The organism is Pseudomonas shiyinii, from assembly GCF_056725765.1.
This window is the reverse complement of the sequence record NZ_CM161522.1, coordinates 3,302,558-3,356,511: the sequence shown is the minus strand read 5'-3', so window position 1 is coordinate 3,356,511 and position 53,954 is coordinate 3,302,558. Positions and strand designations below refer to the sequence as shown.

Below are 53,954 nucleotides of genomic sequence, written 5' to 3'. Positions count from 1 at the left end.
GATGGCGTCATGTTGTGGCTGGGCTTCCCCCTGGGCTTTTTCGCCTCGGGCATCTTCAGCGGAATGGGCGCCTTTCTCACCGAACTGTTCCCCACGCGTATCCGTGGTTCGGGGCAGGGCTTCTGCTACAACGTGGGGCGGGCCATCGCCGCTTTCTTCCCGCTGTTGATCGGCATGCTCAGCCAGAAGGTGCCGCTGGGGCTGGGGATTGGTGGCTTCGCCGCGGTGTCCTACGGTGTGGTGATTCTTGCCGCCCTGAGCCTGCCGGAAACACGCGGCAAACAACTCAAGGCACGGTAAGGTAGGCAACATGAACAGCCACAAGGGAACCCCACCGGTGAAACGCCTGCTACTCAATTGCGACATGGGCGAGAGTTTCGGCAGCTGGCGCATGGGCCTGGACGCCGAGGTCATGCCCTACATCGATTGCGCCAACATCGCCTGCGGCTACCATGCCGGCGACCCGGGCACCATGCGCCGCACCGTGGCCCTGGCGCTGGCGCACGGTGTGACCATCGGTGCGCACCCGGCCTACCCGGACCTGGTCGGCTTCGGCCGCCGCTCCATGGCCTGCAGCAGCGAGGAGATCCGCGACCTGCTGCACTATCAGATCGGCGCCCTGGATGGCATTTGCAGGGTGCTTGGTGGTCGCGTGGCCTATGTGAAACCCCATGGCGCGCTGTACAACGACATGATGGCCGACCCGCTCAAATTGCGTGCCGTACTCGAGGCCGTGGCCGCCTATGACGCCAGCTTGCCGCTGATGCTCATGGCCACTGCCGACGATAGCGCCGCCCGGGCCCTGGGCGCGGCGGTGGGCGTGCCGCTGTGGTTCGAAGCCTTCGCCGACCGCGCCTATACCGCCAGCGGCCACCTGGTGTCCCGGCGCTTGCCAGGCGCGGTGCACCACGACCCGGCGCAGGTGCTCGAGCAGGCCCTGCGCCTGGCGCGTGGCCAGGCTCTGGTGGCCGCTGACGGCAGCGCCCTGCAACTGGATGCCAGCACCCTGTGTGTACATGGCGACAACGACAGCTCCGTGGCGGCAGTGCGGCAGATCCGCCAGGCCCTCGATGCGTTGGTGCAACCATGATCGGCCCACGCATCGAGGTGGTGGCCATCGATAGCATGATGGTGCGCCTGTTCGACACCATCGAGGAGGCCAACATGCCCTGGATACTGGCCGCCAGCGAGCGTCTGCGTGCGGCTTTCGGCGCGCGCCTGGTCGACCTGGTGCCGTCCTACACCACGCTGATGGTGCAGTTCGCGTCGGCTCCGGGCGAGGCGAGGGCGCTGATCGGCAAGGCCCTGGAGGGCTTGCAGCCGGACACCGGCAATGCCGGGCGCCGGCACGAGATGCCCGTGTGGTACCACGCCAGCGTCGGGCCGGAACTGCCGCAGCTGGCAGCCCGGAGCGGCTTGAGTGAGGCTGAGGTGGTGCGCCTGCATTGCGCACGCGAATATCCGGTGTTCGCCTTGGGCTTCGCCCCGGGGTTCGGTTTCATGGGGCTGGTGGACGAACGCCTGGCCAGCCCGCGGCTGAATACCCCGCGCAAGCGCGTGGCCGCCGGCAGCGTGGGTATCGCCGAGCGGCAGACTGCCGCCTACCCGGCGGTGTCTCCGGGGGGGTGGAACCTGATCGGCCGTACCCCGGTGAAGCTGTTCGACCGCGAGCGCGACGGCTACAGCCTCTTGCAACCGGGGGACCGGGTACGCTTCGTAGCGGTGTCCCATGCCGAGTTCATGGCGTTGGGCGGCGATGACACCCCGTTGGAGGCCCTGGCATGAACCAGTTGACGATCGACACCAGCACGCCGCTGTGCCAGGTGCAGGATGCCGGGCGTTTCGGCGTGCGCCACCTGGGCGTCACCCAGGGCGGTGCATTGGACTGGGTGGCCCTGCGCTGGGCCAACTGGCTGCTGGGCAACGCCTTGGATGCGCCGGTGGTGGAGGTGACGCTGGGAGGCTTCGGTGTGGTGGCCGAGCAGGATTGTACGCTTGCCCTGGCAGGCGCCGACCTGGATGCACAAGTCGATGGCCAGCCGGTCCGGCCCTGGCGCAGCGTGCGGCTCGCCAAGGGCCAGCGCCTGAGCCTGCACCAGCCTCGGCAGGGCGCACGCGCCTACCTTGCGGCACCCGGCGGGTTCCAGGCCGAGGCGGTGCTGGGCAGCTGTGCGACAGTGGTGCGCGAGGGCCTGGGCGGCCTCAACGGGCAAGGCGCGGCGCTTACCAAGGGGCAGGTGCTGGCGTTCGCCGGCAGCTCGCCGACGCTGCGGGCGGTGCCGGAGTCATTGCGACCGGATTACCAGGGCACGCCAGCACTGGACCTGGTGATGGGGGCGCAGATCGGCCAGTTCAGCGGCACCAGCCTGTTCGAGGCGTTCAACCGCGACTGGACCCTGGACAGCCGTGCCGACCGCATGGGCGTTCGCCTGCTGGGGCCGCAATTGGTCTACCAGGGGGCGCCGATGATTTCCGAAGGGATACCGCTTGGGGGCGTGCAGGTACCGCCGGATGGGCAGCCGATCGTGCTGCTCAATGACCGACAGACGATTGGCGGGTACCCGCGGCTGGGTGCGTTGACGCCGCTGGCGTTGGCGCGGCTGGCGCAGTGCCTGCCGGGAGCGGTGGTGCGGTTCAGGGCGGTGGTGCAGGATTTGGCCTGGCAAGAGCAGCAGCAATACCTGGATCGTTGGCGGTAGGCCACCGGCCCGATCGCCGGCAAGCCGGCTCCCACGATGGGTGCTGCCTTTTGTGGGAGCCGGCTTGCCGGCGATTGGGGCAGCACGCTATTTGGACAGGTAGCGCATCCCTTCCTCCAACCCTTGCAAGGTCAGCGGATACATCTTGTCTTCGATAAGGTCGCGCACCAGGTGGGTCGAGGCGGTGTAGTCCCAGGCCTGCCTCGGATAGGGATTGATCCAGATGATCTTCCTGAACTTCTCCATGAAGCGCTGCATCCATACATACCCGGCTTCCTCGTTCCAGTGCTCCACGCTGCCACCGGGCTGGGTGATTTCGTAGGGCGCCATGGCCGCATCGCCGACGAATACCACCTTGTAGTCGTCGCCGTACTTGTGCAGCAGGTCGAACGTGGAGAAACGCTCCGAGGTACGGCGCAGGTTGTTCTTCCACACCGACTCGTAGACGAAGTTGTGGAAGTAGTAGTACTCCAGGTGCTTGAACTCGGTCTTGCAGGCTGAGAACAGTTCTTCGCAGACCTTGATATGGGCGTCCATCGAGCCGCCGATGTCGAACAGCAACAGCAGCTTGACCGTGTTGCGTCGCTCGGGGCGCATCTGGATGTTCAGAAGCCCGGCATCCCGGGCGGTATGGTCGATGGTGCCATCGATGTCCAGTTCCTCGGCGGCGCCTTCGCGGGCGAACTTGCGCAGCCGGCGCAAGGCCAGCTTGATGTTGCGTGTGCCCAGTTCGACCTGGTCGTCGAGGTTCTTGTACTCGCGCTGGTCCCAGACCTTGACCGCCTTGCCCTGGCGCTTGCCGGCCTCGCCCACGCGGATGCCCTCGGGGTTGTAGCCGCCGGAGCCGAACGGGCTGGTGCCGCCGGTGCCGATCCACTTGTTGCCGCCGGCATGGCGTTCCTTCTGCTCCTCCAGGCGCTTCTTGAATGCCTCGATGAGCTTGTCCAACCCGCCCAGGGACTGGATCTGCGCACGCTCCTCGTCGCTCAACGAGCGCTCGAACTCCTTGCGCAACCAGTCCTCGGGAATCAGTGCCTCCAGGTGTCGGTCGAGGTTTTCCAGGCCCTTGAAATAGGCCGAGAAGGCCCGGTCGAACTTGTCGAAATGCCGTTCGTCCTTCACCAGGATGGCCCGGGCCAGGTAATAGAACGCGTCCATGTCGGCGAACACCACCCGCTGCTGCAAGGCATTGAGCAGGTCGAGCAGTTCGCGCACCGACACCGGCACCTTGGCCGCGCGCATTTCATTGAACAGGTTGAGCAGCATGGCCGGCTCCTGTCAGCGATTGCCGCGCCGGCTCATGAAGGCCAGGCGTTCGAGCAGCTGCACGTCCTGCTCGTTCTTGACCAGGGCGCCGGCCAGCGGCGGGATGGCCTTGGTCGGGTCGCGTTCGCGCAGCACCGCCTCGCCGATGTTGTCGGCCATCAGCAGCTTGAGCCAGTCGACCAGTTCGGAGGTGGAGGGCTTCTTCTTCAGGCCTGGCACCTTGCGCACGTCGAAGAACACGTCCAGCGCCTCGCTGACCAGCGATTGCTTGATGTTGGGGAAGTGCACGTCGACGATCTGCTGCAGGGTGTCGCGGTCGGGGAAGGCGATGTAATGGAAGAAGCAGCGGCGCAGGAAGGCGTCCGGCAGCTCCTTTTCGTTGTTGGAGGTGATGATGATGATCGGACGCTGCTTGGCCTTGATGGTCTCGTCGATCTCGTAGACGTAGAACTCCATCTTGTCGAGCTCCTGCAACAGGTCGTTGGGGAACTCGATGTCGGCCTTGTCGATTTCATCGATCAGCAGGATCACCCGCTCCTCGGCTTCGAAGGCTTCCCACAGCTTGCCCTTCTTCAGGTAGTTGCGCACGTCATGGACCTTGTCCACGCCCAGCTGCGAGTCGCGCAGGCGGCTGACCGCATCGTACTCGTACAGGCCCTGGTGGGCCTTGGTGGTGGACTTGATGTGCCAGGTGATCAACCGGGCGCCGAAGGAGGCCGCGAGCTGTTCGGCGAGCATGGTCTTGCCGGTACCCGGCTCACCCTTGACCAGCAGCGGGCGCTCCAGGGTGATGGCCGCGTTGACCGCCAGCTTCAGGTCGTCTGTGGCGACGTAGTCGCGGGTGCCTTCGAACTTCATGAACCGATCCTCTGCGCAAGCCTGCATCGGCCCTGTCGCCGGCTTGCCGGCGGCAGGGCCCGTGCGGGCAACCTCTGTTTGTGATTTGTCAGCGACTATAACGCCGCGCCCGGCGCCTGCAAACGCAGACTGGGTATTCAGTCTCTGAATGGTGCGTCGCGCCCCGGTTCAGTCGGAATCGGGCGGCGGTTGCTCGTAACGTGCGTTGAACGCCTGGATGAAGCCATTGCGCAGGATCTGCAGGAATGCCTCGAACCCACTGATGTCGCGCTGGTGCACGCTGCCGCTGAGCTCCACACGGGTGGCGAACTGGTTCTTGGGCTGGTTCTTCAGCACCGTTTCGCTGGCGCCGACCAACGCTTCCCAGATCGAGCGGAAGAAGCCCTTGTCCTTGTCTTCGACGTCCTGCTGCCAGTTGAACACGTCCACATCGCGCAACAGCGGCTTGATGTAGCCGTTGAGCCGGCCCTGTTCGGCCTGGGCTTCGATCACCAGGTCACCGTGCCCGGCATTGAAGTCGAACTTGCCATAGGCACTGGCGAAATCATTGAGCCGGCGCAGCTGGATGTCGGTGGCGCGCAGGCGGAATTCGAAGTCGTCGAAGTCGCTGAACGGATCGAAGGTGGCGCGGCTTTCCACCCGGGCGTCGCCCAGCAGGCGCGCCGTGCCGTCGAAGCTGGCGTCGCGCCGGCCTTTCTCGTCGCGCACATTGGTCAGGTTGCGGATGCTGGCCTGCAGTTGGGTGGCCTTCAGGTCCACGGGCGGCTTGGAGGTGAAGTTGCGAAAGGTCAGGGTGCCGTCATCGATGCGCACTTCGTTGAGGGTGATGGGCAGCAGCTTCTCCAACTGCTGGCGCCAGTCGGTGCCCTGGCCGGTCTGGGAATTGCGCTTGTTGCCACCGTCGACGAAGTTCAGCTCTGGGTGCACGAACACCACTTCGGCCACCACTGCCTGGTCGTACCACAGCGCGCGCCAGCTCACCGACAGGTCGACCAGCGGCGCATCGAGCAGCGGCACCGGGACCTTGCCGGTGGTCTTGACGATCTCCAGGCCGTTGATCTGGTAGGCACCGCGCCACCAGGCCAGGTCGACGTCGATGATGCGGCCGCGGTAGTCGCCCATGTCGGCCAGCCTGTCGTTGAGGTAGTCGCGCACCAGGTAGGGCAGGGCCAGGTGCAGGGCCAGCAACAGGACAACCAGGCCGGTGACGCCGAGCAACGGCCAGCGGTAACGCGCTTTCATCGAAGGCTCTCCGAGGGCGGGTTGTCCGGTTGACCGCGCCGGGCTTGGCCGAGTTCGAACGGGCTTTACTGGCCTGTGGGGCGGGCTTACCCTTGAGGCTTTCCCTGCACGGTTAAGGACCCTGCCATGAGCCGCATCTACGCAGACAACGCCCATTCCATCGGCAACACGCCGCTGGTGCAGATCAACCGCATCGCCCCGCGCGGGGTGACCGTCCTGGCCAAGATCGAAGGGCGTAACCCAGGTTATTCGGTCAAGTGCCGGATCGGCGCGAGCATGGTCTGGGATGCCGAGAGCAGTGGCAAGCTCAAGCCGGGCATGACCATCGTCGAGCCGACCTCGGGCAACACCGGTATCGGTCTGGCGTTCGTTGCCGCTGCCCGCGGCTACAAGCTGGTCCTGACCATGCCCGCCTCCATGAGCCTGGAGCGGCGCAAGGTGCTCAAGGCCCTGGGCGCCGAACTGGTGCTCACCGACCCGGCCAAGGGCATGAAGGGCGCGATCGACAAGGCCAACGAGATCGTTGCTTCCGAGCCGGGCAAGTACTACCTGCCGGGGCAGTTCGACAACCCGGCCAACCCGGCGATCCATGAGAAGACCACCGGCCCCGAGATCTGGAACGACACCGATGGTGCGGTGGATGTGCTGGTGGCAGGCGTCGGCACCGGCGGCACCATCACCGGTGTTTCGCGCTATATCAAGCACACCCAGGGCAAGTCGATCCTTTCGGTGGCGGTGGAACCTGTGGCTTCGCCGCTGATCAGCCAGACCCTGGCCGGCGAGGAGCTCACGCCCAGCCCGCACAAGATCCAGGGTATCGGCGCAGGTTTCGTGCCGAAAAACCTGGACCTGTCGGTGGTCGACCAGGTCGAGACGGTCACCGACGAGGAGGCCAAGGCCATGGCCCTGCGCCTGATGCAGGAAGAGGGCATCCTCTGCGGTATCTCCTGTGGGGCGGCGATGGCGGCAGCGGTGCGCCTGGCCGAGAAGCCCGAGATGCAGGGCAAGACCATCGTGGTGATCCTGCCGGACTCCGGCGAGCGCTACCTCTCGAGCATGTTGTTCAGCGACCTGTTCACCGAGCAGGAAAACCAGCAGTAGGCGGCTGCTGCGCAGCCCAATCGCCGGCAAGCCGGCTCACACAGGGATTTCGCAAGCCTTGAAGCGGCGCAAATCTCGGTAGGAGCTGGCGACAGCCTGCGATGGGCTGCAAAGCAGCCCCAAGCCCTCAAACGGTGGAGCCCCTCCAGACTCAAGGGGCCGCTGTGCGGCCCATCGCAGGCTCCGCCAGCTCCCACGAAGCAAGCGGAGCCTGGGAGCTTGTCCAGCATTACCGCTGATCCGGCGCAATGCTTGATGGCGCGCTTTGTTGCAAAATCCTCAACACTGCAGTCCGACCCCGGTTGTTTTTACCGGGGCCGGATGGGTTTATGATGGCCGGATGATTTTGCGTGGGAGCAGGCTACGGCCTGGTTTCCTCTCCAAGGAGTTGTTGCATGACCTTTTCCTTTGCAGCCAAGGCAGGTGTCCTGCTGGTGTTCTTCGGTAGTGTGCTATTCGTGCACTTGCGCGGCAAGGCGCGCTTGCCGGTGTTGCGCCAGTTCGTCAACCATTCAGCGTTGTTCGCCCCTTACAACAGCCTGATGTATCTCTTTTCCGGCGTACCTTCCAAGCCCTACCTGGACCGCCAGCGCTTCCCGGAACTGGACGTGCTCAAGGACAACTGGGAGGTGATCCGCGAAGAGGCCATGCGCCTGTTCGACGAGGGCTACATCCGCGCGGCGGAGAAGGACAACGATGCCGGCTTCGGTTCGTTCTTCAAGAAGGGCTGGAAGCGCTTCTACCTGAAGTGGTACGACAAGCCGTTGCCTTCGGCCGAAATGCTCTGCCCCAGGACCGTCGAACTGGTCAGCGGCATCCCCAATGTCAAGGGCGCCATGTTCGCCCTGCTGCCGGGCGGCAGCCATCTGAACCCGCATCGCGACCCCTTTGCCGGCTCGCTGCGCTATCACCTGGGCCTGTCGACGCCCAATTCGGACAACTGCCGCATCTATGTCGATGGCCAGCCGTACGCCTGGCGCGACGGTGAGGACGTGATGTTCGACGAAACCTATGTGCACTGGGTCAAGAACGAGACCGACGTCACCCGCGTCATCCTGTTCTGCGACATCGAGCGCCCGCTCAGCAGCCCGCTGATGACCCGCATCAACCGCAAGGTCAGTGCCTTCCTCGGGCGCGCCACCGCGCCACAGAACACCGATGACGAGCGCGTGGGCGGCATCAACCAGGCCTATGCCTGGAGCAAGCGCTTCAGCAACCGGATCAGCACCCGGGTGAAGCAGTTCAAGCGCGCCAACCCCAAGGCCTACCGCATCTTGCGGCCGGTGCTGGCGGTGGCGGTGGCCTACCTGCTGTACCGCTGGTTGTTCTGACGCCCTGGCCCAATCGCCGGCGAGCCGGCCATTGGGCCTTGATCATCACGCGGCTTGCCCGGTCGCGAATACGCCGCTATAGTCGGATCCATTCACGTCCTTCCAGAAGACCTGTTCATGCCAGCCATCCCTTCCACCACTGACTACGTTCTCGCGCCTGTCGCGGGCATGGTCGTGCGTGGCAGCCAGCAGCCGGTCATGATCAGTCACTACCCACCACCTGTCAGTGGCGTCGTAGGCGGCGTAGCTCCGCCTCCTTGCGCAGTCGTGGTGCTGGGCTGACCGGCCCCTGGCCGCACCCAGCGCACGCGCAACCTACTGAACACGGTCGGCTATATCCCTCGCTAACGCGACAGCCTGCCGTTTGGCTTTCTTGCCCAATACAGGTGGCAACACATGTCTGTCTTTTCCAAAGCATCCGTGGTCTCGGCGGCCACGACCAGCTTGTTCGTCCTGCTGTGGAGCAGCGGGGCGATCGTCTCCAAGCTCGGCCTGGCCCAGGCCAGCCCGTTCGCCTTCCTCTTGCTGCGCTCGGCGCTGGCCCTGGCCGGCCTGTTGCTGATCGGCCCATTGCTGGGGCTGCGTTGGCCGCGTACCCCGGGCGCGATCCTGCGTGCCCTGGGGACTGGCTGCGTACTGCTGGGCGCCTATCAGGTCTTTTACCTGCTGGCGCTCGATACTCACGTCACGCCCGGCGTGATGGCTACGGTGATGGGCGTGCAACCTATCCTCACCGTGGTGCTGATGGAGCGCCAGCGTTCCTGGAGCCGCTTGTTCGGCCTGGGTTTGGGGCTCGGCGGGCTGGTGATGGTGGTGTACCAGGGCATCAACCTGGGCGGGGTATCCCTGGCCGGGATGCTGTTCGCCCTGCTGGCGCTGGCCAGCATGACCTTTGGCTCGATCCTGCAGAAGCGCATCACCGACAACCCCATGGGCACCTTGCCGCTGCAGTATCTGGCCGGTTTCGCCCTGTGCGCGGTATTCGCGCCGCTGCAACCGTTGCATGTGCAATGGAACGCGACCTTCTTCGGCGCGCTGTTGTGGATGGGCCTGGTGGTGTCGTTGCTGGCGACCCTCCTGCTGTACCGGCTGATCGCCCGAGGCAACCTGGTCAATGTCACCAGCCTGTTCTACCTGGTGCCGGCGGTGACGGCGGTGATGGACTTCCTGATCTTCGGCAACCGGCTGGCACCGCTCAGCTTGCTGGGGATGGGGTTGATCGTCGTCGGCTTGTTGTTCGTGTTCCGCAAGCCTGGGTTGCGGCCGGCTGAGGCTTGAGGCCCGGGGCCGCTTTGCGGCCCGTTCGCGGCGCAAGGCCGCTCCTGCAGGGGCGGCCTTGCCTCGCGATCGCTATCTGGCCGGTCGCAGCACCAGCCACAGCGCCATGCCAATCAGCACGCCGCCATACAGGTGCGCCATCGACAGCGGCTCGTCCAGCAGCCAGGCGCCCCAGAGCACGCCGAACACCGGGATCAGGAAGGTCACGGTGCTGGCCTTGACCGGCCCGATCTCGGCCAGCAGGCGGAAGTACAGGATGTAGGCGAAGGCCGTGCACAACAGGCCCAGGCCCAGCAGCGACGACCAGACCTGCCAGCCGCCCCAACTGGCCGGAGGCTGGGTCAGGGCGCTCCAGGCGAACAACGGGGTCAGCAGCAAGGTGGCGCCCAGCATGCTGCCCAGGGCGGCAAGCCGGCTGTCCAGGTCGCTCAGCCAACGCCGTGCGAGAAAACCGGCGAAGCCATAGCAGGTGGTCGCCGCCAGGCAGGCCAGGGCGCCTTGCACCAGGGCCAGGTCCAGGGCCACGGGGCCTGCGCCGCTGAGGATGCCGACACCGAACAGCCCGAGGAAGATCCCGCACAGCTTGGCCAGGGTCATCGGCTCACGGAAGAACAGCACGCCGATGAGCACGCCCATCAACGGTGTGGTGGCATTGAAGATCGCCGAATAGCCCGCCGGCAGCACCTGGGCCGCCACCGAATAGAAAGTGGCTGGAATTCCTGAGTTGATCATCCCCAACACCAGGCAGGCACCCAGTTTGCCTTGGAAGTTCCAGCGCACCCGTGCCGCCGCCAGGATGGCCATCAGCCCCAGGCAGGCGATCGATACCCGGAAGAACGCGGTCGGCACCGTGCCAAGCGCCGGGGCGATGATACGCATGAACAGGAAGCTCGCCCCCCAGACGGCGGCAAGGGTCAGCAGGCGGGCAAGGGCAGTGGGGTTCACGGTGGTCTCCAGCGATCGGCAAGGGCGCGAGTGTACGCTAGCGGGGGAGAGCGGTTCTTGTCCTTTCTTGCGGTGTGAATCCGCGCGGGCCCTGTCGCGGGACAAGCCCACACAGGTGGGACGGTGTGCTGCCCCTGTTATCCGCGAAGGGGGATACCAAGAGCGGGAGATGAAACTAAGCTGACGTGTTGAACCCCAGCACAGAGGTCCTTCGCATGTCCCAGCCCTGGCCGGCAGCCCAGATCGCCCGGATGATCCTCGATGGCTTCGACGACTACCGCGAGCATTTCCGGCACATCACACTCGGTGCCCGTGAGCGTTTCCAACAGGCTCAGTGGCAGGAAACCCAGCGGGCGGCCGCGAGGCGGATCAACCTCTACGAGGCCAAGGTCAATGAAGTCAACGGTTGGCTGCGCCAAGGCTTCGCCGAGGCGGTGCTGCTGGACGTGGAGCAATGGCCGCTGGTCAAGAGCGCCTACATCAGGCTGATCGACCCACGGCTGGACGATGAACTGTCGGAGACGTGGTACAACTCGATCTTCTGCAGCCTGTTCAGTCATGACCTGATCAGCGATGGCTGCATGTTCATCCACACCACCCGGCCCTCGATGCGTGGCCACGAACGTGCGGCACAGACTCGTACCTACCGGCCGGACGGCAGCCTGCGCAACCTGCTGCGGGCCGTGTTTGCCGACTATCCGTTCGACGTGCCCTACGCTGACCTGGAGGGTGACGTGGCGCGCTTGGAGGGGCAACTGCGCGACTGCCTGCCGGACTGGGTGTGCAAGGACCCGGCATTGACCGTGGAGCTGTTTTCGCCGGTGCTGTACCGCAACAAGGGCGCCTACCTGGTCGGGCGGCTGTATACCCCCGACGAGCAATGGCCACTGGTGATCCCGTTACTGCACCGCGAGGGCCATGGCATCGAGGCGGATGCGCTGATCACCGACGAAGCCGAAGTCTCGATCATCTTTTCCTTCACCCGTTCGTATTTCATGGTCGACGTGCCGGTGCCCGCGGAATTCGTCGGTTTTCTCAAACGCATCCTGCCCGGCAAGCATATCGCCGAGCTGTACACCTCCATCGGCTTCTACAAGCATGGCAAGTCGGAGTTCTACCGTGCCTTGATCAACCACCTGGCGACCACCGAGGACCGCTTCATCATGGCGCCGGGGGTACGGGGTATGGTGATGAGTGTATTCACCCTGACCGGGTTCAATACGGTGTTCAAGATCATCAAGGACCGTTTTTCGCCGTCCAAGACCGTCGACCGGGCCACGGTGATCGACAAGTACCGCCTGGTGAAAAGCGTCGACCGGGTCGGGCGCATGGCCGATACCCAGGAATTCGCCGATTTTCGCTTCCCCAAGGCCAAGTTCGACCCCCAGTGCCTGGCCGAGCTGCTGGAGGTGGCGCCTTCGACCGTGGTGCTCGAAGGCGATACCGTGCGTATTCGCCACTGCTGGACGGAACGGCGCATGACCCCGCTCAACCTCTACCTCGAGCAGGCCAGCGAGGCCCAGGTGCTGGAAGCCCTGGAGGATTATGGCCTGGCAATCAAGCAGCTGGCGGCGGCGAATATCTTCCCGGGCGACATGTTGCTGAAGAACTTCGGCGTCACCCGCCATGGCCGGGTGGTGTTCTATGACTATGACGAGATCAGCTTCCTCACCGAGGTGAATTTCCGGCACATCCCGCCGCCGCGCTACCCGGAGGACGAAATGTCTGGCGAGCCCTGGTATTCGATCGGGCCCCATGACGTGTTCCCCGAGGAGTTCCCGCCCTTCCTGTTTGCCGATATCGGCCAGCGGCGATTGTTCAGCCGGCTGCATGGGGAACTGTATGACGCCGATTACTGGAAGGGGCTGCAGGCGGCGATTCGTGACGGGAAGGTCATCGATGTGTTTCCGTATCGGCGTAACGCACGCTGAGCCTGGCCACGGCTTTTGTGCAGCCGGACGCACAGGCATCACCGAAGCGTGTGGTGGTGCCCATGCGTCGTTGTTTCACAGCTGGGTGAGCACCAGGTGGGTACCCGCCTTGAGGTATTCGAGCTGCGCCTGCAGCGCATCACGAACGATAGCTTTCCCGGTATCGGTCAGCTTGGCCTTCTTGGCCTGCAGAGCCGCCAGCTGCAGTAGCTGCATGGTGACATCCATCGAGTTCATATAGGCGGTCAGGGTACTATTGCGGGATCCCAGCAGCCCGATGAGCGTCTCGATGCGCTTGTCCGCTTCGTTCCGAATGGCTCTGTATTCCTGTGCCGAAACGGAGCCGTCCGCGTAGATGGCGCCCAGCAAGTCTTCCAACGAGCCGGAGTAGAAGGGTACGTATTCGCCCTGATGGGGCAGTTCAGTCTTCATGCATCAATTCTCTCGACAAATAGTGGTGGTAGGGCTTCTGCTGCGAGGCCTTGCCGTGCATTGTGTCGATACCCCTGTAGAACCCGCGGTAGATATGTCTGGTATGAGGTGTCGCTGGTCATCGTGTGGCTGCGGCTTGCAGGCACTTCAGCTCACGGAAATCGGTGCGCACCTTGCTCAACCGCTGTTGGAGAAACTGCCGCTGCTCGGGGGTGCTCTGCTTCATCAGGTCTACCAGCAGGCTGCGAGCCTGTTGCTCGGAGCGCTGGAAGGCGATGCGGTATTCCGGGCTCCACAGGCTTTCCTTGCGTTGTAGCAACTGGGCGATTCGAGGCTCGAAGGCGGGGGTATTGCGCTGGGCCATGGCCTGCACCAGTTGCTGCTGCCAGTGGGCGCGGTTGGCAATGCGCTGGCCGTTCTGGTCTCCCAGCGCCTGGGACCAGGTCAGCACGCGCAGGCGCTGGGGTGCGTTGAGCTCGCCGAACCAGGGCTCCAGGCGCTCTTCCATGCGTTGGGCGCGTTCGCTGACCTGCTTAGGCAATGGCGTCTTGTTGTATTGCGTCTGGCGCTTGTGGATATCGTCGCGTAAGGCCCGGCTCATCTCTTTGACCTGATCATCGCTCATGCCACGCAACAACTCGGTGGCCGACGGTGTGATCGCCTCGGCGACCCGGACAATGGCCTGGCGCGCTTCGTCGGTGCGCTGGCGCAGGGCCTGGTCGGTAACCTGATCGTTGGCCACCATTCGGCGGATCTGGTCGAGCCACTCCAGGTAGCTGGGCAGCTGGGTCTGGCAATGCCAGGCCAGATGTTGCTTGAGCCGCTGGTCTAGCCAGGCCTTCTGCTGGCGGTTCATGTTCAGGTAGTCGCCCAGCGACCAGGGCACCAGCACGTCGAGGTTGCGATAGGCCAGGTCGATGCGGCTGCAGGCCACCACGGCCAGGGCGAAGCAGAGGGCGAGGAACGCGTGGCGCAGGGTCAGGAGCATGGGCCAATCCTTGCTGGGGCTTGCCTGGCAGTAGATGCAACCTGGCCACCGCAGTTCCTGGGCATGGACGGACAGGCGGCCGGGGCTGTTCAGGTGTAGAATAGCCGCCTTGTCTTGAGGATCTTCGTAAATGGCTTTGCTTGGGCGCTACAACAGTTTGCAAATCGTGAAACACACCGACTTCGGCCTGTACCTCGACGGTGGGGCTGACGGCGAGATCCTGCTGCCCAGGCGCTACATCCCCAAGGACACCGCCACCGAGGTCGACGACTGGCTGAACGTGTTCATCTACCTCGACAGCGAGGACCAGCTGATCGCCACCACCGAGAAGCCCAAGCTGCAGGTCGGCGAGTTCGCCAGCCTCAAGGTCAAGGACATCAATGGCGCCGGCATCTTCCTCGACTGGGGCCTGTCCAAGGACCTGCTGATGCCGTACTCGGAAGAGTCGCGGCCGCTGAAGATCGGCGATTATTGTGTGGTGCACGCCTACCTGGACAAGCGCACCCGCCGCATCACCGCCACCGCTCGCCTGGACCGCTATCTGGATCGCACCCCGGCCGACTACCAGGCCGGCCAGCCGGTCGAGCTGTTGGTGGCGGGGCAGACGCCGATGGGCTTCAAGGCGATCATCAACAACCGCCACTGGGGCCTGATCCACAAGAACGAGGTGTTCAAGTTCCTGCGTTCGGGCATGCACGAGAAGGGCTACATCAAGGAAGTGCGCCACGACGGCAAGATCGCCCTGAGCCTGCAGCCGGTGGGCAAGGTGCTGGCCGACAGCCTGCCCGAGCAGATCATGGCGCGCCTGGAGGCCGCCGGCGGTATGCTCGAGGTCTGCGACAAGAGCGACCCGGAGGTGATCAGCCGGCTGTTCAACGTCAGCAAGGGCAACTTCAAGAAAGCGATTGGCGCGCTGTACAAGCAGGGCCGTATCGTCATCCTTGACGATCGTATCGAGCGAGCCTGATCAGGCCTGCAGGAAGGGCGTGAAGTCCAGCTGCTCGCCACCGGGGCGGGTGTCGCGTAGCAGCGAGTCGCGGTCGGCGCTCAGGGCCAGGCTGATGGTCGAGCGACGCTTGCCGGGGTGGCGGACTTCCATCTGTTCCTGATGGGCACGCAGGAAGTTGGTCGGCACCTTCAGGTGCTGCAGCGTGTCGGTCTCGGGGGTGTGCAGCAGCAGGTTGACCCAGTCGGGCTGGCCCTTGCGCAGCAGCGCCGTCGGCACATCGAACCACCACAGGTTGCGCTTGCGGTCGAGGATCGCGAACAAAGTGTTGTCGCGGTTGAGCACCGGCCGTTCCAGCACTTCGTTGCGGCGGGCGATGGCGGTGGGTTTGTCGAGTTTCATGCAGGTTCCTGCGGGTTGACGCTAGAAAGGCCTGGTATTGTGCGTTGGGCGCTGCTGGCGAACAAGCCCGGCTTGCCCCACAGTGCGTGCCCGGCATAGCCCATTGCGTAGGCATTTCTTCGGTGTGTCCGGGATTGAGCAGCACCGCACCTGGCGTGGTCTATTAGACTTGCATCATTGAAAGGGCCTACCGCCTGCCAGTTGGCCTTGCCTGACACGATCCAGCGGCGAAAGGAGACGCTATGATTTTCCCCGACCTGCGCGGCTTGCCCCTGCACCGCGTGCTGGTGCGCACCGTTCGCGAATTTCTCGATGACGAGATGTCCACCTATGCTTCCGCGCTGGCCTACCAGATGCTGTTTTCGCTGTTCCCCTTCCTGCTGTTCCTCATCGCCCTGATCGGCTTCCTGCACCTGCCGGACTTCTTCTCCTGGCTGCGCTTGCAGTCGGAGCTGGTGCTGCCGCCCCAGGCCTTGGAGCAGGTCAACCCGGTGATCGACCAGTTGCAGCAGTCCAAGGGCGGGCTGCTGTCGGTGGGTATCGTCATTGCCCTATGGACCGCCTCGGCCGGCGTACGCCTGATGATGAGCGCGATGAATGCCGCCTACGACGTGCCCGAAGGGCGCCCGGTGTGGAAGCGCCTGCCGCTGTCGATCATCTACACCGTCGGCATCGCCGGCATGCTCCTGGCGGCTGCGGCACTGATGGTGCTCGGGCCGCAGGTGATGGAATGGATCGCCGCCCAGGTCGGCATGCAGGAAGTGATCGTCACGGTGTGGACCATCCTGCGCTGGCCGTCGATCATCATCCTGATGATGGTGGCGGTGGCATTGATCTACTACGTCATGCCCGATGTGAAGCAGGAGTTTCGTTTCATCACCCCAGGCTCGGTGCTGGCGGTCGTCGTGTGGATCATCGCCTCGCTGGCGTTCGGGTACTATGTGAAGACCTTCGCCGACTACAACGCGATGTACGGCAGCATCGGTGCGATCATCGTGCTGCTGCTGTATTTCTATATCTCCGCTGCGGTGCTGCTGCTGGGGGCGGAAATGAATGCGGTCATCGAGCACATGTCGAGTGAAGGCAAGAACCCTGGCGAGAAGGAAGCCGCTGGCCATGCCACCCAGCAGACCCTGACCGTGCTCGGCCATGAGCACCCGGTCGAGCCCCAGCCCAGCGAGCCGAACCCGCGATGATCCGTGACATCTTGAAGATGGGCGACGAACGCCTGCTGCGCATCGCCCCGCCAGTACCGCAGGCGCTGCTCGGCAGTGCCGAGCTGCAGCAGTTGATCGACGACATGTTCGAGACCATGCGCCATGTAGGGGGTGTGGGCCTGGCCGCGCCACAGGTCGGCATCGACCTGCAGCTGGTGATCTTCGGCTTCGAGCGCAGCGCGCGCTACCCCGATGCCGAGCCGGTACCGCAGACGATCCTGCTCAACCCGGTGATCACGCCCGTGGGGATGGAGGTCGAAGACGGTTGGGAAGGCTGCTTGTCGGTGCCCGGCCTGCGCGGCGTGGTGCCACGCTTTCGGCATATCCGCTACGAGGGCATCGACCCGCAGGGCAACCCGATCAACCGTTTCGCCGATGGTTTCCATGCCCGGGTGGTGCAGCACGAGTGCGACCACTTGATCGGTCGCCTGTACCCGTCGCGCATCCAGGATTTCAGCCGGTTCGGCTACACGGAGGTGCTGTTCCCCGGGTTGGATGCCCGCGAGGACTGACCTCGCACCATCGCCACCAGGTGCTTGCTGCGCTGGTAGCGCGCCAGGCGTGCGTTCAGGGCGTCGGGCAGGTCATCGGTGAGGGTAAAGCCAACGCGCTGGTAGAACGCTTCCAGGTCCGGATGGCAGAACAGCCAGGTAGGGGCCGCATTGGCGGCCAATGCTGCCTCGATCAAGTGCGTGGCGACCTGCCGGCCACGCCATTGCGGCGCCACGAACAGACCGGTGAGCCAACGGCCCTCGGCCACGGGGCTCAGGCTCATGCCGCCGACAATGCCATCGGCCCGCGCCACCCATGATTCGCCATCGCCAGCCGCGCGCATGCGCGAACCGTGCTGGCGGTAGAAGTGGTCGAGCAACTTGCGTTCGAGGCGGGTGAGGGGGCGGCAGTCAAGTGCGGGCATCGTCGTCATGTGCCGATTGTGACATCACAATGGCTGACCTGCAGCCTCCCTGGTGCAGGCCTGTCATGAATTGTTGCAGGCCACGCAAGGGTGATTGTCCGAGTTCGGGGTTCAACTATTACCGGCGGGGAGTAGAATTTTCTCCATCCCCCGTACGCAGCGGGATCGGTACTTCGTGTCATCTCGAAGTCGATGACAACTTCTCCGCGCCATTTCCGGCATATGAAGTCAATCGATCAGCTTGATTGCTTTTAAGGCCATACACCATGAAACCCTTACTGATTCTTGCATTGGTCGGTATGTCCTCGTTCGCCCTCGCAGACGAGGTCAAGACCGCCTCCACCCAGCCTGTTGTCGAGCAGTACGACTATTCCACGAACCTGGACATCAAGCGGGTGATCAGCCTTTCGACCATCCCCAACGTCTGCGAAGTGGTGCCCGCCACCATGACCTACGAGGACCATCAGGGCCAGGTGCACACCATCCAGTACCGCGCCATGGGCGAAGGTTGCAGCCAGGGCTGAAACGCCGGCGCCGCCTTCGACCTTGAAGGAGATAGCCCAACCCTTCGGGCTGCGCTGTCGCGCAGAGAACCATTGATCAGTGCTGCCCTGTGGGACCACCGCTCCCACAGGGCGTCGCAGGACAAACGGTTTTTGCCAGCGACCACCCAACGGCAAGGTTCTAGAGTGTAGTTGGTACTCGGCAGCCAATGCTGGCGGTGTCATCGGCCTTGCCCGGGAAAGGAGGCCAAGCGGTCGAGCAGGCTGCGCGGGCCTGACATCCACGCTGCAAGCCAGGCACAATGCGCCTCTTCTCGAGCCGTAGCGTATACAGAGTGCCCCATGCCTTTCTCGAATGGATTCCTTCTGAGCCTGTCCTTGTGCCTGGACATCGGCGTGGCCAACATCGCCATGATCACCTTGGCGATGCGCCGCGGCTTCATGCAAGGCCTCTGGCTGGGCTTGGGAACGTGCGTCGGTGATCTGATCTATGCCGTCGCGGCGTTGGCGGGCATGACCGTGCTGTTGCAGTTCGAGGCGGTGCGCTGGACCTTGTGGCTGGGCGGCTCGGCACTGTTGGTGTGGTTTGCGCTGAAGATGGCACTGGCGGCCTGGCGTGGCGGGCACCTGGAGGCCCGTGGGCAGGTGGTGATCGAGCCGGCCTGGCGCGAGTTCCTGCGAGGGATGTTCCTGGCCATGTCCTCGCCCAGTGCGATCCTCTGGTTCGCTGCGGTGGGTGGGGTGCTGATCTCCCGCTCCGGTGCCGGTGGGCTGCTGGAGGCCGGGTTGTTCCTGGGAGGCTTCTTCGCCGCCGGGGTGGTCTGGTGCGTGGGCCTGTGTGGCATCGCCAGCCACGGCGGGCGTCTGCTGGGGGATCGTTTGCTGACCTGGTCGTATCTGCTGTCGGCGGCGATCTTCTGCTACTTCGCGGGGTACGTGATTCTCTCCGGTTACCGTGAGTTCATTCTGGCCAGCCCGGCGCCATAAGCCTGGTTCATATCACGGGGCATTGCGGGCGCCCCAAAAAAGATTTTCAGCGTTGTGTCGATTTGTGCGATTCCGGTTCGACCAGTCATGAAGGCATCGACTTTAACCGGTGCCACCCACTCATGAGCGATCGGAGGAAACACCGATGAACACCGAAGCCGAAACCGAAATCCGCCAATTGATCGAAGGTTGGATGCAAGCCGTGCGTGACCGCGACCTCGATGCGATCACCGCGCCCTATGCCGACGATATCCTGGCGTTCGATGCCATCCAGGAACTGCAATTCAAGGGCAAAGCGGCCTACCGGGCGCATTGGGAGATGTGCATGGGCATGTGCACCGGGCCGATGGTCTTCGAACTCGCCCAGTTGACCGTGCATGCCGACGGTGACCTGGCCCTGGCCCATTGGCTCAACCGCTGCGGCCCGGCCGACAACGAAAGCCAATGCGGCTTCATGCGCGCCACCGTGGGCTATCGTCGTAGGGGCGGGCAGTGGCAGGTCATCCATGAACACTGGTCGGCGCCTTTCGACATGCAGACCCAGAAGGCGCTGTTCAACCTCAAGCCCTGATACCGCTCATCGGCAATTGCCCGCGACCCCTGCATTGGAGACGACCATGAAATACCTGTGCCTGGTCTATTGTGACGAAGGGCTGCTGCACAGCTTGCCCGACAGCCCCGAAGACGCCGAATGCATGGCCTACGCCGAATCGCTGCAGGGGTCCGGGCGAATGCTCGCGGCCGAGGCGCTCAAGCCTGTGCAGACCGCCACCACGGTACGCATGCGTGGCGGGCGCATGAGCCTGACCGACGGCCCGTTCGCCGAGACCAAGGAACAGTTGGCCGGCTTCTACCTGGTCGATGCCCGCGACCTCAACGAGGCGCTGAACATCGCCAAGGGGATTCCGGCGGCGCGGGTCGGCAGCGTCGAAGTGCGGCCGGTGCGCGAGCTGCAACCTTGACAATGGAGAACGAGCATCATGAGCCTTGCACAACCAGGCCTGGCCCAGGCGCAGCATGAGCTGGCCATCAGCCGCCTGATCGATGCACCGCCGGCCAAGGTGTTCCGCGCCTGGACCGAGCCCCAGTGGCTGAGCCAATGGTGGGGGCCCCATGGCATGACCACCCCTGAATGCGAGATGCAACTGTGGGTCGGTGGCCTGTTCCGCACGTTGATGCGGGCGCCCGATGGCGCTGAGTACCCCAACCAGGGTGTATTCCTGGAAATCATCGCACCGCGGCGGCTGGTATTCACCGATGCGTTCGCCCCGGGCTGGGTGCCGTCGGGCAAGGCTTTCATGACCGCGGTGATGACCTTCGACGAAGAGCAGGGCAAGACCCGCTACACCGCCCGGGCCTTGCATTGGAGTGCTGCCGACTGCCGCGCCCACGAAGAAATGGGGTTCTACCAGGGATGGGGCGAAAGCCTGGACCGCCTGGTGGAGGTCGTGACCCAGCGGATGCCGGACTGATGGTCGATGCCGAACAGGTGCGCGGGGAGGTCGAGGTGGTCTACCGCCGCGACTCCCGGCGTATCCTGGCAACCTTGATCCGCCTGCTCGGCGATTTCGACCTGGCCGAGGAGGCGATGCATGACGCCTTCTTCATCGCTGTCGAACGTTGGCAGCGGGACGGCATCCCGGACAACCCCCGGGCCTGGCTGGTCTCCGCAGGCCGTTTCAAGGCCATCGATGCCTTGCGCAGGCGGGCTCGCTTCGACCGCTCCCAGGCTGACCTGATCATGCTTCTGGAAGGGGAGGGACAGGACCCCAGCGAGGAGGAACTGCTGGTGGACGACCGCCTGCGCCTGATTTTCACCTGCTGCCACCCGGCTCTTGCCGCAGACGCCCAGGTACCGCTGACCCTGCGTGAAGTATGCGACTTGACCACCGAGCAGATCGCCCGGGCGTTCCTGCAAAGCCCGGCGACCATCGCCCAGCGCATCGTCCGCGCCAAGGCCAAGATCCGCGATGCGCGCATTCCCTACCAGGTCCCGGCCCTGGGTGAGCTGCCCGAACGCCTGGAAAACGTGCTGCGGGTAGTGTACCTGGTGTTCAACGAAGGGTACTCCGCGTCCTCTGGCGAAGACCTGGTGCAGCGCGAACTGTGCGACGAGGCGATCCGCCTGGGGCGCTTGATCGCCCAACTGCTGCCTGATGCCGAGGTGCTCGGGCTGTTGGCATTGATGCTGCTGCAGGCGTCGCGCTTGCGCGCCCGCACCGATGCGGCGGGAGAGCTGGTGCTGCTCGACCGCCAGGACCGCAGCTTGTGGGACCGTGCGCAGATCGACGAAGGCTGCCAATTGGTGCAGCAGGCGTTGCGCAGCCGTCAGTTCGGCGCCTACAGCGTACAGGCAGCCATCGCCGCGCTGCATGCCGAGGCGCCCAGCGCCGAGCAGACCGACTGGGCGGAAATCGTCGGGCTTTATGATGTGCTGCAGCGCCACTGGCCGTCACCGGTGGTCGAGCTGAACCGGGCGGTGGCGCTGGCCAAGCGGGATGGGGCGAGGGCGGGATTGCAGGCGATCGAGGCGATCCTGGGGCGGGGCGAGTTGCTTGACTACCACCTGACTCATGCCGCGCGGGCCGAACTGCATCGGCAGTTGGGGCAGGATGAGCAGGCCCGGGTCGCCTGGCGCCAGGCCCTGGCGCTTACCCGGCAAGGGCCGGAGCGGCGGCATATCGAGCGGTGTCTGCGGGAGTTGGGGTGAGAAAGAGCTGAGCAAGCGCAAGGCCCGTGGGAGCGGGTTTACCCGCGAATACCGTGTGGCATGCTGTGCGGGTAAACCCGCTCCCACAGGGGCGCCGTATCAGCTGGCGACGAAATTCGGCGGGGTGACCAGTTCGACGGTCTGCTGTTTGCGCGGTGCGAGGATCTCGGCCACGCCTTCGACGACCAGTTCGTCGTTCTGGTTGTATACATTGGTGGCGATGCGCACCTTGAACTTGGGCAGCTTCTCGAGAATCTCAAGGCGCACGGTCAGGGTGTCGCCGATCTTCACTGGCTTCTGGAAGCTCATCTGCTGGCCCAGGTAGATGGTCCCGGGGCCCGGCAGGGTGCAGGCCACCGCGGCGCTTATCAAAGCGCCACTGAACATGCCATGGGCGATGCGCTCGCGGAACATGCTCTTGGCCGCGAACTCGGCGTCCAGGTGCACCGGGTTGTGGTCACCGGACATCGCGGCGAACAGCTGGATGTCGCGCTCCTGCACGGACTTTTCATAGCTGGCTTTCTGCCCGACTTCGAGGGCTTCGTAGGGCGTGTTGGTGACCTGGGTCATCGGGGCTTCCTTAGGAGGGCGGACGGGGAAGTGTACATCATTCACTGCGGGCAGGGCGGCCAAGGGCCAGGGCCTGCTCCAGCCAGCCGAGGATATCGGCGGTGACCTCGTCGCGGTTGGTTTCGTTGAGCAGTTCGTGCCGGGCCTCGGGGTACAGGCGCAGTTGCACGTGCCGGTTGCCGGTCGCGCGCAGGGCAGCGGCCAGACCTTTCAGACGCTTGCCGGCACTGACCGGATCACATTCGCCGCCGATCACCAGGATCGGCAGGTTCGGGTCGATCTGCGCCAGGTTCTTCGGCTGGCTGATCTGTGCCAGGCCCTGGAGCAGGTCAACCCACAGCTGGTTGCAGCAGCGAAAGCCGCACAGCGGGTCGGCGACGTACTGGTCGACTTCGTCAGCATCGCGGCTGAGCCAGTCGAAGGCAGTGCGGTTGGGCTTGAAGGCCTTGTTGAACGAACCGAACGACAGCCAGTCGAGCAGCGCACTCTTGCCCAGCGGGCCCTGGCGCCAGGTTTCGACACGGGCCACCAGGGAGGCGGTGCGGTACAGCAGGGGGGGTTGGAAGTTCGAGCCACTGAGCACGGCGCCCTGCAGGCTGGCGCTGTGGTGCATCAGGTACGCCTGGGCGATGTAGCTGCCCATGCTGTGGCCGAACAGGAACAGCGGTGTACCTGGAAATTGTTGGCCGATGTGCTGGGCGATCAGGCCCAGGTCGTTGACCACGGTGGTCCAGCCATGATGACGGGCGAACAGGCCCAAGCAGCCCAGTTCGGCAGTACGGCCATGGCCACGCAGGTCCGGGGCGAGCAGCGCGAAACCGGCATCCGCCAGGGCGTGGCCCAGGCGTTGGTAGCGACCGGCATGCTCGGCCATGCCATGGGCCAGCAGCACCACGGCCTTGACCGGGGTGGTCGGCAACCACTGGTGGACATAGAGGCTGCAATGCTCGCTGGCAGGCAGCCAGAAGGCGTCATGGGGCATGGAAGGTCCTTTGCGCACGGCTTCGAGACAGTGTATGCGCAATGGCGCCGATTGCAGGAAGACAACAAATAAGATTCACAATGTTAATGGCGGCACTTGGCTTGTATGCCACCTGCACCTTACCTGCTAACGTCGGTTCAACACCCTTTTGCCCGTATGGGCAAAGAGGTAGGACAGCTTCGGGCAGAGGAACAACTATAAATGCAAGCCGACTTCTGGAACGACAAGCGCCCGGCGGGCGTGCCTTCCACCCTCGATATCAATGCCTACCAATCCGTGGTCGATGTCTTCGAACGCTCCTGCAAGCGCTTCGCTGACCGCCCGGCCTTCAGCAACCTGGGCGTGACCCTCAGCTATGCCGATCTCGATCGCCACTGCGCGGCCTTCGCGGCCTGGCTGCAGCAGCACACCGACCTCGTCCCGGGCGATCGCATCGCCGTGCAGATGCCCAACGTGCTGCAATACCCTATCGCCGTGTTCGGTGCCATGCGCGCCGGCCTGATCGTGGTCAACACCAACCCGCTCTATACCGCGCGCGAGATGCGCCACCAGTTCAAGGACTCCGGCGCCCGCGCCCTGGTGTACCTGAACATGTTCGGCCAGCGCGTGCAGGAGGTGCTCGGCGATACCGACATCCAGTACCTGATCGAGGCGAAGATGGGCGACCTGCTGCCCACCGCCAAGGGCTGGCTGGTCAACACCGTGGTCGACAAAGTGAAGAAGATGGTCCCGGCCTACAACCTGCCCCAGGCCGTGTCGTTCAAGCAGGTGATGCGCCAGGGCCGCGGCCTGTCGCCCAGGCCGGTGGCGCTGGCGCTCGACGACATCGCCGTGCTGCAGTACACCGGCGGCACCACCGGCCTTGCCAAGGGTGCCATGCTCACCCACGGCAACCTGGTCGCGAATATGTTGCAGGTGCTGGCCTGCTTCGCCCAGCACGGCCCCGACGGCCAGCGGCTGATCAAGGACGGCGAGGAGGTGATGATCGCACCGCTGCCGCTGTACCACATCTATGCCTTCACGGCGAACTGCATGTGCATGATGGTCACCGGCAACCATAACGTGCTGATCACCAACCCCCGCGACATCCCGGGCTTCATCAAGGAACTGGGCAAGTGGCGGTTCACCGCGCTGCTGGGCTTGAACACGCTGTTCGTCGCTCTGATGGATCACCCCGGTTTCAAGGCCCTGGATTTCTCCGCCCTCAAGGTCACCAATTCAGGCGGCACGGCGCTGGTGAAGGCCACCGCCGAACGCTGGGAGCAACTGACGGGCTGTCGCATCGTCGAGGGCTATGGCCTGACCGAAACCTCTCCGGTGGCCAGCACCAATCCCTATGGCGAGCTGGCACGCCTGGGCACCGTGGGCATCCCGGTACCGGGCACGGCGTTCAAGGTCATCGACGACCAGGGCAACGAACTCCCCCTGGGCGAGCGGGGCGAGCTCTGCATCAAGGGGCCGCAGGTCATGAAGGGCTACTGGCAGCAGCCCGAGGCCACCGCCGCCACACTGGATGCCGAGGGTTGGCTGAAGACGGGCGATATCGCCGTGATCGACCCCGACGGTTTTACCCGTATCGTCGATCGCAAGAAGGACATGATCATCGTCTCGGGTTTCAACGTGTACCCCAACGAGATCGAGGATGTGGTCATGGGGCACCCGAAGGTCGCCAATTGCGCGGCCATCGGCGTGCCGGACGAACGTTCCGGCGAAGCGGTCAAACTGTTCGTGGTGCCCCGCGAGGGTGGGCTGGATGTCGACGAGCTCAAGGCGTTCTGCAAGGCCAACTTCACAGGCTACAAGGTGCCCAAGCACATCGTGCTGCGCGATTCATTGCCCATGACGCCGGTGGGCAAGATCCTGCGCCGCGAGCTGCGTGATATCGCCTGATCCCTGGCGGGCTTCCGAACAGGCAGGCTAGGGATGAACCGCTCTAGTCTGCCTTTTTCGGGCTGAATTGCGACGTTTTGGTTAAATACTCTAAAAATGACCTATATAGTTCTTTAAGTCATTTTTGTGACCGATCAGGCCGATTCGGGCTCTAGTCGACCCTTGGCAAAGCTGTTACTCTCGGCGCGCTTTCGGATGATCCGGTTTGCAATGAGCCGTCATCTCATATCAATAATAAACGCACAATGCGTGACGAATTGGCTGTTGCTGAAGGAGCGGGCTTCCATGATCGAAAATTTTTGGAAGGATAAGTACCCAGCCGGAATTACGGCTCAAATCAATCCTGACGAATTCCCCAATATCCAGGCGGTACTCAAGCAATCCTGCCAACGCTTTGCCGACAAACCGGCCTTTAGCAACCTGGGCAAGACCCTGACCTACGGTGAGCTCTACACGCTCTCGGGCGCTTTCGCCGCCTGGCTGCAACAGCATACCGACCTCAAGCCCGGCGACCGCATCGCCGTGCAATTGCCCAATGTCCTGCAATACCCCGTAGCCGTGTTCGGCGCCATGCGCGCCGGCCTGATCGTGGTCAACACCAACCCGCTGTACACCGCGCGGGAAATGGAGCACCAGTTCAACGACTCCGGCGCCAAGGCCCTGGTATGCCTGGCCAACATGGCCCACCTCGCCGAGAAGGTGGTGCCCAAGACCCAGGTCAAGCACGTCATCGTCACCGAAGTGGCCGACCTGCTGCCGCCGCTCAAGCGCCTGTTGATCAACAGCGTGATCAAGTACGTGAAGAAGATGGTGCCGGCCTACAACCTGCCGGGCGCCGTGCGCTTCAACGATGCCCTGGCCCTGGGCAAGGGCGGCGCGGTCACCGAGGCCAACCCCCAGCCCAACGACGTCGCAGTGCTGCAGTATACCGGCGGTACCACGGGGGTTGCCAAGGGCGCCATGCTGACCCACCGCAACCTGGTGGCCAATATGCTGCAATGCCGGGCGCTGATGGGTTCCAACCTGCATGAGGGGTGCGAGATCCTCATCACCCCGCTGCCGCTGTACCACATCTATGCGTTCACCTTCCATTGCATGGCCATGATGCTGATCGGCAACCACAACGTGCTGATCAGCAACCCGCGTGACTTGTCGGCGATGGTCAAGGAGCTGGGCAAGTGGAAGTTCAGCGGCTTCGTCGGGCTCAACACCCTGTTCGTCGCCCTGTGCAACAACGATGCCTTCCGCGCCCTGGACTTCTCGGCGTTGAAGATCACCCTGTCCGGCGGCATGGCCTTGCAGTTGAGCGTGGCCGAGCGCTGGAAGGCGGTGACCGGTTGCGCCATCTGCGAAGGCTACGGCATGACCGAGACCAGCCCGGTGGCGGCGGTCAACCCGGCCGAGGCCAACCAGGTCGGCACCATCGGCATTCCAGTGCCTTCCACCCTGTGCAAGGTCATCGATGACAGCGGTCGCGAACTGGGCCTGGGTGAGGTCGGCGAGCTGTGCGTCAAGGGCCCGCAGGTCATGAAGGGCTACTGGCAGCGCGAGGACGCCACCGCCGAGATCCTCGACCAGGACGGTTGGCTGAAGACCGGCGACATCGCGGTGATCCAGCCGGACGGCTACATGCGCATCGTCGATCGCAAGAAGGACATGATCCTGGTGTCCGGCTTCAACGTGTATCCCAACGAGCTCGAAGATGTGCTGGCTGGCTTGCCGGGCGTGCTGCAGTGTGCGGCGATCGGCGTGCCGGACGAGAAGTCGGGCGAGGTGATCAAGATGTTCATCGTGGTCAAGCCGGGCATGACCCTGACCAAGGAGCAGGTGATGGAGCACATGCGCGCCAACGTCACCGGCTACAAGGTGCCGCGCTACATCGAGTTCCGCGATGCGCTGCCGACCACCAACGTCGGCAAGATTCTGCGTCGCGAGCTGCGCGATGAAGAGCTGAAGAAACAGGGCCTGAAGAAGATCGCCTGACCCGCAGCCGGCGCGGTCTTATGCCGCGAGAGGGCTGCGTCGCAGCCCATCGCCGGCAAGCCGGCTCCCACCTGTCCAGCGCTGTTTTCAGAGGCACCGCCGTACGTGTGGGAGCTGGCTTGCCAGCGATAGGGCCAGGGCAAGCAACTCAAGACAGTTGCTCCGAGAGCAGCACAGTCCCTGTGGGAGGCCTGCGCGGAGTCAGCGCAGTTTCTCGAGCATCTGGTAGTACCACATCCCCGCCGCCAGCAGCGGATTGCCCAGTAGGTCCCCCATCGGCACCTTGATGTGCTTGCACGCCGCGAAGGTGTCGAACTTCTCCAGCGTTCCGGTCAGGGCTTCGGCCATGATCTCGCCCATGATGTGGCTGGTGGCGATGCCATGCCCTGAATAGCCCTGGCAATACCAGACGTTGTCCGAAAGCTTGCCCAACTGCGGGATACGGTTGACCACGATGCCCATGGCGCAACTCCACTTGAACTCGATCGGCACGCCCTTGAGCGCCGGGAAGGTGCGCTCGATGCAGGGGCGCAGCTCGCCTTCGATATCCCGCGAATCCTTGCCCGAGTAGTTGGCGCCGCCGCCGAACAGCAGGCGTTTGTCCGCCGTCAAGCGGTAGTAGTCGAGGACGAAACGGCAGTCGTACACCGCCAGGTCCTGGGGGTTGATCTGTTCGGCCAGCTCACCCAGCGGTGCAGTGGTGACGATGCCGCCCATGGCCGGGAAGATCTTGCCCTTGAGCTGGCGCTTTTCCAGCTTGTGGTAGACATCGCCTGCCAGCAGCACCTGACGTGCCTCGATGCGGCCTTGGGCGGTGACCACCGCCGGGCGCGGGCCATGGATGATCTCCAGCACCTCGGAGTTCTCATATACCAAAGCGCCCAGGGAATGGGCGGCGCGGGCCTCGCCCATGCACAGGTTGAGCGGGTGCAGGTGCAGGTTGCGGCGGTTCTTCAAGGCGCCCAGGTACAGCGGGCTCTGCAGGTGCTGGCCGACCGCGGCGCGGTCGAGCAACTGCACCTGGTCGCCCATGCCACGGCGCAGCGCCTCGTCGTAGCTGGCTTGCAGCTCGCTCATGTGCGACGGCTTCATCGCCGCGTGCAGGTGGCCGCGCTTGAGATCGCACTCGATCCCGTAACGCGCCACGCGCTGCTCGATGATCTGGTGCCCGCGCCAGCGCAGGTGCCAGATGAAATCGTCCACCTCGCTGCCCAGGCGATTGCGCATCTGCGTGCGCATGGCCTCGTCGCCCGAGAGGCTGCCGGTGACTTGGCCGCCGTTGCGCCCGCTGGCGCCCCAGCCGATCCGGTTGGTTTCGACGATGGCCACCTTCAGGCCCCGTTCGGCCAGCTCCACTGCCGTGGCGACCCCGGTGAAGCCGCCGCCGATGATGGCCACGTCCACCTGCTCGGTGCCGGTGAGCGTCGGGTAGGCGGTCGGGTCGTTGAGCGTGGCGCTGTAGTAGGACGGCGCCCGTTGCGCCGCCAGGTTGTTCGATGCTGCGTTCATGTCGATTCCTTCAAACGGATGAGGCTCATGCCTGGTGCAGGTACCAGCGCCAGTCCTGTTCGCCGACTTCGGCCATGAACTGGCGGTACTCGGCGCGCTTGACCTTCAAGTAGACCCCGAGGAAAGCCTCGCCCAGGGCCTCCCGGGCCCACGTCGAATGCTCCAGGGCCTCCAGGGCGGTCAGCCACTCGGTGGGCAGGTGCTCCTTGGCCTGGGCGTAGCCGTTGCCTTGCACAGGCGCACCGGGGTCGAGCTGCTCGCGTACACCCCGGTGGGCGGCGGCGAGAATAGCTGCTGCGGCCAGGTACGGGTTGGCATCGGCGCCGCAGATGCGGTGTTCCACATGACGGCTGTTGGCCGGCCCACCGGGCACCCGCAGGCTCACGGTACGGTTATCGACGCCCCAGGTTGGCGCCAGGGGCGCGTAGCTGTTGGCCTGGAAGCGCCGGTAGGAGTTGGCGTTGGGGCAGAACAGCAGCAAAGACTCGCGCAGGTGGCGCAACATGCCGCCGACCGCCTGGCGCAGCAGCGGGGTACCGGCCGGGTCGTGGCTGGCGAACAGGTTGTTGCCCTCGGCATCGGCCAGGCTCAGGTGCATGTGCATGCCGGTGCCGGCCAGGTGGGCGAAGGGCTTGGCCATGAAGCAGGCCTGCATGCCATGCGCGTTGGCGATGCCCTTGACCAGGCGCTTGTAGCGCACGGCCTGGTCCATGGCCTGCAGGGCAGGGCCGTGTTCCAGGGTGATTTCCACCTGGCCGGGCGCGTATTCGGAGATCGCCGTGCGTGCGGGGATGCCCTGGGCCTTGCAGGCGGCATAGAGGTCGGCGAGGAAGGGTTCGATCTGCTCGAGTTCTCGCAGCCCGTACACCTGGGTGGCGTGTGGGCGACCGCCATCGCTGTCCAGTGCCGGTTGCGGGCGCCCCTGCGCGTCGCGTTGCTGATCGAGCAGGTAGAACTCCAGTTCGCAGGCCATCACCGGGTGGTAGCCATCGGCCTCGAGCACTTCGAGGGTGCGCAGCAATACATGACGCGGGTCGGCCACGCTGGCCGGCAGGCCTTCGCTGGGGTGCATGCTCACCTGCACGGCGGCGGTCGGCACGCGTCGCCAGGGCAGGCGCACCAGGCTGCCGTCGAGTGGGTAGGCGCGGCAGTCGATATCGCCCACGTCCCAGACCAGGCCGGAGTCTTCCACGTCTTCGCCATTGAGAGTCAGGCCGAGAATGGTGCTGGGCAGGGGACGGCCGCTTTCGTACACCGCCAGCAGCTCGTCGCGGTGCAGCAGCTTGCCGCGGGGCACGCCGTTGGCGTCGAGGATGAACAGCTCGAACAGCTCGATATCAGGGTTGTCGGCCAGGAAGCGCCTGGCCTGGTCGGGGTTGGCAAAGTGCATGATGTTCGCTCGCGCCCGCAGGCGCACAGGGCCGTCGCACACAGGCGGCGGGTCTTACCAGGAAGCCGGCCGAAGGTGGCCAGGACGGTTCAGAGAGGCGCGAACGAAGTATCCGGCGGGCGTGCGTGGCGGCAGTGCCACAGGGCCCAGAAGGCGAGGATGACATGTACCAGCGGGTTTTCGCCGGCGCGCGCCTTGGCCTTGGGAAGGGCCGGGTGCGCATTGCTCGAGGGGCGGGTCATGCCTGGATACTCACATGGGGCGTAAGGTTGATTAAAGCAGTGAATGGCAACGTTCATTCCGTGGTTGGCTAAACATTTTCAAGGTGCGGTGTACATACGGTCGCGGCCTTGTGTCGTGAAACGGGCGCGAGGCACGCTCCCTCAGTGCAGGCAGCGCAGACAGCAAAGCGGTCGCAAATCTGCGACAATCGCGCATCTTTCGAATGCCGATCATGAAAAAGCAGGCCCACCTGCATCACCAAAAAGCCCCATGACAGACCACTCAATCGACCAACTCCTGAAGAACCTCGACCACGCCATGATCGCCGACCGCCATCGGCTGCGGCGTCAACTGCACGAGCTGCGCAAGCGCCCCGACGAGGCGAAGCAGGCGCTGTGGGTGGAAAAGGTCCAGGCTTCCTGCGCCCAGGTCGTGGCCCGCGAGCAAAGCGTGCCGAGCATCCGCTACGACGACAGCCTGCCCATCGCGGCCAAGCGCGACGAGATCAAGAAGGCCCTGGCCGAGCACCAGGTGCTGGTGATCGCCGGCGAGACCGGTTCGGGCAAGACCACCCAGTTGCCGAAGATCTGCTTGGAGATGGGCCGCGGTCGTCATGGCCTGATCGCCCACACCCAGCCGCGCCGGATCGCCGCGCGCAGCGTGGCGGCGCGGGTGGCCGAAGAACTGGGCACGCCCTTGGGCGGGCTGATCGGCTATCAGGTGCGCTTCGAGGACCAGAGCGATGCCGGTACCCTGGTCAAGCTGATGACCGACGGCATCCTGCTGGCCGAGACCCAGCACGACCGCTTCCTCGAACGCTACGACACGATCATCGTCGACGAAGCCCACGAGCGCAGCCTGAACATCGACTTCCTGCTCGGCTACCTGAAGACCCTGCTGCACCGCCGCCCGGACCTGAAGCTGATCATCACCTCGGCGACCATCGACCTGGAGCGCTTCTCCAAGCATTTCGACGGCGCGCCGATCATCGAGGTGTCGGGGCGTACCTTCCCGGTGGAGACGTGGTACCGCCCGTTGACCAGCGAGCAGGACGAGGAGGGCAACCGCGTCGAGGACGACCTCACTGTCGACCAGGCGATCCTCGCCACCTTGGACGAACTGGCCCATCACGAACGCAGCGAGGGCAAGGGCCCCGGTGACGTGCTGGTGTTCCTGCCGGGCGAGCGGGAGATCCGCGATGCCGCCGAGATCCTGCGCAAGGCCCAGTTGCGCCACACCGAGATCCTGCCGCTGTATGCGCGCCTGACGCCAGCCGAGCAGCAGAAGATCTTCCAGCTCCATACCGGGCGCCGGGTAGTACTGGCCACCAACGTTGCCGAAACGTCGCTGACCGTGCCGGGCATCCGCTACGTGATCGACACCGGTACCGCGCGCATCAGCCGCTACAGCTACCGGGCCAAGGTCCAGCGCCTGCCCATCGAAGCGGTGTCGCAAGCCAGCGCCAACCAGCGCAAGGGCCGTTGCGGGCGGGTCGAGCCGGGCATCTGTGTGCGTCTGTACAGCGAAGAAGACTTCAACGCCCGACCGGCGTTCACCGACCCTGAGATCCTGCGCACCAACCTGGCCGCGGTGATCCTGCAGATGCTGCACCTGCGCCTGGGCGCGATCGATGCCTTCCCGTTCATCGAGCCGCCGGATGGCAAGGCCATCAGCGACGGCTTCAACCTGTTGCAGGAGCTCTCGGCGGTCAATCGCGAAAACCAGCTGACCCCGCTGGGCCGTCAGCTGGCACGCCTGCCGATCGACCCACGCCTGGGCCGCATGCTGCTCGAAGGCGCCCGCCAGGGCAGCCTGCAGGAAGTGCTGATCGTTGCCAGTGCCTTGTCGGTGCAGGACCCCCGCGAGCGCCCACCGGAGCGCCAGCAGGCGGCTGACCAGGCCCATGCCCAGTGGAAGGACGCCGACTCCGATTTCGCCGCCCTGGTCAACCTTTGGCGAGGCTTCGAGGAGCAGCGCCAGGCCTTGACCGCCAATCCGCTGCGCAATTGGTGCCGCAAGCACTTCCTCAGCTACCTGCGCCTGCGTGAATGGCGCGACGCCCACCGCCAGCTCTCGCTGATCTGCCGCGACCTGCAGTTGGCGGTCAACAAGGAGCCGGCGGACTTCCCTCGTATGCACAAGGCCATCCTCAGTGGCCTGTTGAGCCAGATCGGCCACAAGACCGAAGACGGCGACTACCAGGGTGCGCGCCAGCGGCGCTTCTGGGTCCACCCGTCCTCGGGCATCGGCCGCAAGCGCCCACAGTGGGTGATGGCCGCAGAGCTTGTGGAAACCACCAAGCTCTATGCACGTATGGTGGCCAAGATCGAACCGGAGTGGATCGAGCCGCTGGCCAGCCACCTGGTCAAGAAGAACCATTTCGAGCCGCATTGGGAGAAGAAGCGCGGCCAGGTGGTGGCCTACGAGCAGATCACCCTGTATGGCCTGATCCTGGTCGGTCGCCGGCCGGTGCACTTCGGCCCGATCGACCCGGTGGTATCCCGCGAGCTGTTCATCCGTGACGGCTTGGTGGGTGGCCAGATCCAGTCGCGAGCCAAGTGCCTGGCGGCCAACAAGCGCCTGCTCGAGCAGCTCGACGAACTGGAAGCCAAAGCCCGGCGACGGGACATCCTGGCCGACGAGGAAACCCTGTACGCCTTCTACGAGGCGCGCCTGCCTGCCGAGATCCACCAGAGTGCGACCTTCGACAGCTGGTACCGGGTCAACAGCCAGAAGGACCCGAACCTGCTGATCATGCGCGAAGAGGACGTGCTGGCCCGCGAAGCCAGCGAAGTGACCGCTGCGCAATACCCAGACAGCCTGCAGGTGGGGGACTTGCGCCTGCCATTGACCTACCACTTCGAGCCGGGCCACCCCCGTGACGGCGTTACCGTGCGTGTGCCGGCACCGCTGCTGCCGAGCCTGCCGGGTGAGCGCCTGGAGTGGCTGGTACCCGGCCTGCTGGAGGCCAAGTGCGTGGCCCTGGTGCGCAACCTGCCCAAGGCCCTGCGCAAGAACTTCGTGCCAGTACCCGATTTCGTCAAGGCGGCCCTGGCCCGCATGACCTTCGGCCAGGGCGCCTTGCCCCAGGCCCTGGGCCAGGAACTGCTGCGCATGACCGGCGCCCGGGTGCCGGACGACGCCTGGGCCGAAGCGGCCGGGCTGGTGGAAGGGCACCTGCGCATGAACATCGAGGTGGTCGACGGCCAGGGCAAGTTCCTTGGCGAAGGCCGTGACCTGGCTGAGCTGACCGCACGTTTCGCCGCTGCGAGCCAGGCGGCGCTGGCCATGCCGCGCAACGAGAAAGCCGAGCAGCCGGTGCAGGCCAAGGCGTTCGCCGAGGTGGCGCAAACCGCCCAGCAGAAGATCGCCGGCCTGTCACTGACGGTGTATCCGGCGCTGGTGGAAGAGGCTGGGGCCGTGCGCGAGGGGCGTTTCTCGACCCAGGCCGAAGCCGACTTCCAGCACCGCCGTGCGCTGCAGCGGTTGTTGCTGCAACAGCTGGCCGAGCCTGCCAAGTTCCTGCGCGGCAAGCTGCCGGGGCTGACCGAGCTGGGCCTGTTGTACCGCGAGCTGGGCCGGGTCGAGGCGTTGGTGGAGGATATCCTCCTGGCCAGCCTGGACAGCTGCATCCTCGAAGGCGAGGTGCCGTTGCCGCGTGACGGTGCAGCGCTCGCCGGGCTGGCCGAGCGCAAGCGCGGCAGCTGGGCCGAGCATGCCGAGCGTCTGGCGCGCCAGACCCTGGAGGTGCTCAAGCTGTGGCATGGCTTGCAGAAGCGCTTCAAGGGCAAGATCGACCTGAGCCAGGCAGTCGCCCTGAACGACATCAAGCAGCAACTCGCCAACCTGGTATATCCAGGCTTCGTACGCGAGACGCCCGCGGCCTGGTTCAAGGAACTGCCACGCTATCTCAAGGCGGTGGAGCTGCGCCTGGAGAAGCTCGGTTCGCAGGTGCAGAAGGACCGGGTGTGGAGCGGCGAGCTGGCCAACCTATGGGCCCAGTACAAGGCTCGCGCCGACAAGCATGCCCAGGAGGGCAAGCGGGACGAACAGCTTACCCTGTACCGCTGGTGGCTGGAGGAATACCGGGTGTCGTTGTTCGCCCAGCAGCTGGGTACCAAGGTGCCGGTTTCCGACAAGCGTCTGTCCAAACAGTGGTCCCAGGTGGAAGCCTAAACCTGGGGAAATGTGGCAAACTTGCGGGAATCCGGGCCGCTGTGCGGCCCATCGCGAGGCAAGCCCGCTCCTACAGGGACAGCGCCTATCCTGAGAGTGCGGGCTTGCCTTGTGATTGAGGGCACAGCCCTCGCGTATAAATTGGTACTAAAGTGCCATTATGTTGCCCTTTCCGGCCAGCGCCGCGTGGCGATGGCCTCTGACCAGAGGAACGACCGTGCATAACGTCGTGATCAGCGGCACCGGCCTGTATACCCCGGCCCAGAGCATTTCCAACGAAGAACTGGTGGCGTCCTTCAACACCTGGGCGCAGCAGTACAACCAGGACAACGCCGCCGCCATCGAGCGCGGTGAGCTGGAGGCCGCGCCGCTGTCCGACGCGGCCTTCATCGAGAAGGCTTCCGGCATCAAGAGCCGCTTCGTCATGGACAAGGCCGGCATCCTCGACCCGCAACGCATGAAGCCGCGCCTGCCGGAGCGCTCCAACGACGAGCCGTCGATCCTCTGTGAAATGGCCGTGGCCGCCGCCCGCCAGGCCCTCGAGCGCGCAGGCCGCACTGCCGCCGATGTGGACGGGGTGATCGTCGCCTGCTCCAACCTGCAGCGCCCGTACCCGGCCATCTCCATCGAAGTGCAACAGGCGCTGGGCATAGAAGGCTTCGCCTTCGACATGAACGTGGCCTGCTCCTCGGCCACCTTCGGCATCCAGACCGCCGCCAACAGCGTGCAACTGGGCCAGGCCCGAGCGGTGCTGATGGTCAACCCGGAGATCTGCACCGGGCACTTGAACTTCCGTGACCGCGACAGCCACTTCATCTTTGGCGATGCCGCCACCGCCGTACTGGTCGAACGCGCCGACCAGGCCACCTCGGCGCACCAGTTCGAAATCGTCAGCACCAAGCTGTGGACCGGCTTCTCCAACAACATCCGCAACAACTTCGGTTTCCTCAACCGGGCGGCGGAGGAGGGGATCGACGCGCCAGACAAGCTGTTCGTGCAGGAAGGCCGCAAGGTATTCAAGGAGGTCTGCCCGAAGGTCGCCGAGCTGATCGGCCAGCACCTGGAAGAAAACGACCTGCAACCGAGCGACGTCAATCGCTTCTGGCTGCACCAGGCCAACCTCAGCATGAACCACCTGATCGTCAAGAAGCTGCTGGGGCGCGAGGTAGCCGAGGACGATGCCCCGGTGATTCTGGACCGTTATGCCAACACCAGTTCGGCGGGTTCGGTGATTGCCTTCCACCTGTACCAGGATGACCTGCCCAAGGGCGCGCTGGGCGTGCTGAGCTCATTTGGTGCGGGGTATTCGATCGGTAGTGTGATCCTGCGCAAGCGCTGATCCTTGTAGCGTCTGCGTTGGCCCAATCGCCGGCAAGCCGGCTCCCACAGGATTGTCACGATCCTGTGGGAGCCGGCTTGCCGGCGATTGGGCCAATGCATTTGCAGCAGGCAAAAAAAAGCGGGAAGCGCCGGATGGGGTCGGCACTTCCCGCCTGAGTGACGCAGGGGAGCTTGCGCTTAGAACTTGGCTTCCAGGTCGACCTGCAGGGTGTCGACGTCGGCGTTGCTGTTCGGCAGCTGGGAGAGGTCGGTCTTGGCCATCAGGTAGGCCGCGCCCAGCGAGAAGTTCTTGTCGATCTCGTAGCCAACCTTGAACTTGTGACCGCGCGAACCGGTGAAGCCGGCACCGAAGTCGGAGTCGGTGAAGGCGCTGACCACCGCGTTGCGCTGCACGTCGCGGTAGTTGTAGTCCAGGCTCCAGGCGCCGAGCTTGGTCTTCAGGCCGGCCAGCCAGGCCTTGTCTTCGCCGTCGGTGCTCTCGGTGTTCTTCACGTACTGGCCGTAGGCCGACAGCGGGATGGCGAAGCCGGTGAAGTCCACCTGGCCGAAGCCCTCCACCAGGTTGAACTCGTTGGTGGTGTTGCCGAAGGCGCGCAGGGCAGCCGATTCCTTGTCGTTGTCATAGCCGTAGATGCTGGTACCCACGGTGACCTTGACGGTGTCGGCCGCATCGAAGCGTGCGCCCAACTGGCCGTGGTACAGCTGGGCGTCGTGCTTGAACTGCACGCCGTCGCCGTCCACGTTGTCCTTGAGGTTGTAGTGGCCGGCGCTGCCGAACAGCTCAGCGCCGCCCAGGTCGGTCTTGTAGGTGACGGCCACGCCTTCGGGGTTGATGTCGCTGTCCCAGATGATGTCGCCCATGCTCACCCAAGGCTGAGGCATCTTGCCGCCGATCAGGTGCAGGTTCGGCACGGCGGTCGGGTGCCAGTCGAGGTAGGCCAGGTCTACCCACAGCGACTTCTTGTCGAAGTAGTTGTCCAGGCTCTGGTTGGTGGAGCGGGCATCGGAACTGCTGCCGGTGGCAACGCGGATGCCGGCGTCGACCTGCGGGTTGATCTGGCTGTAGAAGCCGACGCGGGCACGGACGCGCTCGCGGTCCTGGTTGCCGCTGCGGCTGTTGGGGTTGTCGACGTTGACGTCTTCGTAGCGCAGGCGTACGTCGCCCTTGATCTGGGTCTTGGCGGCCCATGCCACTTTCTGCTCGAAGGAGCTCAGGCGGTCGGCCTGGGCCTTCTGCTCTGCCTTTTCCTTGGTTTCCTTGGCCAGATCGGCCTGCAGTTCGTTGTACTGCGCCTGGTTGATCGAGCCGTTGGCGCGGAGCATCTCGAGCAGCTTGGCGTCGACTGCAGCACTGGCCGGAGCGCTCAGTGCCAGCATCATGCCGGTGAGGCTTACTCCGGTAAGTGTAGAAACAAGACGCATAAGGTTCTCCCTGTTGGAAAAAGTTGGGGAGGCTCTTGCGCCTGCCCCTTAGTTGGCATGCCTTCGGAAAGGCCCTGGCTAGAGGGGTTGCCGGGGTTCCGAAAAACAGGCGCCAGTATTGCGGGGAGGAATGACAGAATAATGTCTATTTGATGGCACTGCGGTTAAGCGAGATTGAGTGTGCGCGTTCATTTGAGTGTCGCGACCCACTTGGGGATACTGGCCACTTCCTGGCCTGTGAGTCGACATCGTGACCAGCCTGTACAGCCTTGCCCATCTACGTGACCTGCCGGCGGCGACCTGGGATGCCCTGGTGCCTTGCGGCCAGCCGTTCCTGCGCCACGCCTTCCTCAGTGCTTTGGAGGACAGCGGCAGCGTCGCGCCCGCGACCGGCTGGGCGGCCGAGCATCTGGTGCTGGAACGCGATGGGCAGGTGCGTGCAGTGCTGCCTGCCTACCGCAAATGGCACTCCTTCGGTGAGTACGTGTTCGATCATGGCTGGGCCGATGCCTGCGAACGCGCGGGCATCCGCTACTACCCCAAGCTGCTCGGCGCGGTGCCGTTCAGCCCGGTGAGCGGTCCGCGCCTGCTGGCGGCCGAGCCAGCCGATGGGTTGCTCATGCTGCAGGCCATTCCCGAGTACCTGGGCAAGGGTGAGCTCTCCGGTGCGCACATCAACTTCACCGACAGCGCCCTCGACGAGCGCATTGCCGGCTTGCCAGGGTGGATGGAGCGCCTGGGTTGCCAGTTCCACTGGCATAACCGCGGTTACCGCGACTTCCAGGATTTCCTCGATACCCTGAGTTCCCGCAAGCGCAAGCAGATGCGCAAGGAGCGCGAGCAGGTGGCCGGGCAGGGGATCGACTTCCGCTGGTTGCGCGGTGAGGAACTGAGCGAGGCGCAGTGGGACTTCGTCTACCTGTGCTATGCCAACACCTATGCGGTGCGGCGCCGTACGCCCTATCTGACCCGCGAATTCTTCAGCCTGCTGGCCGAGCGCATGCCCGAGGCCGTGCGGGTGGTGGTGGCCCACCAGCACGGGCGCGAGGTGGCCATGGCCCTGAGCCTGGTCGGTGATGACAGCCTGTATGGGCGCTACTGGGGTTGCCTGGATGAATTCGACCGGCTGCATTTCGAAACCTGTTTCTACCAGGGCATGACGTTCGCCATTGAAGAAGGGCTGCAGCGGTTCGATGCCGGGGCCCAGGGCGAGCACAAGCTGATCCGTGGCTTCGAGCCGGTACTGACCCGGTCGTGGCATTACCTGCTGCACCCGGGGTTGCGTCGGGCAGTGGGGGATTTCCTCGAGCAGGAGCGGGCAGGGGTGAGGGCCTATGCCGAGCAGGCGCGGGAGATGTTGCCTTACCGGAGGGCCTGAGCGGGCCCAATCGCGGGACAAGCCCGCTCCCACAGGTTCACCACCCTTCTGGCGGATGGCGCTGAGCCTGTGGGAGCGGGCTTGTCCCGCGATGGCTGTTGCGCGATGGAGCGGTCAATCCACCCCGACGAAGCCACCGGTCTGGTGATGCCACAACCGCGCATACAACCCGCGCTCGGCCAGCAGCTCGGCATGGGTACCGCTTTCGACGATGCGCCCTTGGTCCAGCACCACCAGCCGGTCCATACGGGCGATGGTGGACAGGCGGTGGGCGATGGCGATCACCGTCTTGCCTTGCATCAAGGTCTCCAGGCTCTCCTGGATCGCCGCCTCGACTTCCGAATCCAGCGCCGAGGTGGCTTCGTCCATGATCAGGATCGGCGCGTTCTTGAGCAGCACCCGGGCAATGGCGATGCGCTGGCGCTGGCCACCGGAGAGCTTGACGCCGCGCTCGCCCACATGGGCATCGAACCCAGTGCGCCCCTGGGCGTCGGAGAGCTGGGGGATGAACTCGTCGGCCCGGGCCTGGCGCACGGCCTCCCAGACTTGCGCCTCGCTGGCATCCGGCCGGCCATATAGCAGGTTGTCACGGATCGAGCGATGCAGCAGCGAGGTGTCCTGGGTGATCATGCCGATCTGCGCGCGCAGGCTGGCCTGGTTGACCTCGGCGATGTCCTGGCCGTCGATGAGGATGCGCCCGCTGTCCACGTCGTACAGACGCAGCAACAGGTTGACCAGGGTCGACTTGCCGGCGCCGGAAGGGCCGATCAGGCCGATCTTCTCGCCGGGGCGGATGTCCAGGTCCAGGCCGTCGATGACCTTGTTGCCCTTGCCGTAGTGAAAGTCCACATGGTCGAAGTGCACCGCGCCACGGCTGACCTGCAGTGCCGGGGCGCCAGGCTTGTCGGTGACGCTGACCGGCTGGGCGATGGTCTGCAGGCCGTCCTGGACCATGCCGATGTTCTCGAAGATGCCATTGACCACCCACATGATCCAGCCGGACATATTGATGATGCGGATCACCAGGCCCGTGGCCAGCGCGATGGCGCCAACGGTGATCAGCGACTGGCTCCACAGCCACAGGGCCAGGCCCGTGGTGCCCACCACCAACAGGCCGTTGAGGCCGGTGATGACCACGTCCATGCTGGTGACCACCCGCGAGGCCAGCTGGGTTTTCTCGGTCTGCTCGCTGATCGCCTCACGGGCGTACTGCTGTTCGTAGTCGGTATGGGCGAACAGCTTGAGGGTGGCGATGTTGGTGTAGCCATCGACGATGCGCCCCATCAGCTTGGAGCGGGCGTCGGAGGAAATCACCGAGCGTTCCTTGACCCGGGGTACGAAGTAATAGAGCGCGGCGATGTAGCAGGCGATCCAGGCCAGCAATGGCAGCATCAGCCGCCAGTCGGCCTCGGCGAACAGTACCAGGGAGCTGATGGCGTAGATGAGCACGTGCCAGAGTGCGTCCACGGCCTGTACCGCCGAGTCGCGCAGGGAGTTGCCGGTCTGCATGATGCGCTGGGCGATGCGCCCGGCGAAGTCGCTCTGGAAGAAATTCAGGCTCTGCTTGAGCACGTAGGTGTGGTTCTGCCAACGGATCAGGCTGGTCATGCCCGGGCTGATGGTCTGGTGCACCAGCAGGTCGTGCAGGCCGAAGAACACCGGCCGCAGCACCAGGATGACCACCAGCATCCAGGCCAACTCGCCGCTGTGCCGGCTGAAGAACTCGGTGCCCGGCGTGGCCTGGGCCAGGTCGATGATCCGGCTCAGGTAGCTGAACATGGCCACCTCGATCAGCGCGGCCACCAGGCCGACCACCAGCAGGGCGATGAAGCTGGGCCAGACCTGGCGCAGGTAATACAGGTAGAACGGCCATACCTGGCTTGGCGGCGCGTCGCTGGGCGCCTCGCGGAAAATGTCGATCAGCTGTTCGAAGCGGCGGTACAACATGGTGGACACACTCCTGTTCCATCCGACCTCAAGGCGGGTTCACATCCTTGTGAGACCTGCGATCAGTCGATGCGTTTGGCGGACTTGATGTACACCGGGTCCGCCGGTACATCGCGCATGCCTTGCTTGATGGTGGTAGGCGAGTTGACGATCTGGTCGACCACCTCCATACCCTTGGTCACCTTGCCGAACACCGCGTAGCCACGGTCGCGGCCTGGGTTGAGGAAATCATTATCGGCCACGTTGATGAAGAACTGGCTGGTGGCCGAGTTCGGGTCGGAGGTACGCGCCATGGCCAGGGTGCCGCGCGTGTTGGCCAGGCCGTTGCTGGCCTCGTTGCGGATCGGGTCGCGGGTCGGCTTTTGCACCATCTGGTCGGTGAAGCCGCCGCCCTGGGCCATGAAGCCTGGGATCACGCGGTGGAAGATGGTGTTGTTGTAGAAGCCGCTGTCGACGTATTCGAGGAAGTTCTTCGTGCTGATCGGCGCCTTTTCGGCGTTCAGCTCGATCTCGACCTGGCCGAAGCTGGTGTCCAGCACGACGTGAGGGGTCTTGTCCGAAGCCATGACGCTGGTGGCGAAGGCGACCGAGCAGGCGGTGAGCAGGAGTTTTTTCAGCATGGGCTCAAAGATCCTTGAGAAGTGGAAGCTGCTGCGAGGAAGTGCAGCAGGGTCTGGTTGAAGACCTCGGGTTGGTCGAGGGGAGTAGCGTGCCGGGAATCGGTGATCACCGCCAGTGTCGCCTGGGGCATCAGGGCGACATAGCGTTCCTTGAGTTGTATCGGGGTGTAATCGTGGTCGGCGGCGATCACCAGGGTCGGGCAGCGGATCTGCCCGATGCGCGCCTGCACACCCCAGTCGACGATGGCATCGAAGCTGCGCAGGTAGGCGCGCTTGTCGTTGCGCGCCCAGCGCTGGGCCATCTTGTGGCGCAGTTCGGTTTGTTCTGGCTTGGGGAACAGCCGCTCGGCCAAGCCCTTGCCGATCGTCTCGACACTGAGGATGCGCGCCAGGCTCCAGCGTTTGATCCACCAGATCCAGTGAGCGATCGAGTTGCGTCGGACTTCAGGGGCGCTGTTGACGATGCACAGGCTGCGTAGCCAGGCGGGGTGGTCGACGGCGAACTGAAAACCCACCATGCCACCCATGGACAGGCCGACGACGTGCACCGGGCCGGTCTGCAGGTGCTCCAGCAGGGCCAGCAGGTCGGCACTGAAGGTCGCGATCTGGTAGCCGTCGCGAGGTTTGTCGGAGCGGCCATGACCGCGGATATCCATCAGGATCACCCGGTAATGGCGGCTCAACACCGGGACTTGCAGTTCCCAGTCCTGGCAGCTCGAGCCCAGGCCATGCAGCAGCACCAGGGGTTCGCCCTGGCCGTATTCCTCGTAGTGCAGCGTGCATCCTTCGTGCTCGAAATAGGCCATGGGCGCGGTCCTCTCAGGCTTGCGGGGGGGCTGCGAAGGGCACGTCCAATGGCGCTGTGTCGAAATTGCGCAGCAGCTCGATGAGAATCTGCGTGGCCGGACCCAAGGTCTTGTCCTTGTTCGAATAAAGGTAGAACAGTGGGTGACGGCTGCCACCTTGATCCAGCGGCAGCGGCTTGAGCACGCCGTCGCGCAGCTCGCGCTCGATCATGTGCCGGGGCAGCCAGGCAAAGCCCAGGCCGCTGCTGACGAAGGTGGCGGCGGTACCCAGGCTGCCGACCGTCCAGCGCTGCTCGGCGCCGAGCCAGCCGACATCCCGCGGTTGGGCACGGCCGGAGTCGCGGATCACCACCTGCAACTGGCTTTCCAGGTCCTGGAAGGTGATTTCCCGGCCCAGGCGGTGCAGGCTGTGCTCGGGGTGGGCGACGGCGATGAATTCCACCGAGCTCAGTTCGGCGCCCAGGTAGCCGCCGATGCTGTAGCTGCTGATGGCAAGGTCGGCAATGCCTTCGTGCAGCACTTCCTCGACGCCGGACAACACCTCCTCGCGCAGGCGTACCCGACACCCGCGGCTTTGCGGCATGAAGGCGCTCAGCGCCCTGACCAGGCGGGCGCTGGGGTAGGCGGCATCGACCACCACGCGCACCTCGGCCTCCCAGCCTTGCTCCATGTGGTGGGCCAGGTCCTCGAGCTGGCTGGCCTGCTTGACCAGATGGCGTGAACGGCGCAGTAGCACATTGCCGGCTTCGGTGAGCACCGCCTTGCGCCCATCGATGCGCAGCAGCGGCACGCCCAGCTGCTCCTGCATGCGCGCCACGGTGTAGCTGACCGACGATTGCGAGCGGTGCAGGGCTTCGGCGGCCTGGGCGAACCCGCCGTGGTCGACCACTGCCTGGAGGGTTCGCCACTGATCCAGGGTTACGCGTGGCGCTTTCATCTTCGGCTCCTGTTGTCCTAAGCTGCGCTCTTCCAAGGAGAGCGCCCAATGAAGAAATCTTGTGCGGCATTGCTGCTGTGCCTGCCCCTGGGGGCCATGGCCTACCCCATCGAGGTGGAGAAGGAACTGGCCGGCGTCAAGCTGGACTACACCACCTACGACACGGCCTACGACATCGGTAGCATCACCTTGAACAACTACGGGCAAGTCCCGGCGGCTTGCAAGGTGACCTTCCGCAACGGCCCCGAGGCGCCGCGGGTGCGCCGGGTGAATGTACCGGCGGGCAAAAGCGTGGACGTCACCGCCAAGTTCAACCGCCAGATCATCAAGCTGCGCATCGCGGTGAACTGCAAAGCCGAATAAACGGAATAGTCGATAGATTTCACCCACTTTTTACGCTTTTTTATCGATAGGTCAAGTTTTAATCTCACCTCCATCGAATCGCAACCCTTTGTTCGCCGATGGAGGCTTCCATGTCCCGCGTATTGATCATCGAAAGCAGCGCCCGCCAGCAGGATTCCGTTTCCCGCCAGCTGACCCAGGATTTCATCCTGCAGTGGCAAGCGGCCCATCCGGGCGACGAGATCAAGCTGCGCGACCTGGCGGTGAGCCCTGTGCCGCACCTGGATGCCAACCTGCTCGGCGGCTGGATGAAGCCTGAAGAGCAGCGCAGCGCCGCAGAAGTGGATGCACTGGAGCGGTCCAATGAACTGACCGAGGAGTTGCTCGCGGCCGACGTGCTGGTGATGGCGGCGCCGATGTACAACTTCACCATCCCCAGCACCCTCAAGGCCTGGCTGGACCACGTGCTGCGCGCCGGCATCACCTTCAAGTACACCCCGACCGGCCCGCAAGGCCTGCTGACCGGTAAGCGCGCCATTGTCCTGACTGCCCGTGGCGGCATCCACGCCGGTGCCACCAGCGACCACCAGGAACCCTATCTGCGCCAGGTGATGGCTTTCATCGGCATTCATGAGGTGGATTTCATCCACGCCGAAGGCCTGAACATCAGCAGCGAGTTCCACGAGAAAGGCCTGAACCAGGCCAAGGCCAGGCTGGCCGCGGTGGCCTGACGCGCAACGCATTCCCAACCCCCTGACACCCTGTTGCTCCTTTGGGTGTACCTGCCCGGCCTGATGGCCGGGCTTTTTTATGTTCGTTTTTTCGCCATGCAGGACTGACCTGTTCACGGCAAGCCCGCTCCCGCAACCTGTGGGAGCGGGTTTACCCGCGAATGGGTTGGCACTGCCCCTACACTGCGCATGGTTGAACTGCTTCGGCTCAACCCGCTAAGGTCGCCGCCTTGATACTCAAGAGGCAACCATGGGCTACCTGATAATCGTCGCGCTGATCCAGGCGTTTTCCTTCAACCTGATCGGCGTCTACCTGGCCGGCAACGTCGACAGCTACTTCGCAGTGCTGGCGCGCGTGGTGCTGGCCTTGCTGGTGTTCCTGCCGCTGACCCGCTGGCGCCAGGTGGAGCCACGCTTCATGCGCGCGATGCTGCTGATCGGGGCGTTGCAGTACGGCATCACCTACGTGTGCCTGTACCTGAGCTTCCGCGTGCTGACGGTGCCGGAGGTGCTGCTGTTCACCATTCTCACGCCCTTGCACGTGACCCTGATCGAAGACGCCCTGAACCGCCGCTTCAACTTCTGGGCGCTGCTGGCCGCCCTGGTGGCCGTGGCGGGCGCTGCGGTGATCCGCTTCGACAGCATCAGCGGTGACTTCTTCATGGGCTTCCTGTTGCTGCAACTGGCCAACTTCACCTATGCAGCAGGCCAAGTCATGTATCGCCACTTGGTGGCTCGGCACCCCAGCGACCTGCCGCACTACCGGCGCTTTGGCTATTTCTACCTGGGCGCCCTGATCGTCGTGCTGCCCGCCTTCCTGTTGTTCGGCAACTACCAGCACTTGCCAGCGACCGACACACAATGGCTGGTGCTGTTGTTCCTGGGGCTGGTCCCGACGGCGTTGGGGCTGTACTGGTGGAACAAGGGCGCGTGCCTGGTCCCGGGGGCCACGTTGGCGGTGATGAACAACCTGCACGTGCCGGTGGGGTTGTTGCTGAACCTGCTGATCTGGAACCAGGACGAGCCGCTGGGGCGGCTGTTCGTAGGCGGGGCGATCATCGTGGCGTCGGTGTGGATGAGCCGGTTGGGTAGTCGCCGGCCCCTACCGTTGGGCAGCCGGACATAACGACCAGTGGAAACCCTCTTTTGTTATGTATACATTACATTTGTCATCATTTGTAAGGTTAGCGTGACATGAGTGACGCCTTGATTGCTGAGCGAATCGGACGCAGCATCGAAACCCTGCGCAAACATCGCGGATGGTCCAAGGTCGAGCTTGCCCAACGTATCGGTATCACCCGGCAGAAACTTGGTGAAATTGAAAAGGGTTCGCTTACCGTCGCGATGTCCTATTACTGTCGAGCCTTGAGTGCGTTGGGGTGTGAGCTGGAGGTTGTGCCCAGGCGAATGCCCACGCTCGATGAACTTGGGGATGTCTTCGCGTGAATGCAGAATTGCAGGTCTCCACGCCACTTGGGCCAAGCGGTCGAGTTTTCCGGGAAATGGCCGGTGACTATGTTTTTCGATACGACGGCATCGAGCCCTCTCGCTGCGTCAGCTTGACCATGCCGCCGAGGCGCCTGGACTATTTCCAGCGCGAATTGCATCCGTTGTTTCAGATGAACCTGCCGGAAGGTTTTTTGCTGGAGCAGTTGAAGTTCAGGCTGGCGAAGTTGGTCAAAGTCGACCCCATGCTGTTGTTGGCCATTTCCGGCAGCAATTCGCCGGTTGGCCGGGTGTCGGTGAGCGCTCCGGAGGTAGAGCGGTTGTTGGACCAGCAGGTGCCTGGAGCCAAGGGCGAGCGATTGGAAGAAATTCTGGCTTGGGATGGCGCACAGGACCTGTTCAGTGAATTGGTGCATCGGTACATTCTGCGCTCCGGTATTTCAGGTGTTCAGCCAAAGGTGCTGGTTCCGGAGTTGGTCGATACGCCGCTCAAGGCCACCGCGCTCACTTCGGAACTGATAATAAAAAGTGGTCGGGACGCTTTTCCCCACCTGGCCATCAATGAGTACCTGTGCATGTCGATTGCCAGCGCTGCGGGTATTTCTACGCCGCCCTTCTATTTGTCGAAGGACATGAAAATGTTTGTCATGCGGCGGTTCGACCGGGACGCCGAGCTGAACCCGCTGGGCTTCGAAGACATGGCAGTGCTCATGGGGGTGGGCACGGAGCAGAAGTACAGCAAGAGCTATGAACAGATCGCCAAGGCCATCGAGGTCTTTGGGGCAGTGGAGACGCAGGTCGATAGCTTGCACAGGTTGTTCGATATCGTTGCGTTGAGTTGCATCGTTGGCAATGGCGATGCCCACCTCAAGAACTTCGGGTTGCTCTACAGCACGCCAGATGCCAACGATGCCGTGTTGGCTCCAGCCTATGACATCGTCAACACCACGGCTTATCTGCCGGATGATGCCTTGGCGCTGACATTGAACAACCAGAAATCCATGTTCGCATCCCGCCTTTACTTGCTCGAATTCGGTAAACGTTGCCGTGTCGAAGATCCAGGTGGACGAATATGTGAAATCCTTCAGGCCGTAGAGGGAACATTGCTCCACCAGCAGGCGCTGGTGGAGCGGGCACCAGAAGTTGCCCTGGCCATCAGAAAGAGCGCGCAGCCTTTCGAGATGACCTTCGGTTGAAAACGGCTAGGCCTCGCTCAGCTCGCTCAACCGTTTCGGCTCGTGAGTGGCCAGAGGCCTGGCGGCAAGCCCGATACGCATGTCATTGCCGCTGGGTTGCTGGTACAGGCTCAAGCCGAACTCGGGCAACACCGCCAGCAGGTAGTCGAAGATATCGCCCTGGATGCGTTCGTACTCGGCCCATGCGGTGGTGGTGGTGAAGCAGTAGATCTCCAGCGGCACGCCCTCGGCCGTGGTCTGCATCTGGCGGACCATGCAGGTCATGCCTTGCTGCACGTCGGGGTGGTTCTTCAGGTAGGCCAGGGCGAAGGCGCGGAAGGTGCCGATGTTGGTCAGCTTGCGGCGGTTGGCGGCGAGTTCGGCCACAGGTCCCAGGGCTTCGTTCCAGGTGCTCAGCTCCTGGCGCTTTTGTTTCAGGTAGTCGCCCAGCAGGCGGACCTGGCCCAGGCGCTGCTCTTCTTCGGCGGTGAGGAAGCGCACGCCGGCGGCGTCGATGAACAGGCTGCGCTTGATGCGCCGCCCGCCGGACTGCTGCATGCCGCGCCAGTTGCGGAACGACTCGCTCATCAGGCGCCAGGTGGGGATGGAGACGATGGTCTTGTCGAAGTTCTGTACCTTGACCGTGTGCAGGGTGATGTCCACCACGTCGCCGTCGGCGCCGACCTGGGGCATCTCGATCCAGTCGCCGACGTGCAGCATGTCGTTGCTGGTCAACTGCACGCTGGCGACGAACGACAGCAAGGTGTCCTTGTAGACCAACAGCAGCACGGCCGACATGGCACCCAGGCCCGAGAGCAGCAACAGCGGCGAGCGGTCGATGAGGGTGGCGACGATGACGATGGCGGCGAAGATCCACAGCATCATCTTGGCCAGCTGCACGTAGCCCTTGATCGAGCGCGTGCGGGCGTGCTCGGTGCGGGCGTAGATGTCCAGCAGGGCATCGAGCAGGCACGACAGGGCCATGGTCATGAACAGCAGGGTGAAGGCCAGGGCCACGTTGCCGAGGAAGTGCTGGGCGGTTTCGCCCAGCTCCGGCACCAGCTTCAGGCCGAACTGGATCACCAGTGAGGGCGTGGTCTGGGCCAGGCGGTGGAAGACCTTGTTGTGGCGCAGGTCGTCGAGCCACTTGAGCGGTTGCTGGCGGGCCAGCAGGCGGCTGGCATGCAGCACCATGAAGCGGGCCAGGCGGCCGATGAGCAGGGAAATGACCAGCAGGACCACCAGGCCCAGGGCGGCGTGCAGCATGGGGTGTTGGTCGAGGGTGCCCCAGAGGTCCAGGGCGTCTTTCCAGAGTCGTTGGATATCCATGAGGGTTAGACGGGTCTGTATTGCGAAAACGAAGGCCCATTAGAACGCGGATTGGCGCCAAGGTGCCAAAAGAAATTCGGCGTCCGTCACGGAAAACGTTACCCTATGCAACTTGAATTTCCAGCGACTGCCCGAGGTACACCCGTGTTTTCCCAATTCGCCCTGCACGAACGCCTGCTCAAAGCCGTGGCCGAGCTGAACTTTGTCGAGCCGACCCCGGTGCAGGCGGCGGCCATTCCCCTGGCCCTGCAAGGGCGTGACCTGCGGGTGACCGCGCAGACCGGCAGCGGCAAGACCGCCGCCTTCGTGCTGCCGCTGCTCAACCGCCTGGTCGACCTGCGCCAGCGTCGCGTGGAGATCCGGGCACTGATCCTGTTGCCAACCCGCGAGTTGGCCCAGCAGACCCTCAAGGAAGTGCAGCGTTTTTCCCAGTTCACCTACGTAAAGTCCGGGCTGGTCACTGGCGGCGAGGACTTCAAGGAGCAGGCCGCACTGCTGCGCAAGGTTCCGGACATCCTGATCGGCACCCCGGGCCGTCTGCTGGAACACCTGAACGCCGGTAACCTGGACCTCTCCCACGTCCAGGTTCTGGTGCTGGACGAAGCCGACCGCATGCTCGACATGGGCTTCGCCGAAGACATGGAGCGCCTGTGCAAGGAGTGCGAGAACCGCGAGCAGACCCTGCTGTTCTCGGCCACCACCGGTGGCGCGGCGCTGCGCGACATCATCGGTAAGGTGCTCAAGGACCCCGAGCACCTGATGCTCAACAGCGTCTCGCAGCTGTCCGAAGGCACCCGCCAGCAGATCATCACTGCCGACCATGACCAGCACAAAGAGCAGATCGTCCAGTGGCTGCTGGCCAACGAGACCTACCAGAAGGCGATCATCTTCACCAATACCCGGGCTCTGGCCGACCGCATCTACGGTCATCTGGTGGCCAAGGATGTGAAGGCGTTCGTGCTGCACGGCGAAAAGGACCAGAAGGACCGCAAGCTAGCCATCGATCGCTTCAAGCAGGGCGGCTCCAAGGTGCTGGTCGCCACCGACGTGGCCGCCCGCGGCCTGGACATCGACGGTCTGGACTTGGTGATCAACTTCGACATGCCGCGCAGTGGCGACGAGTACGTGCACCGTATCGGACGTACCGGTCGTGCCGGCGCCGAAGGCCTGGCGATCTCGCTGATCTGCCACAACGACTGGAACCTGATGTCGAGCATCGAGCGCTACCTCAAGCAGCAGTTCGAGCGCCGGGTCATCAAGGAGGTCAAGGGCACCTACAACGGGCCGAAAAAGGTCAAGGCCTCCGGCAAGGCGGCTGGCACCAAGAAGAAAAAGGTCGAGAAGAAGGCCGCCGAGAAGAAGGGCGCTACCGCCAAGCGCAAGCCGGCTGCCAAGCCCAAGGCCAAGGCGCCTCTGGCCAGTGCCGATGGTATGGCGCCGTTGAAGAAGCGGGCACCGAAGGCTGAGTGATGTTCTGGCGGCCTGGTTTCAGGGCTGCAAAGCAGCCCTGAAGGCAGTGCTCTAGTCCGCCTTGGTTTCCGCTTCCTTCAATTCCTTGATCCGCTTGTCAATCAACTGGCATTTGTCCGGCAGGTCCTTGCTGGCCGTGCCCAGGTCCATGCCCTGCAATTCCTCGTTGATCTCCTTGGCCTTCTGCGGATCCTGCTCGGTCAGCTGGGTGACCAGCCCGGCCAGTTCCTCTCGTTTCTGGGTGGCTTCCTCCGGTGTGCAGGCCCAGCTGGGCAGGGCGTACAACAGGGCGCTGGCACAGGCCAGGGGCAGTAACCGTTTCATCCGTTCGATCTCCAGCAAGGGTATATGCGGTTGAAAAGTGTGGCGCCTGGAAGTTCAGGCCGATAACGGCAGCCTGTTGCCGATTTTCACTTGGAACACCCCGCACTGCCTTTCGGTCCCATGCTGTGTACCCCAACCGTTCACAGCAGGAGGCCACCTCCATGAGCACCTACGACTGGGACTTGATCGAGCGTCTGTTGCATGAAGTGCAAAACAGCGCCGGCCACAGCTTCACGCCACGGCCCTATGCCGAGCAGCATGCGGCGGCGCTGGCCGCCACCGGCCAGCCGGTGGGCGACCTGGACCATTTGAAGACCCGTGCCTGCGAATACGAGAAGATCCTCTTCGAGCGTGGCTTCATCGAAAGCCGGCCGGAAGAGGACGGCGGCAACGGCGAGAACTTCGTCCTCACCGAGCGTGGTTCGCGCCTGCTCAGCCTGATCGACAGCAGCATCCCTGGCTTCGAGCACCCGCGCCAGGTGTTGGACGAGCAGGACGATGCCCTGGACGAGACGACGTTCGAACAGGTGGCGGCAAAAGCTCAGATCGCCTGAGGTCGTTTTGAGGCTGGCGCGGGGAAGGCTGCAAACCCGATAATCGGCGCTTGTCTGCCATCGTCGAGACCGTGCCCATGCCATCGATACGCCAAGGGGGCCGCCCATGAGCGCGGCCCGCAAGAACACCGATGCCTTCGCCCTGCAGGTGATGCTGGTGCTGTGCCTGATCTGGGGCAGCCAGCAGGTGATGATCAAATGGGCTGCCAGCGATATCGCACCGGTGATGCAAGCGGCCCTGCGTTCAGGGATCGCCGCGGTACTGGTGGGGATCCTGGTGTGCTGGCGGGGTGGCTGGAGCATGGTGGGCAGCACCTGGCGGGCGGGCTTGCTGTCGGGCGTATTGTTCGGCCTGGAATTCTTGTTCATCGCCGAAGGCCTGAAGCTGACATCCGCAGCGCACATGTCGGTGTTCCTCTACACCGCACCGGTGTTCACCGCCCTGGGGCTGCATTTCATGTTGCCGAGCGAGCGGCTGCGGCTGTTGCAGTGGCTGGGCATCCTGCTGTCGTTCGGCGGCATTGCCATGGCCTTTGCCGGTGGCTTGTCGTGGGACCAGCTCGATGGCCGGGTGCTGCTCGGCGATGCCTTCGGTGTACTGGCGGGCCTGGCCTGGGGCGCGACCACAGTGGTGGTGCGCGGGTCGCGGTTGTCGGAGGCGCCTGCCGACCTGACCTTGTTCTACCAATTGCTGGTGGGCTTCGTCGGGTTGCTGTTGATCGCCGTGATCAGTGGGCAGGTGGGCATGGTCGCCTTCACGCCCTTGGCAGCGGGCAGTGTGCTGTTCCAGGCCATCGTGGTGTCGTTCATCAGCTACCTGACCTGGTTCTGGCTGCTGCGCAAGTACCTGGCATCGAACCTTGCGGTGTTCTCCTTCATCACGCCGCTGTTCGGCGTGACCTTTGGTGTGGTGTTGCTGGGTGAACCGCTCAGCCTGAACTTCGTACTGGGCGCGGTGATGGTGTTGTGCGGGGTCATCCTCGTCAGCGCCGAGCCTTGGGTGCGCCAGCAATTGCGCAAGCTGGTCGGCTGAACAGGCGCAGCCGCGCCGCCCTGTAGGAGCGGCCTTGCGCCGCGAAAGGGCTGCAGCGCAGCCCCGGCGCCGTCAAGTCGAAGTACAACGCCCGACCGGCTGAAGCCGCCCCCCATGTTCGCCAACCAACACCAACCCCCCGGCGACACCCAACCCACCTGCAGCGAGCAGCAAGGCAGGCTGCAGGCTCGCACCGTAATGGTTGCTCACGGCCGCCAGCAGCGGCCCGCTGAGCTGGCCGAGGGCGAAGCAGGCAGTGAGTAGCCCGGCGTTGCGCTGGGTGGCGTGGGGCGCCAGCTCCTGCGAACGCCGCATCACCAGCTGCATGCAGGCCAGGAACGGCGCCCCGCACAACAGCACGCCCAGGGCCAGGCCGAACCCGTTGCCCAACAGGCAGGCCAGTACCCCCAGCCCCTGCAACCAGAGCGTCGCGCTCAGCCAATGGGACGTGCGGGCTGGGCGTCGCACGCTGACCAGCACTACCCCCAACGCAGCCGCCAGGCCGAACGCTGGCCAGAACAGATCGGCCTGCCACTGACCGTGGAACTGCTGGCTGGCCATCTGCGACAGGAAGGTCGCCGGCAGGATATAGCCGATGCCATATAGCCCATAGACCAACCCCAATCGCGCGATGCCCGGCTGGGTGGTGCCGTCCTGGGGTACGGCCGGAACCGCCGTGGTCGGTTGCATCCGGGGCAACCACGGCAGCACGGCCAACAACATCACCAGGGCGGCCAGCGCATAGATCAGCCACAGCGTCGCTGACCCTAGGCCCATCAGGTGGGCCCCCAGGGCGAGCAAGCCGGTGACAGCGATGCCGATGCCGGGCCCGGCGAACACCAGCGCTCCCAGGCGAGGGCGAGCGTGGGTGGCGGCCAGTTGCTGGCTGAGGCTGGTGATCATCACCAGTACCCAGGCGCTGGCCACACCGGTCCCGAAGCGCAGCAACAGGTGGCTCCAGAAACCCTGTGCCGCCCACGAGGCGAGGGTCAGCAGCACGCACAGCCACAGGCCGGCATGCAGGCGCAGGCGGACCTGGGCCGGGCGGCGGGCGAACATGCCGTCCACCGCGCCGAGAAAGTAGCCCAGGTAGTTGGCGGCAGCCACCAGGCCGCCCGCCGTCAGGTCGATCTGGCCTTCGGCGATCAAGCGCGGCAGTTGCGGGGTCAGGGCGAAGCGGCCGATGCCCATGGCCATCATCAGGGCCACGGCGCTGGCCAGCAGTTGTACGAGGGGGGACATGCGAAGACTCCTGCACCAAAAGACGCGATGGGTGGCAGGGTAGGGCGGATTGACTTTCAAAAAAATTGAATAATGATGATAAAGTTGTTCTGTTTTGGAGAAGGTAATGGAGTTCAGCCAACTGCGCATTTTCCAGGCCGTCGCGCAAGAGGGGTCGGTGACCCGGGCCGCCGAACGCTTGCACCGGGTGCCGTCGAACCTGTCGACCCGCTTGCGCCAGCTGGAGGAGCAGTTGGGTGTGGAGTTGTTCCTGCGCGAGCGCCAGCGCTTGCAGCTGTCGCCGGCGGGCAAGGTGCTGCTCGATTACGCCGATCGCCTATCCGCCCTGCGTGACGAGGCCATGGCCGCAGTGCAGGGCGGCCAGCCAGCCGGTGATTTCACCCTCGGCACCATGTACAGCACCGCGGCGATTCATCTGCCGACCTTGCTCGCCCGCTATCACCAGGCCTACCCAGCGGTGAACCTGCAGGTGCGGGCGGCGCCCAGCGGTGAGTTGCTCGAAGGGCTGCTGGCGCATCGCCTGGACGCGGCCCTGGTCGATGGCCCGCCGAGCTTGGCCGGGCTGGATGGTGTGCCGTTGTGCGAGGAGGTTCTGGTGCTGATCACGCGGCCCGAGCATGCCCCGGTGCATAGCGCCCGGGATGTTGCCGGCAAGGCGGTGTTCACCTTCCGCCAGGGCTGCTCCTATCGCATGCGCCTGGAGGCCTGGTATGCCCATGACCATACGCCCATGGGCCGGGTCATGGAGGTCGAGTCGTACCAGAGCATGCTGGCCTGTGTAATCGCCGGGGCCGGGGTGGCACTGATGGCGCAGTCCATGCTCGACAGCCTGCCTGGGCGCGACCAGGTTCGTGCCCACCGCCTGCAGGCACCCTTCGACCATGCGGTCACTTGGCTGATGTGGCGCCAGGGCATGTGCGGCGCCAACCTGCAGGCTTGGATCGACATGCAACAAGGGGAAACAATTGACCGACCGTCGGCAGGCGGCGTTTGCGCTTGATCCGCGTCAAACTCGCCCTTATCTGTAGGAACAGAGGCATGCGTAATACAGGACATGGGACTATGATCTGTATGAAGCATCGCAGGATTGAATCGCCGTGAGGCTGACCCGTGAGGGGGCATTTATGAACAATCGAATGTACAACTGGCTCCACGACCTCGCCGTCGCCCTGGGCTTGCTCCCACCTCCGCTGCAGCCGGTGCCGATCCCTACCGACGAAGAGCAGCGCAAGCGCCAACCGCGTCGCCGCTGAAACGAAAAGGCCGCCGCATCCGATGATGCAGCGGCCTTTTCAGTCATGGCGGCTTTCCACGCCTGCCCAAGGCTCAGGCCAGGTTGACGGCCCCCACCGGGCAGCGCGACAGCAGGCTGACCACCACGAA

General features: G+C 64.2%; 55 protein-coding genes (2 of these 55 running past the window's edge). 33 read left to right on the top strand and 22 right to left on the bottom strand.

Annotated elements, in window-relative coordinates:
* The 4 genes in view from ACXHGZ_RS15070 to ACXHGZ_RS15055 are tightly spaced (at most 37 nt apart) and all read left to right on the top strand, a layout consistent with a single transcriptional unit that may run on beyond the window.
* Positions 1 to 300 carry the 3' end of an MFS transporter gene (locus ACXHGZ_RS15070; RefSeq protein WP_324817761.1) on the top strand. Its footprint begins 987 nt before the window's first position, so the window shows 300 of its 1,287 coding nt (coding positions 988-1,287); the start codon falls outside the window, past its left edge; the stop codon is at positions 298 to 300.
* 37 nt (positions 301 to 337) lie between these two features.
* Entirely contained in the window at positions 338 to 1,090 is a 753-nt protein-coding gene (locus tag ACXHGZ_RS15065) for a 5-oxoprolinase subunit PxpA (RefSeq protein WP_480464066.1), read from the top strand.
* Positions 1,090 to 1,785: a 5-oxoprolinase subunit PxpB gene (pxpB, locus tag ACXHGZ_RS15060; RefSeq protein ID WP_480464065.1), complete on the top strand. Its 696-nt coding sequence runs from the start codon at positions 1,090 to 1,092 to the stop codon at positions 1,783 to 1,785. The genes ACXHGZ_RS15065 and pxpB overlap by 1 nt, the downstream gene beginning before the upstream one ends.
* The gene (locus ACXHGZ_RS15055) at positions 1,782 to 2,699 is read left to right on the top strand and encodes a 5-oxoprolinase subunit C family protein (RefSeq protein ID WP_480460427.1); all 918 of its coding nucleotides are present in this window, start codon (positions 1,782 to 1,784) and stop codon (positions 2,697 to 2,699) included. Before pxpB ends, ACXHGZ_RS15055 begins: the two co-directional genes overlap by 4 nt.
* A gap of 87 nt (positions 2,700 to 2,786) precedes the next feature.
* On the opposite strand, the gene ACXHGZ_RS15050 is transcribed toward ACXHGZ_RS15055, so the two are convergent.
* From ACXHGZ_RS15050 to ACXHGZ_RS15040, 3 genes are all read right to left on the bottom strand, one after another.
* Positions 2,787 to 3,965 carry a vWA domain-containing protein gene (locus tag ACXHGZ_RS15050; protein ID WP_368829939.1) on the bottom strand — a complete coding sequence of 393 codons (1,179 nt, stop codon included), beginning with the start codon at positions 3,963 to 3,965 and terminating at the stop codon, positions 2,787 to 2,789.
* Between the two features lie 12 nt (positions 3,966 to 3,977).
* Positions 3,978 to 4,823, bottom strand: coding sequence for an AAA family ATPase (locus ACXHGZ_RS15045; protein WP_084858393.1), 846 nt, complete (start codon positions 4,821 to 4,823; stop codon positions 3,978 to 3,980).
* Between the two features lie 168 nt (positions 4,824 to 4,991).
* The gene (locus ACXHGZ_RS15040) at positions 4,992 to 6,065 is read right to left on the bottom strand and encodes an AsmA family protein (RefSeq protein ID WP_480460426.1); all 1,074 of its coding nucleotides are present in this window, start codon (positions 6,063 to 6,065) and stop codon (positions 4,992 to 4,994) included.
* A gap of 126 nt (positions 6,066 to 6,191) precedes the next feature.
* Here ACXHGZ_RS15040 and cysK point away from each other — a divergent pair, with 126 nt between their 5' ends.
* From cysK to ACXHGZ_RS15020, 4 genes are all read left to right on the top strand, one after another.
* Positions 6,192 to 7,166: a cysteine synthase A gene (cysK, locus tag ACXHGZ_RS15035; RefSeq protein WP_480460425.1), complete on the top strand. Its 975-nt coding sequence runs from the start codon at positions 6,192 to 6,194 to the stop codon at positions 7,164 to 7,166.
* Between the two features lie 395 nt (positions 7,167 to 7,561).
* Positions 7,562 to 8,497 carry an aspartyl/asparaginyl beta-hydroxylase domain-containing protein gene (locus ACXHGZ_RS15030; protein ID WP_480460424.1) on the top strand — a complete coding sequence of 312 codons (936 nt, stop codon included), beginning with the start codon at positions 7,562 to 7,564 and terminating at the stop codon, positions 8,495 to 8,497.
* A 117-nt stretch (positions 8,498 to 8,614) separates the two neighbouring features.
* A complete protein-coding gene (locus ACXHGZ_RS15025; RefSeq protein WP_480460423.1) occupies positions 8,615 to 8,779 on the top strand; it encodes a hypothetical protein in 165 nt (54 codons plus the stop codon).
* Positions 8,780 to 8,893: 114 nt separating this feature from the next.
* Complete coding sequence (locus ACXHGZ_RS15020; RefSeq protein WP_084858397.1) at positions 8,894 to 9,775, top strand: DMT family transporter; 882 nt, start codon at positions 8,894 to 8,896, stop codon at positions 9,773 to 9,775.
* A gap of 72 nt (positions 9,776 to 9,847) precedes the next feature.
* Here the strand turns inward: ACXHGZ_RS15020 and ACXHGZ_RS15015 are convergent, their stop codons facing one another.
* Positions 9,848 to 10,720, bottom strand: a complete 873-nt coding sequence (locus ACXHGZ_RS15015; RefSeq protein WP_480460422.1) for a DMT family transporter — start codon at positions 10,718 to 10,720, stop codon at positions 9,848 to 9,850.
* A gap of 215 nt (positions 10,721 to 10,935) precedes the next feature.
* On the opposite strand from ACXHGZ_RS15015, the gene aceK reads away from it, so the two are divergent.
* Positions 10,936 to 12,651, top strand: coding sequence for a bifunctional isocitrate dehydrogenase kinase/phosphatase (gene aceK / locus ACXHGZ_RS15010; protein WP_480460421.1), 1,716 nt, complete (start codon positions 10,936 to 10,938; stop codon positions 12,649 to 12,651).
* A gap of 75 nt (positions 12,652 to 12,726) precedes the next feature.
* Here the strand turns inward: aceK and ACXHGZ_RS15005 are convergent, their stop codons facing one another.
* On the bottom strand, positions 12,727 to 13,083 hold the full coding sequence (locus tag ACXHGZ_RS15005) for a hypothetical protein (RefSeq protein WP_480460420.1): 357 nt from the start codon (positions 13,081 to 13,083) through the stop codon (positions 12,727 to 12,729).
* A 118-nt stretch (positions 13,084 to 13,201) separates the two neighbouring features.
* Positions 13,202 to 14,071, bottom strand: coding sequence for a DUF6279 family lipoprotein (locus ACXHGZ_RS15000; protein WP_480460419.1), 870 nt, complete (start codon positions 14,069 to 14,071; stop codon positions 13,202 to 13,204).
* 130 nt (positions 14,072 to 14,201) lie between these two features.
* On the opposite strand from ACXHGZ_RS15000, the gene ACXHGZ_RS14995 reads away from it, so the two are divergent.
* Entirely contained in the window at positions 14,202 to 15,038 is an 837-nt protein-coding gene (locus tag ACXHGZ_RS14995) for a CvfB family protein (RefSeq protein WP_084858402.1), read from the top strand.
* Here the strand turns inward: ACXHGZ_RS14995 and ACXHGZ_RS14990 are convergent, their stop codons facing one another.
* Positions 15,039 to 15,419 (bottom strand): hypothetical protein, encoded by a 381-nt coding sequence (locus ACXHGZ_RS14990; RefSeq protein WP_084858403.1) that lies wholly within the window; start codon positions 15,417 to 15,419, stop codon positions 15,039 to 15,041.
* A gap of 242 nt (positions 15,420 to 15,661) precedes the next feature.
* Between ACXHGZ_RS14990 and ACXHGZ_RS14985 the strand changes: the two genes are divergently transcribed.
* Complete coding sequence (locus ACXHGZ_RS14985) at positions 15,662 to 16,615, top strand: YihY/virulence factor BrkB family protein (protein WP_196146328.1); 954 nt, start codon at positions 15,662 to 15,664, stop codon at positions 16,613 to 16,615.
* Positions 16,612 to 17,148 (top strand): peptide deformylase, encoded by a 537-nt coding sequence (gene def, locus ACXHGZ_RS14980; RefSeq protein ID WP_480460417.1) that lies wholly within the window; start codon positions 16,612 to 16,614, stop codon positions 17,146 to 17,148. The genes ACXHGZ_RS14985 and def overlap by 4 nt, the downstream gene beginning before the upstream one ends.
* On the opposite strand, the gene ACXHGZ_RS14975 is transcribed toward def, so the two are convergent.
* Entirely contained in the window at positions 17,103 to 17,552 is a 450-nt protein-coding gene (locus ACXHGZ_RS14975; protein WP_480460416.1) for a GNAT family N-acetyltransferase, read from the bottom strand. The genes def and ACXHGZ_RS14975 overlap by 46 nt on opposite strands.
* A 266-nt stretch (positions 17,553 to 17,818) precedes the next feature.
* On the opposite strand from ACXHGZ_RS14975, the gene ACXHGZ_RS14970 reads away from it, so the two are divergent.
* The 6 genes from ACXHGZ_RS14970 (at position 17,819) to ACXHGZ_RS14945 (ending at position 21,752) form a co-directional block, all read left to right on the top strand.
* Positions 17,819 to 18,076, top strand: a complete 258-nt coding sequence (locus tag ACXHGZ_RS14970) for a DUF2790 domain-containing protein (RefSeq protein ID WP_224456492.1) — start codon at positions 17,819 to 17,821, stop codon at positions 18,074 to 18,076.
* Between the two features lie 321 nt (positions 18,077 to 18,397).
* Entirely contained in the window at positions 18,398 to 19,042 is a 645-nt protein-coding gene (locus ACXHGZ_RS14965) for a LysE family translocator (protein WP_480460415.1), read from the top strand.
* A gap of 145 nt (positions 19,043 to 19,187) precedes the next feature.
* Positions 19,188 to 19,613 carry a YybH family protein gene (locus ACXHGZ_RS14960; protein WP_480460414.1) on the top strand — a complete coding sequence of 142 codons (426 nt, stop codon included), beginning with the start codon at positions 19,188 to 19,190 and terminating at the stop codon, positions 19,611 to 19,613.
* 46 nt (positions 19,614 to 19,659) lie between these two features.
* Positions 19,660 to 20,004: a YciI family protein gene (locus ACXHGZ_RS14955; RefSeq protein WP_401072059.1), complete on the top strand. Its 345-nt coding sequence runs from the start codon at positions 19,660 to 19,662 to the stop codon at positions 20,002 to 20,004.
* Positions 20,005 to 20,022: 18 nt separating this feature from the next.
* Positions 20,023 to 20,514: an SRPBCC family protein gene (locus tag ACXHGZ_RS14950; RefSeq protein WP_084858411.1), complete on the top strand. Its 492-nt coding sequence runs from the start codon at positions 20,023 to 20,025 to the stop codon at positions 20,512 to 20,514.
* Positions 20,514 to 21,752 (top strand): RNA polymerase sigma factor, encoded by a 1,239-nt coding sequence (locus ACXHGZ_RS14945; RefSeq protein WP_480460413.1) that lies wholly within the window; start codon positions 20,514 to 20,516, stop codon positions 21,750 to 21,752. Before ACXHGZ_RS14950 ends, ACXHGZ_RS14945 begins: the two co-directional genes overlap by 1 nt.
* A gap of 99 nt (positions 21,753 to 21,851) precedes the next feature.
* On the opposite strand, the gene ACXHGZ_RS14940 is transcribed toward ACXHGZ_RS14945, so the two are convergent.
* The gene (locus ACXHGZ_RS14940; protein ID WP_196146519.1) at positions 21,852 to 22,322 is read right to left on the bottom strand and encodes a MaoC family dehydratase; all 471 of its coding nucleotides are present in this window, start codon (positions 22,320 to 22,322) and stop codon (positions 21,852 to 21,854) included.
* A 37-nt stretch (positions 22,323 to 22,359) separates the two neighbouring features.
* A complete protein-coding gene (locus ACXHGZ_RS14935) occupies positions 22,360 to 23,304 on the bottom strand; it encodes an alpha/beta hydrolase (protein WP_480460412.1) in 945 nt (314 codons plus the stop codon).
* Positions 23,305 to 23,505: 201 nt separating this feature from the next.
* Here ACXHGZ_RS14935 and fadD2 point away from each other — a divergent pair, with 201 nt between their 5' ends.
* On the top strand, positions 23,506 to 25,194 hold the full coding sequence (gene fadD2, locus ACXHGZ_RS14930) for a long-chain-fatty-acid--CoA ligase FadD2 (RefSeq protein ID WP_480460411.1): 1,689 nt from the start codon (positions 23,506 to 23,508) through the stop codon (positions 25,192 to 25,194).
* A gap of 285 nt (positions 25,195 to 25,479) precedes the next feature.
* Positions 25,480 to 27,177, top strand: a complete 1,698-nt coding sequence (gene fadD1 / locus ACXHGZ_RS14925; RefSeq protein WP_084858416.1) for a long-chain-fatty-acid--CoA ligase FadD1 — start codon at positions 25,480 to 25,482, stop codon at positions 27,175 to 27,177.
* Between the two features lie 201 nt (positions 27,178 to 27,378).
* Here fadD1 and ACXHGZ_RS14920 read toward each other — a convergent pair whose 3' ends face one another.
* The 3 genes from ACXHGZ_RS14920 to ACXHGZ_RS14910 form a co-directional block, all read right to left on the bottom strand.
* The gene (locus ACXHGZ_RS14920; protein WP_480460410.1) at positions 27,379 to 28,686 is read right to left on the bottom strand and encodes an NAD(P)/FAD-dependent oxidoreductase; all 1,308 of its coding nucleotides are present in this window, start codon (positions 28,684 to 28,686) and stop codon (positions 27,379 to 27,381) included.
* Between the two features lie 25 nt (positions 28,687 to 28,711).
* A complete protein-coding gene (locus ACXHGZ_RS14915) occupies positions 28,712 to 30,076 on the bottom strand; it encodes a glutamine synthetase family protein (RefSeq protein ID WP_480460409.1) in 1,365 nt (454 codons plus the stop codon).
* Between the two features lie 89 nt (positions 30,077 to 30,165).
* Entirely contained in the window at positions 30,166 to 30,318 is a 153-nt protein-coding gene (locus ACXHGZ_RS14910; RefSeq protein ID WP_480460408.1) for a hypothetical protein, read from the bottom strand.
* A gap of 250 nt (positions 30,319 to 30,568) precedes the next feature.
* On the opposite strand from ACXHGZ_RS14910, the gene hrpA reads away from it, so the two are divergent.
* Positions 30,569 to 34,474, top strand: a complete 3,906-nt coding sequence (hrpA, locus tag ACXHGZ_RS14905) for an ATP-dependent RNA helicase HrpA (RefSeq protein ID WP_480460407.1) — start codon at positions 30,569 to 30,571, stop codon at positions 34,472 to 34,474.
* Between the two features lie 217 nt (positions 34,475 to 34,691).
* Complete coding sequence (locus tag ACXHGZ_RS14900) at positions 34,692 to 35,813, top strand: beta-ketoacyl-ACP synthase III (protein ID WP_480460406.1); 1,122 nt, start codon at positions 34,692 to 34,694, stop codon at positions 35,811 to 35,813.
* A 179-nt stretch (positions 35,814 to 35,992) separates the two neighbouring features.
* Here the strand turns inward: ACXHGZ_RS14900 and ACXHGZ_RS14895 are convergent, their stop codons facing one another.
* Positions 35,993 to 37,237, bottom strand: a complete 1,245-nt coding sequence (locus tag ACXHGZ_RS14895) for a putative porin (RefSeq protein WP_084858421.1) — start codon at positions 37,235 to 37,237, stop codon at positions 35,993 to 35,995.
* A gap of 250 nt (positions 37,238 to 37,487) precedes the next feature.
* On the opposite strand from ACXHGZ_RS14895, the gene ACXHGZ_RS14890 reads away from it, so the two are divergent.
* Positions 37,488 to 38,615 (top strand): GNAT family N-acetyltransferase, encoded by a 1,128-nt coding sequence (locus ACXHGZ_RS14890; protein WP_480460405.1) that lies wholly within the window; start codon positions 37,488 to 37,490, stop codon positions 38,613 to 38,615.
* A 114-nt stretch (positions 38,616 to 38,729) separates the two neighbouring features.
* Here ACXHGZ_RS14890 and ACXHGZ_RS14885 read toward each other — a convergent pair whose 3' ends face one another.
* From ACXHGZ_RS14885 to ACXHGZ_RS14870, 4 genes are all read right to left on the bottom strand, one after another.
* Positions 38,730 to 40,562 (bottom strand): ABC transporter ATP-binding protein, encoded by a 1,833-nt coding sequence (locus ACXHGZ_RS14885; RefSeq protein WP_480464064.1) that lies wholly within the window; start codon positions 40,560 to 40,562, stop codon positions 38,730 to 38,732.
* Between the two features lie 62 nt (positions 40,563 to 40,624).
* The gene (locus ACXHGZ_RS14880; protein WP_480460404.1) at positions 40,625 to 41,182 is read right to left on the bottom strand and encodes a peptidylprolyl isomerase; all 558 of its coding nucleotides are present in this window, start codon (positions 41,180 to 41,182) and stop codon (positions 40,625 to 40,627) included.
* Positions 41,176 to 41,988 carry an alpha/beta fold hydrolase gene (locus ACXHGZ_RS14875; protein WP_480460403.1) on the bottom strand — a complete coding sequence of 271 codons (813 nt, stop codon included), beginning with the start codon at positions 41,986 to 41,988 and terminating at the stop codon, positions 41,176 to 41,178. The genes ACXHGZ_RS14880 and ACXHGZ_RS14875 overlap by 7 nt, the downstream gene beginning before the upstream one ends.
* Positions 41,989 to 42,001: 13 nt before the next feature.
* Entirely contained in the window at positions 42,002 to 42,925 is a 924-nt protein-coding gene (locus ACXHGZ_RS14870) for a LysR family transcriptional regulator (RefSeq protein ID WP_480460402.1), read from the bottom strand.
* A gap of 48 nt (positions 42,926 to 42,973) precedes the next feature.
* Between ACXHGZ_RS14870 and ACXHGZ_RS14865 the strand changes: the two genes are divergently transcribed.
* From ACXHGZ_RS14865 to ACXHGZ_RS14845, 5 genes are all read left to right on the top strand, one after another.
* Positions 42,974 to 43,288 carry a 3-phosphoglycerate kinase gene (locus tag ACXHGZ_RS14865; protein WP_084858427.1) on the top strand — a complete coding sequence of 105 codons (315 nt, stop codon included), beginning with the start codon at positions 42,974 to 42,976 and terminating at the stop codon, positions 43,286 to 43,288.
* A gap of 110 nt (positions 43,289 to 43,398) precedes the next feature.
* Positions 43,399 to 43,998: an FMN-dependent NADH-azoreductase gene (locus ACXHGZ_RS14860; protein WP_480460401.1), complete on the top strand. Its 600-nt coding sequence runs from the start codon at positions 43,399 to 43,401 to the stop codon at positions 43,996 to 43,998.
* A gap of 250 nt (positions 43,999 to 44,248) precedes the next feature.
* Positions 44,249 to 45,124, top strand: a complete 876-nt coding sequence (locus tag ACXHGZ_RS14855; RefSeq protein WP_480460400.1) for a carboxylate/amino acid/amine transporter — start codon at positions 44,249 to 44,251, stop codon at positions 45,122 to 45,124.
* A gap of 68 nt (positions 45,125 to 45,192) precedes the next feature.
* Positions 45,193 to 45,444, top strand: coding sequence for a helix-turn-helix transcriptional regulator (locus ACXHGZ_RS14850; RefSeq protein ID WP_084858430.1), 252 nt, complete (start codon positions 45,193 to 45,195; stop codon positions 45,442 to 45,444).
* Positions 45,441 to 46,640: a type II toxin-antitoxin system HipA family toxin gene (locus ACXHGZ_RS14845; RefSeq protein WP_084858431.1), complete on the top strand. Its 1,200-nt coding sequence runs from the start codon at positions 45,441 to 45,443 to the stop codon at positions 46,638 to 46,640. Before ACXHGZ_RS14850 ends, ACXHGZ_RS14845 begins: the two co-directional genes overlap by 4 nt.
* A gap of 6 nt (positions 46,641 to 46,646) precedes the next feature.
* Here the strand turns inward: ACXHGZ_RS14845 and ACXHGZ_RS14840 are convergent, their stop codons facing one another.
* Positions 46,647 to 47,948 (bottom strand): mechanosensitive ion channel family protein, encoded by a 1,302-nt coding sequence (locus ACXHGZ_RS14840; protein WP_480460399.1) that lies wholly within the window; start codon positions 47,946 to 47,948, stop codon positions 46,647 to 46,649.
* Between the two features lie 105 nt (positions 47,949 to 48,053).
* Between ACXHGZ_RS14840 and ACXHGZ_RS14835 the strand changes: the two genes are divergently transcribed.
* A complete protein-coding gene (locus ACXHGZ_RS14835; RefSeq protein WP_411969540.1) occupies positions 48,054 to 49,418 on the top strand; it encodes a DEAD/DEAH box helicase in 1,365 nt (454 codons plus the stop codon).
* A gap of 51 nt (positions 49,419 to 49,469) precedes the next feature.
* Here ACXHGZ_RS14835 and ACXHGZ_RS14830 read toward each other — a convergent pair whose 3' ends face one another.
* Positions 49,470 to 49,742, bottom strand: a complete 273-nt coding sequence (locus ACXHGZ_RS14830) for a hypothetical protein (RefSeq protein ID WP_084858437.1) — start codon at positions 49,740 to 49,742, stop codon at positions 49,470 to 49,472.
* A 161-nt stretch (positions 49,743 to 49,903) separates the two neighbouring features.
* Between ACXHGZ_RS14830 and ACXHGZ_RS14825 the strand changes: the two genes are divergently transcribed.
* Together ACXHGZ_RS14825 and ACXHGZ_RS14820 are read left to right on the top strand one after the other, a co-directional pair.
* Positions 49,904 to 50,296, top strand: a complete 393-nt coding sequence (locus tag ACXHGZ_RS14825; RefSeq protein WP_084858438.1) for a transcriptional regulator — start codon at positions 49,904 to 49,906, stop codon at positions 50,294 to 50,296.
* Positions 50,297 to 50,402: 106 nt separating this feature from the next.
* Positions 50,403 to 51,329 (top strand): DMT family transporter, encoded by a 927-nt coding sequence (locus ACXHGZ_RS14820; protein WP_084858439.1) that lies wholly within the window; start codon positions 50,403 to 50,405, stop codon positions 51,327 to 51,329.
* A 72-nt stretch (positions 51,330 to 51,401) separates the two neighbouring features.
* Here ACXHGZ_RS14820 and ACXHGZ_RS14815 read toward each other — a convergent pair whose 3' ends face one another.
* Positions 51,402 to 52,571 (bottom strand): MFS transporter, encoded by a 1,170-nt coding sequence (locus tag ACXHGZ_RS14815; RefSeq protein ID WP_480460397.1) that lies wholly within the window; start codon positions 52,569 to 52,571, stop codon positions 51,402 to 51,404.
* Between the two features lie 106 nt (positions 52,572 to 52,677).
* On the opposite strand from ACXHGZ_RS14815, the gene ptrR reads away from it, so the two are divergent.
* Positions 52,678 to 53,571 carry a putrescine utilization regulator PtrR gene (gene ptrR / locus ACXHGZ_RS14810; RefSeq protein WP_480460396.1) on the top strand — a complete coding sequence of 298 codons (894 nt, stop codon included), beginning with the start codon at positions 52,678 to 52,680 and terminating at the stop codon, positions 53,569 to 53,571.
* 124 nt (positions 53,572 to 53,695) lie between these two features.
* Positions 53,696 to 53,824: a PA1414 family protein gene (locus ACXHGZ_RS14805; RefSeq protein WP_256543834.1), complete on the top strand. Its 129-nt coding sequence runs from the start codon at positions 53,696 to 53,698 to the stop codon at positions 53,822 to 53,824.
* Positions 53,825 to 53,897: 73 nt separating this feature from the next.
* Here the strand turns inward: ACXHGZ_RS14805 and ACXHGZ_RS14800 are convergent, their stop codons facing one another.
* A protein-coding gene (locus ACXHGZ_RS14800; protein ID WP_480460395.1) for a sodium:solute symporter family protein crosses the window boundary here: on the bottom strand, positions 53,898 to 53,954 show its 3' end. 1,323 nt of this gene lie beyond the right edge of the window; 57 of the gene's 1,380 nt are visible here — the last part of the coding sequence; its start codon lies off the right edge, out of view — the gene reads right to left on this strand; it ends in the stop codon at positions 53,898 to 53,900.

What these genes read in the sequence shown, in the direction of transcription:
- ACXHGZ_RS14910 (WP_480460408.1), bottom strand. Translation starts at nt 30,318, where the DNA reads ATGACCCGCCCCTCGAGCAATGCGCACCCGGCCCTTCCCAAGGCCAAG.
- ACXHGZ_RS14815 (WP_480460397.1), bottom strand. Translation starts at nt 52,571, where the DNA reads ATGTCCCCCCTCGTACAACTGCTGGCCAGCGCCGTGGCCCTGATGATG.
- ACXHGZ_RS14935 (WP_480460412.1), bottom strand. Translation starts at nt 23,304, where the DNA reads ATGCCCCATGACGCCTTCTGGCTGCCTGCCAGCGAGCATTGCAGCCTC.
- ACXHGZ_RS15030 (WP_480460424.1), top strand. Translation starts at nt 7,562, where the DNA reads ATGACCTTTTCCTTTGCAGCCAAGGCAGGTGTCCTGCTGGTGTTCTTC.
- ACXHGZ_RS14950 (WP_084858411.1), top strand. Translation starts at nt 20,023, where the DNA reads ATGAGCCTTGCACAACCAGGCCTGGCCCAGGCGCAGCATGAGCTGGCC.
- ACXHGZ_RS15025 (WP_480460423.1), top strand. Translation starts at nt 8,615, where the DNA reads ATGCCAGCCATCCCTTCCACCACTGACTACGTTCTCGCGCCTGTCGCG.
- ACXHGZ_RS14975 (WP_480460416.1), bottom strand. Translation starts at nt 17,552, where the DNA reads ATGCCCGCACTTGACTGCCGCCCCCTCACCCGCCTCGAACGCAAGTTG.
- ACXHGZ_RS14895 (WP_084858421.1), bottom strand. Translation starts at nt 37,237, where the DNA reads ATGCGTCTTGTTTCTACACTTACCGGAGTAAGCCTCACCGGCATGATG.
- ACXHGZ_RS15055 (WP_480460427.1), top strand. Translation starts at nt 1,782, where the DNA reads ATGAACCAGTTGACGATCGACACCAGCACGCCGCTGTGCCAGGTGCAG.
- ACXHGZ_RS15005 (WP_480460420.1), bottom strand. Translation starts at nt 13,083, where the DNA reads ATGAAGACTGAACTGCCCCATCAGGGCGAATACGTACCCTTCTACTCC.
- ACXHGZ_RS14880 (WP_480460404.1), bottom strand. Translation starts at nt 41,182, where the DNA reads ATGCTGAAAAAACTCCTGCTCACCGCCTGCTCGGTCGCCTTCGCCACC.
- ACXHGZ_RS15050 (WP_368829939.1), bottom strand. Translation starts at nt 3,965, where the DNA reads ATGCTGCTCAACCTGTTCAATGAAATGCGCGCGGCCAAGGTGCCGGTG.
- ACXHGZ_RS14850 (WP_084858430.1), top strand. Translation starts at nt 45,193, where the DNA reads ATGAGTGACGCCTTGATTGCTGAGCGAATCGGACGCAGCATCGAAACC.
- ACXHGZ_RS14920 (WP_480460410.1), bottom strand. Translation starts at nt 28,686, where the DNA reads ATGAACGCAGCATCGAACAACCTGGCGGCGCAACGGGCGCCGTCCTAC.
- ACXHGZ_RS14960 (WP_480460414.1), top strand. Translation starts at nt 19,188, where the DNA reads ATGAACACCGAAGCCGAAACCGAAATCCGCCAATTGATCGAAGGTTGG.
- ACXHGZ_RS15020 (WP_084858397.1), top strand. Translation starts at nt 8,894, where the DNA reads ATGTCTGTCTTTTCCAAAGCATCCGTGGTCTCGGCGGCCACGACCAGC.
- ACXHGZ_RS14885 (WP_480464064.1), bottom strand. Translation starts at nt 40,562, where the DNA reads ATGTTGTACCGCCGCTTCGAACAGCTGATCGACATTTTCCGCGAGGCG.
- cysK (WP_480460425.1), top strand. Translation starts at nt 6,192, where the DNA reads ATGAGCCGCATCTACGCAGACAACGCCCATTCCATCGGCAACACGCCG.
- ptrR (WP_480460396.1), top strand. Translation starts at nt 52,678, where the DNA reads ATGGAGTTCAGCCAACTGCGCATTTTCCAGGCCGTCGCGCAAGAGGGG.
- ACXHGZ_RS14875 (WP_480460403.1), bottom strand. Translation starts at nt 41,988, where the DNA reads ATGGCCTATTTCGAGCACGAAGGATGCACGCTGCACTACGAGGAATAC.
- ACXHGZ_RS14915 (WP_480460409.1), bottom strand. Translation starts at nt 30,076, where the DNA reads ATGCACTTTGCCAACCCCGACCAGGCCAGGCGCTTCCTGGCCGACAAC.
- ACXHGZ_RS14940 (WP_196146519.1), bottom strand. Translation starts at nt 22,322, where the DNA reads ATGACCCAGGTCACCAACACGCCCTACGAAGCCCTCGAAGTCGGGCAG.
- ACXHGZ_RS15045 (WP_084858393.1), bottom strand. Translation starts at nt 4,823, where the DNA reads ATGAAGTTCGAAGGCACCCGCGACTACGTCGCCACAGACGACCTGAAG.
- fadD2 (WP_480460411.1), top strand. Translation starts at nt 23,506, where the DNA reads ATGCAAGCCGACTTCTGGAACGACAAGCGCCCGGCGGGCGTGCCTTCC.
- ACXHGZ_RS14820 (WP_084858439.1), top strand. Translation starts at nt 50,403, where the DNA reads ATGAGCGCGGCCCGCAAGAACACCGATGCCTTCGCCCTGCAGGTGATG.
- ACXHGZ_RS14805 (WP_256543834.1), top strand. Translation starts at nt 53,696, where the DNA reads ATGAACAATCGAATGTACAACTGGCTCCACGACCTCGCCGTCGCCCTG.
- ACXHGZ_RS14840 (WP_480460399.1), bottom strand. Translation starts at nt 47,948, where the DNA reads ATGGATATCCAACGACTCTGGAAAGACGCCCTGGACCTCTGGGGCACC.
- ACXHGZ_RS14985 (WP_196146328.1), top strand. Translation starts at nt 15,662, where the DNA reads ATGATTTTCCCCGACCTGCGCGGCTTGCCCCTGCACCGCGTGCTGGTG.
- ACXHGZ_RS14860 (WP_480460401.1), top strand. Translation starts at nt 43,399, where the DNA reads ATGTCCCGCGTATTGATCATCGAAAGCAGCGCCCGCCAGCAGGATTCC.
- ACXHGZ_RS14835 (WP_411969540.1), top strand. Translation starts at nt 48,054, where the DNA reads ATGCAACTTGAATTTCCAGCGACTGCCCGAGGTACACCCGTGTTTTCC.
- ACXHGZ_RS15040 (WP_480460426.1), bottom strand. Translation starts at nt 6,065, where the DNA reads ATGAAAGCGCGTTACCGCTGGCCGTTGCTCGGCGTCACCGGCCTGGTT.
- ACXHGZ_RS14995 (WP_084858402.1), top strand. Translation starts at nt 14,202, where the DNA reads ATGGCTTTGCTTGGGCGCTACAACAGTTTGCAAATCGTGAAACACACC.
- ACXHGZ_RS14865 (WP_084858427.1), top strand. Translation starts at nt 42,974, where the DNA reads ATGAAGAAATCTTGTGCGGCATTGCTGCTGTGCCTGCCCCTGGGGGCC.
- ACXHGZ_RS14955 (WP_401072059.1), top strand. Translation starts at nt 19,660, where the DNA reads ATGAAATACCTGTGCCTGGTCTATTGTGACGAAGGGCTGCTGCACAGC.
- ACXHGZ_RS14990 (WP_084858403.1), bottom strand. Translation starts at nt 15,419, where the DNA reads ATGAAACTCGACAAACCCACCGCCATCGCCCGCCGCAACGAAGTGCTG.
- ACXHGZ_RS14825 (WP_084858438.1), top strand. Translation starts at nt 49,904, where the DNA reads ATGAGCACCTACGACTGGGACTTGATCGAGCGTCTGTTGCATGAAGTG.
- aceK (WP_480460421.1), top strand. Translation starts at nt 10,936, where the DNA reads ATGTCCCAGCCCTGGCCGGCAGCCCAGATCGCCCGGATGATCCTCGAT.
- ACXHGZ_RS14830 (WP_084858437.1), bottom strand. Translation starts at nt 49,742, where the DNA reads ATGAAACGGTTACTGCCCCTGGCCTGTGCCAGCGCCCTGTTGTACGCC.
- hrpA (WP_480460407.1), top strand. Translation starts at nt 30,569, where the DNA reads ATGACAGACCACTCAATCGACCAACTCCTGAAGAACCTCGACCACGCC.
- ACXHGZ_RS14965 (WP_480460415.1), top strand. Translation starts at nt 18,398, where the DNA reads ATGCCTTTCTCGAATGGATTCCTTCTGAGCCTGTCCTTGTGCCTGGAC.
- ACXHGZ_RS15000 (WP_480460419.1), bottom strand. Translation starts at nt 14,071, where the DNA reads ATGCTCCTGACCCTGCGCCACGCGTTCCTCGCCCTCTGCTTCGCCCTG.
- ACXHGZ_RS14855 (WP_480460400.1), top strand. Translation starts at nt 44,249, where the DNA reads ATGGGCTACCTGATAATCGTCGCGCTGATCCAGGCGTTTTCCTTCAAC.
- fadD1 (WP_084858416.1), top strand. Translation starts at nt 25,480, where the DNA reads ATGATCGAAAATTTTTGGAAGGATAAGTACCCAGCCGGAATTACGGCT.
- ACXHGZ_RS14945 (WP_480460413.1), top strand. Translation starts at nt 20,514, where the DNA reads ATGGTCGATGCCGAACAGGTGCGCGGGGAGGTCGAGGTGGTCTACCGC.
- def (WP_480460417.1), top strand. Translation starts at nt 16,612, where the DNA reads ATGATCCGTGACATCTTGAAGATGGGCGACGAACGCCTGCTGCGCATC.
- ACXHGZ_RS14870 (WP_480460402.1), bottom strand. Translation starts at nt 42,925, where the DNA reads ATGAAAGCGCCACGCGTAACCCTGGATCAGTGGCGAACCCTCCAGGCA.
- ACXHGZ_RS14970 (WP_224456492.1), top strand. Translation starts at nt 17,819, where the DNA reads ATGAAACCCTTACTGATTCTTGCATTGGTCGGTATGTCCTCGTTCGCC.